Source organism: Polynucleobacter sp. Adler-ghost (genome assembly GCF_018688495.1).
Classification (GTDB): domain Bacteria; phylum Pseudomonadota; class Gammaproteobacteria; order Burkholderiales; family Burkholderiaceae; genus Polynucleobacter.
Genome location: NZ_CP061320.1, coordinates 1,459,045 through 1,515,425 on the forward strand (window position 1 = coordinate 1,459,045; position 56,381 = coordinate 1,515,425).

63 protein-coding genes (2 of these 63 only partly in view) are annotated in these 56,381 nt (G+C 45.3%); 18 read left to right on the forward strand and 45 right to left on the reverse strand.

What is annotated here, in order from left to right; translation table 11 throughout:
- Together prfB and lysS are read left to right on the forward strand one after the other, a co-directional pair.
- Positions 1-894 (forward strand): peptide chain release factor 2 gene (gene prfB, locus ICV89_RS07590; RefSeq protein ID WP_215307895.1) (it extends 211 nt beyond the left edge of the window). Within the gene, positions 1-894 belong to an annotated coding region that runs on past the window's edge; the region does not span the whole gene.
- Positions 895-928: 34 nt separating this feature from the next.
- A complete protein-coding gene (gene lysS / locus ICV89_RS07595) occupies positions 929-2,485 on the forward strand; it encodes a lysine--tRNA ligase (RefSeq protein ID WP_215307897.1) in 1,557 nt (518 codons plus the stop codon).
- An 81-nt stretch (positions 2,486-2,566) separates the two neighbouring features.
- Here the strand turns inward: lysS and ICV89_RS07600 are convergent, their stop codons facing one another.
- The 3 genes from ICV89_RS07600 to ICV89_RS07610 are packed head-to-tail and all read right to left on the reverse strand — an operon-like array spanning position 2,567 to position 3,846.
- A complete protein-coding gene (locus ICV89_RS07600; RefSeq protein ID WP_215307898.1) occupies positions 2,567-3,019 on the reverse strand; it encodes an OsmC family protein in 453 nt (150 codons plus the stop codon).
- A 28-nt stretch (positions 3,020-3,047) separates the two neighbouring features.
- Complete coding sequence (locus ICV89_RS07605; protein ID WP_215307900.1) at positions 3,048-3,533, reverse strand: isoprenylcysteine carboxylmethyltransferase family protein; 486 nt, start codon at positions 3,531-3,533, stop codon at positions 3,048-3,050.
- 40 nt (positions 3,534-3,573) lie between these two features.
- Positions 3,574-3,846: a hypothetical protein gene (locus tag ICV89_RS07610; RefSeq protein WP_215307902.1), complete on the reverse strand. Its 273-nt coding sequence runs from the start codon at positions 3,844-3,846 to the stop codon at positions 3,574-3,576.
- Between the two features lie 149 nt (positions 3,847-3,995).
- On the opposite strand from ICV89_RS07610, the gene ICV89_RS07615 reads away from it, so the two are divergent.
- Together ICV89_RS07615 and ICV89_RS07620 are read left to right on the forward strand one after the other, a co-directional pair.
- A complete protein-coding gene (locus ICV89_RS07615; protein WP_215307904.1) occupies positions 3,996-4,772 on the forward strand; it encodes a ferredoxin--NADP reductase in 777 nt (258 codons plus the stop codon).
- Between the two features lie 106 nt (positions 4,773-4,878).
- The gene (locus ICV89_RS07620) at positions 4,879-5,043 is read left to right on the forward strand and encodes a hypothetical protein (protein ID WP_215310411.1); all 165 of its coding nucleotides are present in this window, start codon (positions 4,879-4,881) and stop codon (positions 5,041-5,043) included.
- Positions 5,044-5,062: 19 nt separating this feature from the next.
- Here the strand turns inward: ICV89_RS07620 and ICV89_RS07625 are convergent, their stop codons facing one another.
- The 7 genes from ICV89_RS07625 to ICV89_RS07655 form a co-directional block, all read right to left on the reverse strand.
- Positions 5,063-5,599, reverse strand: a complete 537-nt coding sequence (locus tag ICV89_RS07625) for a c-type cytochrome (RefSeq protein ID WP_371817833.1) — start codon at positions 5,597-5,599, stop codon at positions 5,063-5,065.
- On the reverse strand, positions 5,589-6,848 hold the full coding sequence (soxC, locus tag ICV89_RS07630; protein WP_215307906.1) for a sulfite dehydrogenase: 1,260 nt from the start codon (positions 6,846-6,848) through the stop codon (positions 5,589-5,591). The genes ICV89_RS07625 and soxC overlap by 11 nt, the downstream gene beginning before the upstream one ends.
- An 84-nt stretch (positions 6,849-6,932) precedes the next feature.
- Positions 6,933-7,925: a YeiH family protein gene (locus ICV89_RS07635; protein WP_215307908.1), complete on the reverse strand. Its 993-nt coding sequence runs from the start codon at positions 7,923-7,925 to the stop codon at positions 6,933-6,935.
- A gap of 4 nt (positions 7,926-7,929) precedes the next feature.
- Positions 7,930-8,649 carry a GntR family transcriptional regulator gene (locus ICV89_RS07640; RefSeq protein WP_215307910.1) on the reverse strand — a complete coding sequence of 240 codons (720 nt, stop codon included), beginning with the start codon at positions 8,647-8,649 and terminating at the stop codon, positions 7,930-7,932.
- Between the two features lie 9 nt (positions 8,650-8,658).
- Positions 8,659-9,831: a UxaA family hydrolase gene (locus ICV89_RS07645; RefSeq protein ID WP_215307912.1), complete on the reverse strand. Its 1,173-nt coding sequence runs from the start codon at positions 9,829-9,831 to the stop codon at positions 8,659-8,661.
- Between the two features lie 42 nt (positions 9,832-9,873).
- Positions 9,874-10,155, reverse strand: coding sequence for an SAF domain-containing protein (locus ICV89_RS07650; RefSeq protein ID WP_015421504.1), 282 nt, complete (start codon positions 10,153-10,155; stop codon positions 9,874-9,876).
- A gap of 34 nt (positions 10,156-10,189) precedes the next feature.
- Positions 10,190-11,200 (reverse strand): Ldh family oxidoreductase, encoded by a 1,011-nt coding sequence (locus ICV89_RS07655; RefSeq protein ID WP_215307914.1) that lies wholly within the window; start codon positions 11,198-11,200, stop codon positions 10,190-10,192.
- A gap of 287 nt (positions 11,201-11,487) precedes the next feature.
- Between ICV89_RS07655 and ICV89_RS07660 the strand changes: the two genes are divergently transcribed.
- Positions 11,488-12,474: a tripartite tricarboxylate transporter substrate binding protein gene (locus ICV89_RS07660; RefSeq protein WP_215307916.1), complete on the forward strand. Its 987-nt coding sequence runs from the start codon at positions 11,488-11,490 to the stop codon at positions 12,472-12,474.
- Positions 12,475-12,538: 64 nt separating this feature from the next.
- On the opposite strand, the gene ICV89_RS07665 is transcribed toward ICV89_RS07660, so the two are convergent.
- From ICV89_RS07665 to ICV89_RS07695, 7 genes are read right to left on the reverse strand one after another with little or no spacing between them, the layout of a single operon-like run.
- Positions 12,539-13,282 (reverse strand): sulfite exporter TauE/SafE family protein, encoded by a 744-nt coding sequence (locus ICV89_RS07665; protein ID WP_215307918.1) that lies wholly within the window; start codon positions 13,280-13,282, stop codon positions 12,539-12,541.
- Positions 13,283-13,292: 10 nt separating this feature from the next.
- A complete protein-coding gene (locus ICV89_RS07670; RefSeq protein ID WP_215307920.1) occupies positions 13,293-15,011 on the reverse strand; it encodes an L-aspartate oxidase in 1,719 nt (572 codons plus the stop codon).
- Complete coding sequence (locus ICV89_RS07675) at positions 15,008-15,619, reverse strand: fumarate hydratase C-terminal domain-containing protein (RefSeq protein WP_215307922.1); 612 nt, start codon at positions 15,617-15,619, stop codon at positions 15,008-15,010. The genes ICV89_RS07670 and ICV89_RS07675 overlap by 4 nt, the downstream gene beginning before the upstream one ends.
- Before the next feature lie 8 nt (positions 15,620-15,627).
- The gene (locus tag ICV89_RS07680) at positions 15,628-16,503 is read right to left on the reverse strand and encodes a fumarate hydratase (RefSeq protein WP_215307924.1); all 876 of its coding nucleotides are present in this window, start codon (positions 16,501-16,503) and stop codon (positions 15,628-15,630) included.
- Positions 16,504-16,514: 11 nt separating this feature from the next.
- Positions 16,515-16,874, reverse strand: a complete 360-nt coding sequence (sdhC, locus tag ICV89_RS07685; protein WP_215307926.1) for a succinate dehydrogenase, cytochrome b556 subunit — start codon at positions 16,872-16,874, stop codon at positions 16,515-16,517.
- The gene (locus ICV89_RS07690) at positions 16,871-17,221 is read right to left on the reverse strand and encodes a succinate dehydrogenase (protein ID WP_215307928.1); all 351 of its coding nucleotides are present in this window, start codon (positions 17,219-17,221) and stop codon (positions 16,871-16,873) included. The genes sdhC and ICV89_RS07690 overlap by 4 nt, the downstream gene beginning before the upstream one ends.
- Positions 17,218-17,949, reverse strand: coding sequence for a succinate dehydrogenase/fumarate reductase iron-sulfur subunit (locus ICV89_RS07695; protein WP_215307929.1), 732 nt, complete (start codon positions 17,947-17,949; stop codon positions 17,218-17,220). Before ICV89_RS07695 ends, ICV89_RS07690 begins: the two co-directional genes overlap by 4 nt.
- Positions 17,950-18,031: 82 nt before the next feature.
- Between ICV89_RS07695 and ICV89_RS07700 the strand changes: the two genes are divergently transcribed.
- Entirely contained in the window at positions 18,032-18,913 is an 882-nt protein-coding gene (locus ICV89_RS07700; protein WP_215307931.1) for a LysR substrate-binding domain-containing protein, read from the forward strand.
- 91 nt (positions 18,914-19,004) lie between these two features.
- On the opposite strand, the gene ICV89_RS07705 is transcribed toward ICV89_RS07700, so the two are convergent.
- Positions 19,005-19,988 (reverse strand): tripartite tricarboxylate transporter substrate binding protein, encoded by a 984-nt coding sequence (locus tag ICV89_RS07705; protein WP_215307933.1) that lies wholly within the window; start codon positions 19,986-19,988, stop codon positions 19,005-19,007.
- Between the two features lie 110 nt (positions 19,989-20,098).
- Positions 20,099-21,172 (reverse strand): TauD/TfdA family dioxygenase, encoded by a 1,074-nt coding sequence (locus ICV89_RS07710; RefSeq protein ID WP_215307935.1) that lies wholly within the window; start codon positions 21,170-21,172, stop codon positions 20,099-20,101.
- A 347-nt stretch (positions 21,173-21,519) separates the two neighbouring features.
- Here ICV89_RS07710 and ICV89_RS07715 point away from each other — a divergent pair, with 347 nt between their 5' ends.
- Together ICV89_RS07715 and ICV89_RS07720 are read left to right on the forward strand one after the other, a co-directional pair.
- Positions 21,520-23,157, forward strand: a complete 1,638-nt coding sequence (locus ICV89_RS07715; RefSeq protein ID WP_215307937.1) for a thiamine pyrophosphate-binding protein — start codon at positions 21,520-21,522, stop codon at positions 23,155-23,157.
- Position 23,158: 1 nt separating this feature from the next.
- Positions 23,159-24,574, forward strand: a complete 1,416-nt coding sequence (locus ICV89_RS07720; RefSeq protein WP_215310372.1) for an FAD-binding oxidoreductase — start codon at positions 23,159-23,161, stop codon at positions 24,572-24,574.
- A gap of 285 nt (positions 24,575-24,859) precedes the next feature.
- On the opposite strand, the gene ICV89_RS07725 is transcribed toward ICV89_RS07720, so the two are convergent.
- From ICV89_RS07725 to uvrB, 10 genes are all read right to left on the reverse strand, one after another.
- A complete protein-coding gene (locus ICV89_RS07725) occupies positions 24,860-25,231 on the reverse strand; it encodes a Rap1a/Tai family immunity protein (RefSeq protein ID WP_215307939.1) in 372 nt (123 codons plus the stop codon).
- A gap of 17 nt (positions 25,232-25,248) precedes the next feature.
- Positions 25,249-26,364 (reverse strand): DUF3300 domain-containing protein, encoded by a 1,116-nt coding sequence (locus tag ICV89_RS07730; protein ID WP_215307940.1) that lies wholly within the window; start codon positions 26,362-26,364, stop codon positions 25,249-25,251.
- 49 nt (positions 26,365-26,413) lie between these two features.
- Entirely contained in the window at positions 26,414-26,752 is a 339-nt protein-coding gene (gene fdx, locus ICV89_RS07735; protein ID WP_215307942.1) for an ISC system 2Fe-2S type ferredoxin, read from the reverse strand.
- An 18-nt stretch (positions 26,753-26,770) separates the two neighbouring features.
- Entirely contained in the window at positions 26,771-28,636 is a 1,866-nt protein-coding gene (gene hscA / locus ICV89_RS07740) for a Fe-S protein assembly chaperone HscA (protein WP_215307944.1), read from the reverse strand.
- Positions 28,637-28,654: 18 nt separating this feature from the next.
- Entirely contained in the window at positions 28,655-29,194 is a 540-nt protein-coding gene (hscB, locus tag ICV89_RS07745; RefSeq protein ID WP_215307946.1) for a Fe-S protein assembly co-chaperone HscB, read from the reverse strand.
- On the reverse strand, positions 29,160-29,483 hold the full coding sequence (gene iscA / locus ICV89_RS07750; protein WP_215307948.1) for an iron-sulfur cluster assembly protein IscA: 324 nt from the start codon (positions 29,481-29,483) through the stop codon (positions 29,160-29,162). Before iscA ends, hscB begins: the two co-directional genes overlap by 35 nt.
- Positions 29,484-29,502: 19 nt before the next feature.
- Complete coding sequence (iscU, locus tag ICV89_RS07755; RefSeq protein ID WP_046330506.1) at positions 29,503-29,889, reverse strand: Fe-S cluster assembly scaffold IscU; 387 nt, start codon at positions 29,887-29,889, stop codon at positions 29,503-29,505.
- Between the two features lie 57 nt (positions 29,890-29,946).
- Positions 29,947-31,206, reverse strand: coding sequence for an IscS subfamily cysteine desulfurase (locus tag ICV89_RS07760; RefSeq protein ID WP_371817835.1), 1,260 nt, complete (start codon positions 31,204-31,206; stop codon positions 29,947-29,949).
- A gap of 43 nt (positions 31,207-31,249) precedes the next feature.
- Entirely contained in the window at positions 31,250-31,819 is a 570-nt protein-coding gene (locus ICV89_RS07765) for a Fe-S cluster assembly transcription factor (RefSeq protein WP_215307950.1), read from the reverse strand.
- A 118-nt stretch (positions 31,820-31,937) separates the two neighbouring features.
- Positions 31,938-34,091 carry an excinuclease ABC subunit UvrB gene (uvrB, locus tag ICV89_RS07770; RefSeq protein WP_251370950.1) on the reverse strand — a complete coding sequence of 718 codons (2,154 nt, stop codon included), beginning with the start codon at positions 34,089-34,091 and terminating at the stop codon, positions 31,938-31,940.
- A gap of 149 nt (positions 34,092-34,240) precedes the next feature.
- Between uvrB and ICV89_RS07775 the strand changes: the two genes are divergently transcribed.
- From ICV89_RS07775 to ICV89_RS07795, 5 genes are read left to right on the forward strand one after another with little or no spacing between them, the layout of a single operon-like run.
- Positions 34,241-35,440: an amino acid aminotransferase gene (locus ICV89_RS07775; protein WP_215307952.1), complete on the forward strand. Its 1,200-nt coding sequence runs from the start codon at positions 34,241-34,243 to the stop codon at positions 35,438-35,440.
- A gap of 42 nt (positions 35,441-35,482) precedes the next feature.
- Positions 35,483-36,781 carry a polyhydroxyalkanoate depolymerase gene (locus ICV89_RS07780; protein ID WP_215307954.1) on the forward strand — a complete coding sequence of 433 codons (1,299 nt, stop codon included), beginning with the start codon at positions 35,483-35,485 and terminating at the stop codon, positions 36,779-36,781.
- A 54-nt stretch (positions 36,782-36,835) separates the two neighbouring features.
- Complete coding sequence (gene rsxB, locus ICV89_RS07785; RefSeq protein WP_215307956.1) at positions 36,836-37,528, forward strand: electron transport complex subunit RsxB; 693 nt, start codon at positions 36,836-36,838, stop codon at positions 37,526-37,528.
- The gene (gene nth, locus ICV89_RS07790) at positions 37,528-38,184 is read left to right on the forward strand and encodes an endonuclease III (RefSeq protein ID WP_215310375.1); all 657 of its coding nucleotides are present in this window, start codon (positions 37,528-37,530) and stop codon (positions 38,182-38,184) included. Before rsxB ends, nth begins: the two co-directional genes overlap by 1 nt.
- Positions 38,171-38,602 (forward strand): DUF1841 family protein, encoded by a 432-nt coding sequence (locus tag ICV89_RS07795; RefSeq protein ID WP_251370818.1) that lies wholly within the window; start codon positions 38,171-38,173, stop codon positions 38,600-38,602. The genes nth and ICV89_RS07795 overlap by 14 nt, the downstream gene beginning before the upstream one ends.
- Here the strand turns inward: ICV89_RS07795 and ICV89_RS07800 are convergent.
- The 5 genes from ICV89_RS07800 to clpB form a co-directional block, all read right to left on the reverse strand.
- Positions 38,599-39,474, reverse strand: coding sequence for a DMT family transporter (locus ICV89_RS07800; protein WP_215307959.1), 876 nt, complete (start codon positions 39,472-39,474; stop codon positions 38,599-38,601). The genes ICV89_RS07795 and ICV89_RS07800 overlap by 4 nt on opposite strands.
- Positions 39,475-39,511: 37 nt before the next feature.
- Complete coding sequence (locus ICV89_RS07805; RefSeq protein WP_215307962.1) at positions 39,512-39,952, reverse strand: HIT family protein; 441 nt, start codon at positions 39,950-39,952, stop codon at positions 39,512-39,514.
- Between the two features lie 113 nt (positions 39,953-40,065).
- Complete coding sequence (gene aceA, locus ICV89_RS07810) at positions 40,066-41,364, reverse strand: isocitrate lyase (protein ID WP_215307964.1); 1,299 nt, start codon at positions 41,362-41,364, stop codon at positions 40,066-40,068.
- Positions 41,365-41,646: 282 nt separating this feature from the next.
- Positions 41,647-42,885: an MFS transporter gene (locus ICV89_RS07815; protein WP_215307966.1), complete on the reverse strand. Its 1,239-nt coding sequence runs from the start codon at positions 42,883-42,885 to the stop codon at positions 41,647-41,649.
- Positions 42,886-42,933: 48 nt separating this feature from the next.
- Complete coding sequence (clpB, locus tag ICV89_RS07820; protein WP_215307968.1) at positions 42,934-45,528, reverse strand: ATP-dependent chaperone ClpB; 2,595 nt, start codon at positions 45,526-45,528, stop codon at positions 42,934-42,936.
- Positions 45,529-45,642: 114 nt separating this feature from the next.
- On the opposite strand from clpB, the gene ICV89_RS07825 reads away from it, so the two are divergent.
- Positions 45,643-45,885, forward strand: a complete 243-nt coding sequence (locus tag ICV89_RS07825; protein ID WP_082091914.1) for a GIY-YIG nuclease family protein — start codon at positions 45,643-45,645, stop codon at positions 45,883-45,885.
- A 12-nt stretch (positions 45,886-45,897) separates the two neighbouring features.
- Here ICV89_RS07825 and ICV89_RS07830 read toward each other — a convergent pair whose 3' ends face one another.
- From ICV89_RS07830 to ICV89_RS07850, 5 genes are all read right to left on the reverse strand, one after another.
- Entirely contained in the window at positions 45,898-47,307 is a 1,410-nt protein-coding gene (locus tag ICV89_RS07830) for an exonuclease domain-containing protein (protein WP_215307970.1), read from the reverse strand.
- 13 nt (positions 47,308-47,320) lie between these two features.
- Positions 47,321-47,782 (reverse strand): tetratricopeptide repeat protein, encoded by a 462-nt coding sequence (locus tag ICV89_RS07835; RefSeq protein WP_215307972.1) that lies wholly within the window; start codon positions 47,780-47,782, stop codon positions 47,321-47,323.
- A 26-nt stretch (positions 47,783-47,808) separates the two neighbouring features.
- The gene (locus ICV89_RS07840; protein ID WP_215307974.1) at positions 47,809-48,375 is read right to left on the reverse strand and encodes an Rrf2 family transcriptional regulator; all 567 of its coding nucleotides are present in this window, start codon (positions 48,373-48,375) and stop codon (positions 47,809-47,811) included.
- Between the two features lie 99 nt (positions 48,376-48,474).
- A complete protein-coding gene (locus ICV89_RS07845) occupies positions 48,475-48,903 on the reverse strand; it encodes a DUF2244 domain-containing protein (protein ID WP_215307977.1) in 429 nt (142 codons plus the stop codon).
- A gap of 32 nt (positions 48,904-48,935) precedes the next feature.
- Positions 48,936-49,088: a hypothetical protein gene (locus ICV89_RS07850; protein WP_215307978.1), complete on the reverse strand. Its 153-nt coding sequence runs from the start codon at positions 49,086-49,088 to the stop codon at positions 48,936-48,938.
- Positions 49,089-49,199: 111 nt separating this feature from the next.
- Here ICV89_RS07850 and ICV89_RS07855 point away from each other — a divergent pair, with 111 nt between their 5' ends.
- Together ICV89_RS07855 and ICV89_RS07860 are read left to right on the forward strand one after the other, a co-directional pair.
- Positions 49,200-49,847, forward strand: a complete 648-nt coding sequence (locus tag ICV89_RS07855; protein WP_215307980.1) for an LON peptidase substrate-binding domain-containing protein — start codon at positions 49,200-49,202, stop codon at positions 49,845-49,847.
- A 4-nt stretch (positions 49,848-49,851) separates the two neighbouring features.
- On the forward strand, positions 49,852-50,721 hold the full coding sequence (locus tag ICV89_RS07860; RefSeq protein WP_215307982.1) for an oxygenase MpaB family protein: 870 nt from the start codon (positions 49,852-49,854) through the stop codon (positions 50,719-50,721).
- A gap of 45 nt (positions 50,722-50,766) precedes the next feature.
- Here the strand turns inward: ICV89_RS07860 and ICV89_RS07865 are convergent, their stop codons facing one another.
- Positions 50,767-50,940 carry a hypothetical protein gene (locus ICV89_RS07865; RefSeq protein ID WP_215307984.1) on the reverse strand — a complete coding sequence of 58 codons (174 nt, stop codon included), beginning with the start codon at positions 50,938-50,940 and terminating at the stop codon, positions 50,767-50,769.
- Positions 50,941-51,031: 91 nt separating this feature from the next.
- On the opposite strand from ICV89_RS07865, the gene ICV89_RS07870 reads away from it, so the two are divergent.
- Both ICV89_RS07870 and ICV89_RS07875 read left to right on the forward strand, forming a co-directional pair.
- Positions 51,032-51,655 (forward strand): alpha-ketoglutarate-dependent dioxygenase AlkB, encoded by a 624-nt coding sequence (locus ICV89_RS07870; protein WP_215307986.1) that lies wholly within the window; start codon positions 51,032-51,034, stop codon positions 51,653-51,655.
- The gene (locus tag ICV89_RS07875; protein ID WP_215307988.1) at positions 51,652-52,641 is read left to right on the forward strand and encodes an NAD(P)/FAD-dependent oxidoreductase; all 990 of its coding nucleotides are present in this window, start codon (positions 51,652-51,654) and stop codon (positions 52,639-52,641) included. Before ICV89_RS07870 ends, ICV89_RS07875 begins: the two co-directional genes overlap by 4 nt.
- A 7-nt stretch (positions 52,642-52,648) precedes the next feature.
- Here the strand turns inward: ICV89_RS07875 and moaE are convergent, their stop codons facing one another.
- The 5 genes in view from moaE to ICV89_RS07900 are tightly spaced (at most 32 nt apart) and all read right to left on the reverse strand, a layout consistent with a single transcriptional unit that may run on beyond the window.
- Positions 52,649-53,107 (reverse strand): molybdopterin synthase catalytic subunit MoaE, encoded by a 459-nt coding sequence (gene moaE / locus ICV89_RS07880; RefSeq protein ID WP_215307990.1) that lies wholly within the window; start codon positions 53,105-53,107, stop codon positions 52,649-52,651.
- 1 nt (position 53,108) lies between these two features.
- Positions 53,109-53,366, reverse strand: coding sequence for a molybdopterin converting factor subunit 1 (gene moaD, locus ICV89_RS07885; RefSeq protein WP_215307992.1), 258 nt, complete (start codon positions 53,364-53,366; stop codon positions 53,109-53,111).
- A gap of 18 nt (positions 53,367-53,384) precedes the next feature.
- Positions 53,385-54,623 carry a gephyrin-like molybdotransferase Glp gene (gene glp, locus ICV89_RS07890; RefSeq protein ID WP_215310376.1) on the reverse strand — a complete coding sequence of 413 codons (1,239 nt, stop codon included), beginning with the start codon at positions 54,621-54,623 and terminating at the stop codon, positions 53,385-53,387.
- Positions 54,624-54,655: 32 nt separating this feature from the next.
- Positions 54,656-56,098, reverse strand: a complete 1,443-nt coding sequence (thrC, locus tag ICV89_RS07895; RefSeq protein ID WP_215307994.1) for a threonine synthase — start codon at positions 56,096-56,098, stop codon at positions 54,656-54,658.
- A gap of 8 nt (positions 56,099-56,106) precedes the next feature.
- Positions 56,107-56,381, reverse strand: partial view of a homoserine dehydrogenase gene (locus tag ICV89_RS07900; RefSeq protein ID WP_215307996.1) — the end only. 1,036 nt of this gene lie beyond the right edge of the window; the window shows 275 of its 1,311 coding nt (coding positions 1,037-1,311); the start codon falls outside the window, past its right edge; its stop codon occupies positions 56,107-56,109.

Genomic DNA, 56,381 nt, shown 5'->3' on the forward strand with positions numbered 1-56,381 from the left:
ACTCTCACCGATTTAAATAGCAACATCACTGGCGCCCTCGAATTATTCGATATGGCTAAAGAAGAAAGTGATTTTGAAACTATTTCTGCCATCGAACAAGACGTTGAAAGCTATAGCAAGATCATTCATGATCTCGAGTTCCGTCGCATGTTCCACAATGAAATGGACTCTTGCAATTGCTTTATCGATGTTCAAGCAGGCGCTGGTGGAACAGAGGCCTGCGACTGGGCCAGCATACTTTTACGCCAATATCTTAAATATTGCGAGCGCAAAGGCTACAAGACAGAAATCCTAGAAGAATCTGATGGCGATGTTGCCGGCATCAAGAGTGCCACTATCAAGGTGGATGGTGAATATGCTTACGGACACCTACGCTCAGAAACTGGTGTGCACCGTTTGGTACGCAAGTCACCTTTTGATTCATCTAATGGTCGCCATACTTCTTTTGCCAGTATCTATGTATACCCAGAGATTGATGACTCAATTGAGATTGACGTTAATCCAGCAGATATTCGTACCGACACCTATCGTGCCTCTGGTGCGGGTGGTCAGCACATTAATAAAACCGACTCCGCTGTTCGCTTAACCCACCTTCCCACCGGAATCGTGGTGCAGTGTCAGAACGATCGAAGTCAGCATCGTAATAGGGCTGAAGCAATGACGATGCTCAAATCTCGCTTGTATGAGCACGAGATGCAAAAACGTCGTGCTGAGCAAGATAAGCTTGAGGCTAGTAAAACCGATGTGGGCTGGGGTCATCAAATCCGCTCCTACGTACTGGATCAAAGTCGGATTAAAGACTTACGTACTAACGTTGAGATCTCAAATACACAAAAGGTATTAGATGGTGACCTTGATGCCTTTATTGAAGCCAGCCTGAAGCAAGGCGTTTGATGCAGTACCCCCATTCCAGTTATTAATATTCCATATGAACGATCAAGTGAATTCAACTCCCAACCAAGCTGCAGCTACTGAAGCTGTAGATGAAAACCATATCATTGCCGAGCGTCGTGAGAAATTAGCCAAGCTACGCGAAGGTGGCATCGCATTTCCGAACGACTTTATACCAACCCACTTAGCCGCAGATCTTCACACTCACTACGACAGTCTTACCAAAGAAGAATTAGCCGCCAAGAAGGTGCATGTCAAAGTGGCTGGCCGCATGGTACTCAAGCGGGTGATGGGTAAGGCAAGCTTTGCCACCATTCAAGATCGTAGTGGCCAAATTCAGTTCTACATTAATGATGAAATCAGTGGTGCTGATATTCATGGTGCATTTAAGCACTGGGATATGGGTGACTTTATCTCTGCTGAAGGCAATTTGTTCAAAACTAACAAAGGTGAACTCTCAGTCGAATGTAGCAAGCTGCGTCTATTAAGCAAGTCTTTACGTCCACTGCCAGATAAGTTTCATGGTCTATCAGACCTAGAGACCAAGTATCGCCAACGTTACGTTGATTTGATCGTCAATCCAGAAAGTCGCAATACTTTCAGAGCGCGTAGCAATACGATTGCTTCTTTGCGTCGCCATATGCTCGATGCAGACTTCATGGAAGTAGAGACGCCTATGCTCCACCCAATCCCTGGTGGCGCTACGGCTAAGCCTTTCATTACGCATCACAATGCTTTAGACATGCAAATGTTCTTGCGCATTGCCCCAGAGTTATATTTGAAGCGTTTAGTAGTGGGCGGCTTTGAGCGTGTGTTTGAGATTAACCGCAACTTCCGAAACGAGGGTGTGAGCCCACGCCACAATCCAGAATTCACGATGATGGAATTCTATGCAGCTTATACCGATTACCGTTGGTTGATGGATTTTACGGAGAGCTTAATTCGTGCTGCAGCAATGGATGCGCAGGGTACTGCTGTTTTGACCCACCAAGGTCGTGAACTGGATCTCAGTAAACCCTTCCAGCGCTTAACAATTACTGAAGCCATCCTGAAATATTGTGGCCAGTCAAACAAGAGTTATGAAGCGGCTCAATTAGAAGATGCTGCATTCATTCGCTCTGAATTGAAAAAAGGTGGCGAGAACCCAGACTCCCCTACCCTTAAGAATGCTGGCATTGGCGCTCTTCAATTAGCTTTATTTGAATTGGTTGCTGAGTCACATCTATGGGAGCCAACTTACATCATCGATTACCCAATCGAAGTGAGTCCTCTTGCCCGTGAATCAGATACCCGCCCTGGCATTACCGAGCGCTTTGAATTATTCATTACTGGTCGCGAAATCGCCAACGGCTTTTCAGAGTTAAATGATGCTGAAGATCAAGCCAATCGCTTCCGTAAGCAAGTAGAACAAAAAGAAGCGGGTGATGAAGAGGCAATGTACTTTGACCATGACTTCATTCGTGCACTGGAATATGGCATGCCTCCGACTGGTGGTTGCGGTATCGGCATTGACCGTTTAGTCATGCTGCTAACTGACGTACCTAATATTCGTGATGTGATTTTGTTCCCGCATCTACGTCGCGAGGAAGAGTAAGCGGCTCGAATACCTTGATCCAGAAATCAAAAGCCGCAGAATTCAAACTCTGCGGCTTTTTTTCGACTACATCAGGAATGGTTAAATAGCTGGATATAACTTCGTGCTCTCGCTGTCAATGACAGTCACATTTACTGGAATACCCAAGCTCACGCTAGAAGATACAGTACAGAAGTCCTGAAACTGCGCTAATACACGCTCAAGGTTCTCAAGGGTATTGCCTGGAACGCCAATCCGAATCTCTACATTGATAGCCAATATGCGTAAGCGGTTTTCTGCGTTTCTACCGATTTCACAACTGGCCTTCGTTTCGATCGGTTCGGGATTTTGCTTAAACTTTCTGAGCGCAAAGAGCAGTGAATCAGACAAGCAGTTAGCCACACCTGCCAACAAGAACTGTGATGGGGTGGCACCCTGTGATTTTCCAAGGGGTGGCGGCTCATCCCCATAAATAGGATCACGTTCTTCGTTGTAATAAATAGCAAATTGATAATCAGCTTGCTGAACTAGTCTTACGGAGGGTTCGCCACTCATAAAAACTCCAATAACTTAAAACACCATATTAATAGATAGCGGGAATTAACTTTTTGACTCTACGCTGATAGTCTCGGTAATCTGGAAAACGCTCTATCAGCCAGACCTCTTCACGCCTTGCCTTGATATCAAATAAGAAAAATAAGCCAATGGCATAGATCAATATATAAATGCCAGGGAAGATGAGTAGCCAAGCTAGTGCTGCTAAGAGCACCCCAAAGTAGATCGGGTGTCGTACAAATTGATATAAGCCATCCTGAATCAGAACGGCATTGTCTTTTGGGCAGGGCAAAGGGGTGAGATTTTTGCCGAGATTAATGACGGCAATCACCATAATTAAGGTGGCTAGCAAGGCAATCGCAATGCCACAGGACTGGAGAATGAAAGTGATGGGTTCTGAGCTGACAAGAAGAGGGCCTTGAGGGCCAAATAAGATGAGGCCAATCAGAATTCCCTGCACCACCACATACCATGCCCCTCTCTCAAAGATAGATTGATGTGGCAATGAACTCATAGTGTGGCCTTATTAAGATAAGGCCACAGTCTAACTGGATTTAGTACAGCAAGGCCCTATTAAAGTGCTCATCAACGCTGCCCTCATCCTGGGTCAAGACATGTTGTGCAATGAGGAAAACGCCTGAAATGAAGCTAAGGCAAACTAGCACTCCAAAAGCATGGTATTGATTTAGGCCGTTCTGATTAAGGACATCAAGATAGAGAGCACTTTCTAGAGCCAGGTGGGTAGATAAGCTCAGTAGAGCCAAACCTAAAAATATCTGGATGATTGTGAGAAATAGGGGCTTTTGAATAGTGGGATTTGCGGACATATGATTCTCTCAATTGGGCATAAATTGATCATAGGGGGCTAGCCAGCATAAGTAAAAGAATCCCTTTTTATATGCTAAATACTTTTTTATCTATAGAGCCATCCCCAGAATGAGGATAATTAGGATTTACATCTTCATAATTAGTATTTATGGCTGCCTACAATACCGAAACCGTCCTTACCGTTCATCACTGGAACGACACCCTTTTTAGCTTCACTACTACTAGAAACAAAGGTTTACGCTTCCGTAGTGGTCATTTTTTGATGATTGGCTTGGAAGTTGAAGGTAAGCCATTGGTTCGCGCCTACAGTGTGGCAAGCCCTAATTATGAAGAGCATTTAGAGTTTTTAAGCATCAAGGTTCAAGATGGCCCCCTCACCTCCCGTCTTCAGAAGATTCAGGTGGGCGACCCCATTTTGGTTAGCGAGAAATCCGTGGGCACCTTAGTCATAGATGACTTAAATCCAGGAAAACACCTCTACTTATTTAGCACCGGGACAGGATTGGCACCTTTCATGAGCATTATTCGCGATCCGGATACGTATGAGAAGTTTGAGAAAGTAGTCTTGATTCATGGCGTTCGTTTGGTAAGTGAACTCGCTTATGGTGATTACATTAAAGATGAACTCACTCAAGACGAATATATTGGTGAAATCATTCGTGAGAAATTAATCTACTACCCAACAGTGACGCGCGAAGCTTTCAAGCACACCGGTCGCTTAACTACTGCGATTGAATCAGGGCAACTCTTTAAAGATATTGGCTTACCCCCGCTAGATCCAGCAGTCGATCGCGCCATGATCTGCGGTAGTCCATCCATGCTCAAAGAAACTGCTGAGATGCTAGATTCCAAGGGCTTCAAGGTATCTCCTAGCCTTGGTCAATTAGGCGACTACGTATTTGAGCGTGCATTCGTAGAAAAGTAAGTAAGCTATATATCCAAAAGTAATGTAATTATCGCTATATGTTTCTTGTGGATATATAGACACCTTGGTAAATTAGTCTTCAGAAGATATTTACCAAGGAACTGAGATGTCACCCGTCCGAGAGCACTACAACCCGATTATTACGCAGTTATTGCGTGAGCACGATAGCTTGCCGCATGAGAATGTAGCTGAACGAAAAAACTTTCAACGCAGAATTCTGTTCTTGATGACCACTATCAAGATGGAAGAGCTTGAGGACTCTTACGCTTAAGAACACTCGGCACAGATGCTTATCTGACGACTGGAATAAACCCATCTCGATTCGGCATCTTGACCAACGGTAATGACTTTGCATTCATTACCTCATCCTTTGAAACAATCTTATTCATATACAAGATGTAGGCAGTTAGGGCATACACCTGATCATCTGTCAGCGATTGTGGCGCCTGATGTGGCATGGCTCGTTTTACATAGTCAAATATCGTTGTGGCGTAAGGCCAAAAACTACCAACTGTTTTAACTGGCTTGTCTGTATTTAAGCTACCGCCACCAACCAATCGGTTAGCAATTCCGCCCTGCCCTTTATCTCCATGGCAGGATGCGCATTTTTGCTGGTAAATGATTTCACCAGTTGCAGCTGTACCGGATCCAGGAGGTAAACCTGCCCCACTGGGACCAACATCAATATTCCATGCTTTGATTTGATTTTCGGTAACTGGCTTACCAAGACCAACTGGGCCAGCAGCATGATATCCACTCGAGCAAGCCACCAAAACTCCAGACAATGCAACAGCCAAAGCCAGTTTCACAAAAGATTTAACGGCCATTTGTAATCTCCCCATTAGCAGCAACACGCCATGGCTGAATTGCATTGTTGTGATAAAAGCTATTAGGACTTTTTGCCTTTAATAAAGCCTCCATACTTGGCTGAGTGTCGCCACTAGAGTCGATCGCTCGACTCATGAATACAGTCGGTTCACCATTCCAAACCCAGGGATAGCGGAAGCGTACCAAAGATTTATCCATGACCGGCTCTTGCAAGATAGCATCAGCCCAAGACTTTCCTCCATCCGTTGATACTTCAACCCTTTTAATCTTTCCGTTACCAGACCAGGCAACGCCTGAAACTTCATAGAATCCCTTTGATTTGAGTTTCATCATGCCGGATGGTTGCGTTATTACAGACTTCACATCCATAGCAAAAGTAAATTGAAGAGCCTTGCCGTCAGCTTGCAAGTCGGTATAGGCTGATGTTTCTTCACGAGTTTGCCAGGGTTCAGAGCCTAATTTAAGGCGTCTTAGCCACTTAATACTCATATTCCCCTCAAAGCCCGGCAACAATAGACGCAAAGGATAGCCTTGCTCAGCCCGCAACATCTCACCATTCTGGGCATAAACCAATAGCGCATCATCCATCATTTTGCTCATCGGAATACTACGAGTCATTGCAGCGCCATCAGCACCTTCTGCTAAGGCCCATGTGGCGCCTGGCTGGACTCCGCATTCTTGAAAGATAGTCGAGAGACGAACCCCGGTCCACTCACAACAAGAAAGTAGTCCGTGAATTTCCTGAGCAGTTTTACCCGTTGCCTTCTTTAATTCAGCCGCACTATTACCGGAGCACTCCAAAAAATAAATACGAGATTCTGACGGAAAACGAACAATGTCTTCCATAGTCAACATCAGGGGCCTATCAACCATGCCATGAATGACTAAGCGATGCTGATCAGGATTGATATCAGGCACGCCAGCATGATGCCTCTCAAAGAAGAGCCCATTTGGCGTGATGATGCCATGCAAATTTTGCAATGGTGTTCTAGAGCCCGTTAAGAAAGTGGGAGCAGGAGACGGCAAGACTCGAACTACATTCTTTTCGTATTTTGAGGGGAGGCCGTAAGGTGGATTGATGAAAGTAGAGCCCTGCACCTTAGTCCAGGGGTCTACTTCTAAAAACTCACTTGCCGAGGCTTGAGCCAAGGTGGTGCCAGAGACTATTGCAGCGCTAAGACCTGCACCAACACCAGCAGAATTTTTTAGAAATTTTCGACGACTAACAATATTGCCTTTATCCGACATAGGTCATTCACCTTTTCAAAATACATGCATTACTGATGAGCACTTTTTAAAAGAATACCGCCAAAATAATGATTGGCAATTCAATTAAGAAAGATTCAAAATAAAAATGAGGCCGATTGAAGCAATAAATAGGGTTTCCACTAACAACATGACTACTGGTTGCCAACCCAACTTTGCCAACTCCTGAAAGTTTGTTTTCAGTCCAGCTGCACCAATAGCAATCACCAACATCCAGCGGGATATTCCGCCAATAGAATGGGTAAGGGAGCTTGGCAAAATCTGCATAGAGGCAATAACTGATAGTGCTACAAAACCCAATAAGAATGTCGGTATCAGACGTAGGCTACCCCACCCTAAGCGCTGAGATGATTTTTCAGCACCAAAGAAAATAGAGATAAACAACACAACAGGTAACAAAAGAGCGACACGGAAAAGCTTAACGACAGTTGCTACATCACCTGCCTCAGGACCAAACAACATACCTGCAGCAACCACCTGAGCCACATCATGAATGGTGGCTCCTAGAAAGATGCCTGCAGGTAAAGCGGTGATATCGAGCAACTGCAATGCGAAGGGGTACACCACCATGGCAATAGTGGAGAGGACAGTTACCCCAACCACTACAAGCAGAGTAAATCGCTCATTCTCTTTTGTTTTGGGCAGAACTGAAGCTACTGCTAGGGCCGCTGAAGCTCCGCAAATACCAACAGATCCACCCGCAATCAACCCAAAGTCTGTAGACAGCTTTAAGAATTTAGCCAGAAAGAATCCCAAGACTACCGTGGCAGCAACTGCAAACATCACCATTAATCCGGTATTCAAACCGATTGCAGCAATATCGACAAATGTAATCCGAATACCTAGAAACGCAACGCCCAAACGCAGGATCGTTTTGGCGCAAAAATCAATCCCTGGCTTTACTGCCTCATTGAGGTATAGAAAATGAAGTGATAAACCAATCAGTAGCGCATATAACAACTGTGGGCCACCATAGTTCTCAGAAAGAAAACTGGTCGACATGGCAATGACCAAGCAAACCAAAAGTCCTGGAATATTCTTCCGAGTGGTGATCAACATAAAGCTAAGCGACTAACTCACTGAAATACTCATGTTGAGTAGTATTTAAAGTCGAGACACGCCACTCTAGAGGCTCATCCTGAATGCCCAGCGCCACCCTTCTGATCACCAGCACGGGAGAGTCTGGATTTAATCCAAGCCATTCAGCATGTTGCTTCCCCGCTAAGCCAGCACGCAAACGCTCACTACTTCGCACAACGGTTTGACCGTATTCCATTTGATACATTTGGTAGATGCTACCTTTGCGATCAATAAAGTCCGCACGGGTTAATTCCTTGAACCGCTTTTTATCTAGGGTGATCTGATCAATCATGACGCACTGCCCTTCCAATGACAGGCGATTGGTAATTCTCCAAACGGGTGCGCCCTCTTTTATCACCAACTTACTCGCCTCTTCCTTATTGGCAGTAGCGCTATTTAAGGAGACTAGCCCAACTTTCGGATAAACCTTTTTCTCAGCATCGTGTTTAACAATGTGGAAAAAATAATATAAAAGTCTTTTGAGATCATGCTCAACAACATAGGTGCCCCTGCCTTGGCGTCGGACCACGATACCTTCCGCAACCAACTCGTCCACCGCTTTGCGCAGGGTACCTATAGATACATCCAACTCTTTTGATAAATCCTTTTCAGCAGGCAATGCCTGCCCCATAGGATATCGACCCCTGACCAGATCCTCGGTGATCTTTTGCTTGACTTCCTCGTAAGCGGTCAGGTTTCTCATGCTGCAGTCTTATGCTGATTCGTATAAACGTGTCAACACAAACTCACGATGACCAAGAATCTCAGAAGCAGTCAACTCGCCATCCGCTGTACGCTTCAAGCAATCCAACAACTTATCTCCCGCCTGGTCCATATTCTCTTCGCGACGCAATAAGCCAGACACGTCAACGTCGATGTGCTCACCCATAGTACGAACAGTCTTTGGATTAGCGCAAATCTTAATGACTGGAAGAATTGCATTACCGATCACGTTACCTTGACCTGTTGGGAAGAAGTGAGCTGTAAAACCTGCAGCTGCGCACAAGGTAACCATTTCAGCGGCGGCTGATGATGAGTCCATGAAATGCAATCCAGGAATCTTTGGCTCTTCACCTTTATCAAGCACGCTATCCACAATACATTTTTTACCAATTTTTTGGATATTGCCTAAAGCCTTCTCTTCAATGGTTGTTAAACCACCTGCAATATTCCCTTTGGTTGGCTGAGAGTCAGACAGATCGCTCGTCTTATGACGCTCAATCACATCCTGGTAGCGATCAAACATCTCGCGGAACTTTTTCTTAACCTCAGGAGTACGGCAACGCGCTTCAACCAAATGCTCACCACCAGTTAACTCAGTAGTTTCACCAAACACCATGGTGGAGCCAATTGCATACAACTTATCAAAAGCATCGCCTACGGTTGGGTTTGCACCACATCCAGAAGTTGTATCGGATTCACCGCATTTGGTGGAAACCCATAGCTCAGATAATGGAGCAGAAACACGTTTTTGCTTAGATGCATGCTTCATCATGTTGTAAGCAGCTTTACTTGCGGAAGCAATGGTTGCTGTGTCTCCATTACCTTCAATCCAGAATCCCTCAACTGGCTTGCCTGATGCCTTAATGCCATCAACGATAATTTTGGTCCACTGCGGCTCAATCCCAATTACAACTACAGCAGCTACGTTCGGATTGGAACCTGTACCAATTAAGGTGCGAAAGTGTAAATCCAAGTCAGCTCCGAACTGTAAACGACCATAGGAGTGAGGAATCGCCATCGTTCCTTTGATATTGTTTGCTACTGCTTCACAGGCTGCATTGGATAAGTCATCCAAAGGCAAAATCAATACGTGATTACGAATACCCATGCGGCCGTTTTCACGGCGATAACCTAAGAAGGTCGCGTCTTTCAAATTAGTCATTTTTTATATCTTTCTCAATGAATAGGTAGGTCAGGTGCCGGATTACCAGCGCTTAGTTTTTACGTTTTGGACGTGAAGGTGTTCGCCTTTTTTGATTGGGGCTACTACCTTGCCAATATCAACGCCGTATTTCATTACCGTGTCACCTGGTTTGAAATCGTTCAATGAAATTTTGTGACCAATAGGAATATCACTTTCAGACTTAATATTCAAAGTAAGGTCGCCATCCATGACCCAACCAATTAAGTCAGTTCCGGCCTTTACACCCTCAACTACTACTACACCTACGCCATCTGCTGGCTCATGCACGACAAAGTGGATCATTACTATCTCCTCAATAATCTCGTTTATAAAAAAACTACTCAGTCCATGACTGGCGGATGCCAGCCTGAATTTCTTCTACAACCACATCCAAAACCGTGACGCCATTACTAAATCCTGTAGCGCGCTGCTGAAAACGACGTTGTCCAGGAAGACGAGTGCCTGCGTCAGCACTTAAGGCCTTGATAAAGTCTTCGATTCGACTGGCAAAAACAGATTTACCTGCCAAACCTGTATCAATAGTTAACATCAGCTGGCCAATGCGCGGGCGATTGCCTTTAGGGTCAAAAAAGGAATCCGCCTCATAAGAAAAACGGCTGCCTGAAAGTCCGACTACCAGCAATTCAACGATGAGAGCAAGTAATGCCCCTTTATCGCCACCCAAAGGAAGCATCAAACCCTTTAAGCCTTCTTGTGGATCCGTAGTTGGCTTGCCATCCGCAGTCAATGCCCACCCTTCTGGAATCGCTTGACCATTTTTTGCAGCAACCAGGAGTTTTCCGCGGGCTACAGCAGAAAGTGACATATCTATAACTAAAGGGTCGCCGCTCGCGGTGGGGAAAGCTGCGGCCAGAGGGTTGGTTCCAAAGATTGCTTTTGTACCGCCAACCATCGGCATTGCAGCTGGAGTATTTCCAAATAGAAGAGAGACATAACCTGCTCGGGCTGCAGCCTCAACATAATGCCCGGCAACGCCAAAATGATGGCTATTAGTTACAGCCACTAAACCAAGACCATTTTTGGAGGCTAGATTGACTGATAGGTCAGTTGCAAAACGAAGTGCAGGAAAAGCCAGGCCATCACGTGCATCGACCAAAGCAGCTGCCGTTTTAAATGGGCGGACCCTTAACTTGGGGTCTAGCTCGATTCGGCCATTTTTCGCATGCGCAGCATATTGTGAAACTCTTGCCAAACCATGCGAAGCCAAACCATCTAACTCCGCCAGCGCCAGAAACTGTGCGGTCTCATAAGCTGCTTTTGAATTGATCCCAGCAGCCTTGAGGCCTGAGTTTGCTAGCTCAAGAATCTCTGGATAGCTCAGATTCATGAATGCTCACCGCGAATGAGGTCGTTCAAAACCAGGGTTTTCAGGGCTTGACTAGATCTAGCTTTAGGGACCAAAATAACTGACATATCTGAATCATATAGATGATTTAGATATCTTGCAATACCCAGTTCGTGGTGCAGCGCAAGAAGTAGCTCGAAGTGCTGCAGGATGGATGGAGGAGACAGAAGTAATGAATAAGCATATAACTATTAAATAGCAGTTGAGTATATTTTTTTCATAGCTAAGTAGCTAAGATATAAAGATTAAATTACCACTGGAGGTCACCGATGTTTGAGAATAAAAAATATAATTTAAGTAGACGTTTAGTATTACTTGCAGGCGCACTTACCCTTGCATTACCTCAATTAGCAACAGCACAGTCCTGGCCAACAAAGCCAATTAAGTTAATTATTCCTTTTGCAGCTGGCGGAACCACTGATATTCTTGGCCGACTCTTAGCCCAACAGTTGACGAAAGATCTAGGACAAAACGTCATTGTTGAAAATAAGGGTGGCGCTGGTGGCAATATCGCCGCTGAATTTGTAGCACAAGCTCCTGCAGATGGCTACACCATCATGCTAGCCTCAGGAAGTATGTTGACTGTGAATCCGAGTTTGTATAAAAAATTGCCGGTCAATTACAGTAAAGATTTTGTGAATATCACCAATGTGGCTAGCGGCCCAATGCTGCTATCTGTCAGCACTAAAATCCCAGTCAAGAATTTAAATGAATTTATTACCTATGCAAAAACTAAGGATCTGAATTTTGGCTCTGCAGGTATTGGAAGCCAAGTTCATATGGCTGCTGAAAACTTAACTTATTCTGCCAACATTCCAGCGACCCACGTGCCTTATAAGGGTGAATCTGCTGCCATCAACGACCTAGTATCGGGACAAATAGACTTTATGGTTGGTAACCTCACTGCCGCAACAGGTTTTGCAAAAGCCGGTCAAATTAAGCCAATTGCCGTGACTAGCGCTAAACGCGTCAAGCAACTTCCCGATGTGCCAACGGTTGCCGAAAGCGGCATCTCTGGATTTGAAAGTACCGGTTGGTTTGGTTTGGTGGCACCGGCCAACACTCCTAAGGTCATTACGGACAAAATCTATGACGCTACTGTTAAGGCGGTGAAGTCAGATGCGATGCAAAAGAGTTTGGAGCTTAATGGCTTAAGCCCGGTAGTGAATTCTCAGAAAGACTTTGATGCCCAGATAAAAGCTGAATCAGCTAACTGGGAAAAAGTGATTAAAGGTCGCAATATTAGCGCTCAGTAATGATTGTTATCTGAATGTAAAAAGCGAGGATTTATCCTCGCTTTTTATTTAACCTAAATACACTTTAGGTGATTTGCCTGAGCAGTAACATCAAGCCAGAAAAAAATAATATTGATCCGTAGGCGATACGCATAGAGGCATTGCTAAGCTTAGTGTGAATATGTGAGCCTGCCCACATTCCCAAGAAAGTCACTGGCATTAAGCAAACTGCAAGGCCAATTACCTCCCAGCTTAAGATGAGCCCAGTAACCAGCATTAAGGTGAGTCGTAAAAATGCCAGTATAAAAATGGCAAATGCCATAGTCGCACGAAGCACCTTGGGATTATTAATTCTTAAGCCGAGATAAGAAACATATACGGGTCCGCCCGTAGCAAAAAGGGCCGTAAATACACCGCCAAAGAATCCAAATGGCACTGCCCACCATCTATTAATTGGATCTCGAAACTCGACATTTCTCTGAACTAAAATACGAATACCATTAATGGCCGCAAATATCCCGAGAATCAGTAGCAAGGGTTCGCTTGGTGCCCTGATCAATAAAAAGATTCCCAATACCATTCCAATTAAGCTAAAAGGAAAGAGCCATTTCAACTCTTGAGTATTCGCATCACCAGATGACCTTCTTCCGACGTACAGGGAGGCACAAATATCAATGATGACCATCATTGGCACTACCACTTTCAGTGGGTATATCTGCACGAGCAAAGGGACAGCCACAATTGAAGAGCCAAACCCAGAAACCCCAAAGATAAAAAATGCGCAAAGAACTACCAATGCTGCTAGCAAAAATGAGGCTGGCTCAATCAATTCAAAAATATCAAGCCTCTACCAAAATAGTCTCGCCAGGTTTAATCATCGTAAATTGAACTGGCCTATTTTTAATTTCTAAACCATCTTTACCTAGATGAGCAGCGGTAAAGTACGACTCCTCCAAAGAGCCGGGCTGCGGAAAATCATCACGATAATGAGCACCTCTTGAGTTTTCTCGAGCAAGAGCAGCCTCTGTTACCGACTTGCTCACCAAGATGAGATTGCTTAAATTCATCCAATCTTGCCAGGTAATACTGTATTCCCTTTGGATATTGCCAACTCCCATTTGATGCAGTTGCCTATCTAGCTCATCGAGCTTCACGCGAGCACGTAACAAACTTTCCCTGGTTCTGGAGATGCCCACGTCATCCCACATACATTCAGCTAGAGCATCACGAATCGATTCAATATCGCCTGCTGGCCTCTCTAATGGGGCCTCATGCGCCTTGATACTGGCGCGCACTTCTTCCATATTGCACTCTTGCAAATTCTGAGATACGACCCACTTCGCCATTTCTTCGCCGGCAATACCGCCAAATACAGTAGAGTTGGCCACACCATTTCCACCTAAACGATTAGCTCCGTGGACCCCTCCAGTATCTTCACCTGCTGCAAATAAACCTGGTAACTCGGTGCTACAGTCCGCCTTAAAAATTAATCCGCCCATCATGTAATGCGCAGTTGGGACTACCTCTACTAGATCTCCCGCCAAATCAAAGCCACTGTCGGCACATCGCTCGACCATACCTTTGAATTGCTTGCGCACATTATCAGGACCAAGGTGGCTCATCTGAATATAGACGCCGCCATTCGGGGTAGCTCTACCTGCCCTAATTTCAGAATTAATCGATCGCGAAACGATATCTCGAGTAGCGCGTTCATTACGAGGATCGTAGTTGCCCATAAAGCGCTCTTGATTGCCATTGAGCAAATATCCGCCTGCACCACGCAATCCTTCCTCAAGTACGGTTCCCGTCATCCTAGTGCCTGGCCCTGCTAATAATCCGGTAGGATGAAATTGCACCATCTCCATGTCGCGTAAAGTAAGGCCCGCACGAAGTGCCATAGCTAGGCCGTCACAACTCTTATCACCCGAAGGTGTGTGGTACTTGTACATTGTTGGTCCGCCACCTGTAGCCAACAGCACTGCTTTAGCTCGTACCAGTGTGAACTGACCAGTCGTCATATTAAGCATTAATACGCCAGCAAGTGACTTTCCATCAGCACTATGAATTAACTCGACTGCCCTATGCTCCTCAAGACGATGAATTCCTCTTGACCATACCTGCTCAGCCAGTCGACTGATAATTTCAATACCAGTCAAATCTCCCTTATGAACTGTTCGGTCAAATGTTTGTCCAGCAAACGCTTTTTGATGAACTGTGCCATCCGGATTGCGGTCAAAGAAACAGCCGAGCTCATTCTCAAGCTCACGAATACGTTCAACCGCCTTATTTACCAATGTCCAAGCCAACTCTTGATCCGACAACCATTTACCACCTTCGATTGTGTCCATAAAATGACGTTCAACAGAGTCGCCCTCTGCTAGTGCCACGTTATAACCACCTTGCACCATGCGAGTACAACCACATTTACCGAGCAGTCCCTTTACGGCAATGGTGATATGAAGATTTGGATTGGTTTGGTGTGCGTGCAGAGCCGCAAAAAGTCCTGCACCGCCAGAACCGAGAATGAGAATATCTGTTTCAAGCGTGGCGATATTCATAAGGAAATTCCTAAGCTCTTTAATACAGCCTCTTTATTGCGTGCAACATCACTTTTCACTTCTTGATAAATGCTGCCGCCATGACTATCCATTGCCACTAGTAAAGGGCCAAAGTCTTTGATCTTGAAACGCCAAAGAGACTCTGGATTGAGATCATCCATATCCACATCTTCAATTTGCTCAATCCACGTTGTCTCTAACGCCGCTGTACCCCCAATAATTGCAAGATATACGCCGCCAATTTCCTGAAAGGCTGCTGCAGAGTCTTCGCGCATACCGCCCTTACCTACAATCATTCGCACACCATTCTCGGTCATCAATGGACGAGTAAAACGCTCCATACGATCTGAGGTGGTTGTACCAATACAGATTGCTTGATACCCGGCTGGAAATTCTTCACTTACCGCTACCTTGCGCACATTCGGGGCCGTATGAATTACTGCATGACCATTAAGATCAAAGCGAGTCTTTCGACCCTTATCAAACATATGGATTTGCGTAGCATCCCGAATACCAAATAAGGTGTTTTGCAGAGTCACCGTGTCATTAATACGCAGCTTACGAATATCCGATTCACTAACGGGAGTTGGAAGGTTATAGTGGGCCATCTTGATTCCTAGAATCCGTAAGTCACACCATGAGGCGTGAAGGTTGCTCGCGCTCTACGCGCTGAGTGACACTGCATATTGACGGCTACTGGATTTAAGGTGATATGGGTATGGGCAAGTTCTACATGAACTGCAAAAGCCGTACCGTCGCCACCCAAGCCTTGGGGGCCAATACCCAATTTATTCACGGCAGCAGTTAATTCTTGCTCTAACTTAGCACCCTCTTCGTCGCTACAGATGCTACCTAATGCTCTTGTAGCGGCACGCTTGGCCATCGCAACACATTGCTCAGAGGTACCACCGATGCCAACACCAACAATCGTTGGCGGACAAGTTTTGCCTCCCGCAGACACAACGCTCTCGATCACAAAGGCTTTAACGCCATTAATTCCATCAGCAGGAATGGCCATCTTCAAAAAAGAATTGTTTTCTGAACCACTCCCTTTGGGAACCATCTCGATTTCAAGCATCTCATCATCATCACAAAAATCGATGCTGATTGCCGGCATATCAATGCCGCAGGATGTGTGATTATTCTTACGCGTAATCGGATGCACTACAGAGGAGCGCAATGGGTACTCAGTAGTTGCACGTTCGCAACCTTTACGAATCGCTGCCTTGAGTTCCATACCATCTAGTTGCACATTACGGCCAATCTTGACCTTATAAATTGGCAAACCAGTATCTTGGCAGAGTAGATTGTCCTCGCGCTCCGCAACGGTAATGTTCGTGATCATCGTTTTGAGAACCACCTGAGCACGTGCATCTGATTCACCCTGATTTAAGCGCTCAATGCCGGCTTTAACATCATCTGGAAGCACCTTTAAGGCGCGAATATAGAGCTCCTTGCAAGCCTCTTCAACTGCTTTCATTTGTAACTGCATAAATTACCCAATCAATTTGCCAAATACAAAAATAGAAGGCCGCAAGTAATACCGAACAAAATGGCTGCTTGGGTCCAAGCCTTACGCAAACCACGCCATGGACCAAACTCAATCATGATGAGCCGAATTCCGCCTACCAAATGGATCGCCAGCAAAATAACTAGCGCCCATTCGCCGAATTTAAAAACCCAAAAATCAGTTAAGCCTAAATAGCGCTCAAATCCACTGGCACCACGCAAAGACTGCGAAAGCATTAAGAAATGCAGGGGGATAAAGCAAGCGAGCAGCAGTCCGGAGAAGCGATGACATGCATAAGCAAAATAAGAGAGGTGAGACTTTGCGCGTAAATCGAGCTTTGGCCTCGGGCTCATACCGCACCTCCGGTGTAGACACCAATCACTGCCGTGCTTCCTAGAATCAGTATGAGGACTGCTAGGAGCGAAGATAGGGTCTTAGAAATGAAGCCCTTAGAAAACGTTTCTTCGAGGATGTTAGCCAAGCCAATAGGCGCATGAACAAAACAGGCTAAAACAAAAATCTCATAAAAAATAGCAAAGGCAATATTGCCTTGAGTGCGCCCCAAAATCTCCTCAGCAGTTAAGCCGCCACGTATTGCATAGAAAATAATGACCAGGTGGATGCTGACACAAAGACCTAAAACCATGGCACTGATTCTCTGGGCATACCAAAGCTTTGCCTGCATCACGGCTTGACTCATAACTTGCCCCACTTACTTCCTCGCACAGCAGCTCTTGCCACTAACTTTTTTAACCCAGCGATACTAGCTGTAGGTTCAAGCTTCTTAGGGCAACGCTCCGTACAGGATCCCTGCGTATGGCATGCGTGGCAACCTTCATCACCAGCAACGGCACGCAGGCGATCCAATTGCTGTACATCACGCACATCATTCGTTAAGGTCCAGGCACGATTCAAGGCGGCTGGACCGAGGTAGTTAGGGCGGCTCTGAACAACTTCACAAGAGGAATAGCACACTCCACAACCGATGCATTCGATACCAGCATTGGCTAATTGACGTTCCGGTGACTGCGGCTCTACTCTTGCAAAATCATCATGACGGGTTTTATCCCCCTTGAAGAAACCAACTGCACCCTTCCACTTATTAAAGAACTCTCGCATATCAGTAGCAAGGTCTTTAATGACTGGTAGATTGTTCAGAGGGGCAATCTCTAGGGAGCCCCCTTCAACAATCTGGGAAACGTGGGTACGACACGTCCAGCGAGCAACACCATTCACGGTCATGGCGCAAGAACCACACATGCCCACCCGACAAGCGAAGCGGTAGCTGAGAGTTGGATCTAGCTTACGCTGAATAAAGGTAACGACATCCAGCACCGTTTGATTTGGGTTTCGAGGCACCAAATACTCAACGAACTCACCCTCTTGAGCACCGCGCCAGACTTTTACTTTGAGATCTGTATTAGACATGGGCTCATTATATCGATAGATAGTAAAAAATAAATCGAATATAATTTTCTACGAGATAAAAAAATAATTTATATTAAAACCCATGTCCAGCATTCGAGTACTTAAAAACTTCCTAGCTATTTCAAGGCACAAGAGCGTGGCAGCCGCTGCACGTGAAATAGGTCTTACGGCGGCCGCTGCAGGACAGCAATTGCAGCAATTAGAAGCAGATATTGGTGTAGAGCTATTTGATAGAACCAAACGATCTATGACCCTCAATCACCATGGCAGATCCTTGGTTGAGCCAATCCAGGAAATCATTGCCCGCTATGAGGCCCTAGGATCTGACTTTAAATCTGAACTTAGCGGCACCATTGTTCTGGGCGCATTGGTCTCAACTTTAATGGGTGCCTTTGGAAATACATTGAATGAGCTTAAACAAAGCTACCCTGAACTTGAAATCAAGCTCATCGCAGGTCTCTCGAACAACTTTCTAGATCAAGTGATTGAGGGTAGTCTAGATGCGGCAATAGTTACTGAGTCACCCTATGCTTTGCCGCAAAATGTACAGTGGACGGAGTTGTATTCAGAGCCTATGGTACTGATTTATCCAACAGTCAAAAACAGAAAAAACTTTTCTACCAAAAGTACATCGGACGATCTGCCATTCATTCGATTTGAGAGAAATACTTGGACGGGGCACCTTGTAGATCAAACCATTCGCGCAAATAAAATGGTAATTAAAGATAGCATGGAACTGAATTCAGTAGAGGCGATCATTGAGCTCGTCAGGCAAGGACTAGGATTCGCAATTGTTCCGAGGCTAGCTAATATTGCCTGGGAGACTGACAAAAAATTACATATTTCAGAATTAGCAGGGAAGACTATTTTTCGTAAGGTCGGCTTGCTAGAACGAAAAAAACATAGTCGTCAAAATGTCACTCAAATTATTAAACAACATTTCTTATCTGTCTTACTCAATTAATAACCGTTTAATTTCAGGAGGTCAATTGGATGCACTTGGAACGAGAAAAGTCCGACATTGCCGGACTTTTCTATTAAGTAAGATTAAAACTTTATTTTTTAAGATTCAACTCTGAACCTAATTTGCTATAGAGCTCATATTGCTCTTTTGCAAAGGATTCAGTTTCTGCCTGCGAGCGAATCGCTGAGAGTGCCCCTACCATGTCATTGCCATTAATCCATGTAGGATTTTTTGCCACTTCTTTGAGGATAGTCTGCCACTTTTCAACAACCTCAGGAGCCAGTCCAGGAGGTCCGTATAGACCACTCCATCCCATCACCTTTTCAAGACTACCCATACCTTCTTCTTTTGCAGTGGGGATATTTGGAAAATCTTTTAAGCGCGAAGATGAAGATGTTACGAGGGGCCGCATTGCATTTCCTTTTAACTGCCCAGTAATTGTTGTTAAGTTATTGCATAAAAAATCTACTTCCCCGCTTAATAATGCAGTAGTCGCTAGTCCAGCACTCTTATAGGGAATCATCGTTGCAGCTGTAGATGGCAAACCAACATCACGCAAGAGTACTTCGACGGCTAAATGCTGTGTTGTGCCTGCACCTGCAGTGGAATAATTAAGTTTCGTTGGATTTGCCTTAATTACCGCTATCAATTCCTTCATATTTTTATATGGTGCGTCAGGCTTGACAACACAAACTAAAGGATTGAAGTCAAGCAAAGAAATAAACGTGAAGTCATTCCATTTATAAGGAGTACTACTTTCGAGTGCCGGTACAATCGCCTGAGAACCTGCTCTAGAAACTAATAAAGTATAGCCATCGGGAGGGGATGTACGAACCTTTTGCGAGCCAATCGTACCCGATGCGCCAGCAATGTTTTGCACAATCACATTTTGACCCAATAGCTTGCTAGCGATAGGAGCTAAATTTCTAGCAGAAAAGTCACTATCACCACCAACCCCATAAGGTGCGACAAGCGTAATAGGTCTATTTGGATAATTTTGGGCTATTGCAATTTCAATCGCCAACCCCATCAAAAATAATGCTGGAACAAATCGTTTTTTCACTAACCGCAGCATGCTACCTCCCTGATATTTAAGACATGGCATTCCATGGACGTATAACTTAATGCTAAAGACTATTGATAAAAAATAAAGTAAGGGTTTTAACCAGTAAACGCATTAATTCACTAAACAGTTAACTCAACAGAAAGCTTAGTTCCAGGAACTAATATTCCGCCTCTATCACCTGGCATAACACCGCCCCAGCGAGAATCAAAATAGGCTGGCAATGGTCTTCCTGATAGAGGCGCAATCCAAAGACGAAGCAGATGGCGCTGAAGTTTAGGATCAGGCCAATTCTCAAAATCGTTTCTCGAATGAAGAATTTGATGATTATGTAAGAGTTGAATATCACCAGGCTCAAATGCCATCTGCAGCGCAAATCCAGGCTCTTGCAAAATGGCATCGATCTCATCCATCACTTCAACTTGCTCACGAGTTAGCCTCGGAGCTTGTGGATAGAGTCGTTGCGCCTCTTCAATATAGTGCCGCAAGTAAACACAAGACAAATGTCCTTGATACCAATTAAAGATTGGAATCTCAAACCATGGATTCCGACCTTCAGGAACCTCCCCTCGGCGATCAGTTGGGTATGGGGTAAACATGGCAGCAATTAAATCGGGTCTACGTTCAACCAGCTTGTTATAGAGCGTCATAGAGCTCGCAATAAAAGACTCGCCGCCTGCTTTAGCTTTTTGCAGGCAAAGTAAGCCAACAATATCAGCCGAGTCGGTATGGTAATCAAGCTTTCTATTGGTTTGATAAAAGCGCACACCGGCTTCAACCTTGACGCCTTGATCGCGCACATGTCCCAAAAGATGACCTTTACCATTACTACTTCTTAAGCTACCCATATGACGGCCAAGCCCCATATAAACAGCAGCAGCCTTTTCTATTGACCAGCTACTAACTGGAAGTCCTCGTAACATCAGAAAACCACGTCCAGCGAGCAGTTCATTAAGCGCCCCCGCAATAAAGGGAGCGAGCTTTTTCAAGGGGAATGAGTCGGGACTGATATCTTCCAAGGCGATACCTGAGCTAAGAAAGTGATCGGCTGCAGTCTCAAGCTCAGCAATTTGTTCAGAATCCCAATGCACAATCCAGCTGGGATCTTTTTGAATAATCTCGCCCAGCCATGCGCCAGCCCCCTCAATCATGCGCGGAATACCGTCTACTTTATTGTCGTTGTGTTCTGCATGCATATTCATTCCCTCATCTATATACATTCATTTGGATCTTGATTGCGCTTAAATGAAAACTAGTCTATCCCAAAAGATATGGAAAATGAATCTTAAATATACTTTTTCATATTAGTTTATTTTCTTTTTAAAACTCTCATATAACCAAACTCTATAGATGATGGTGAATGATTAAGGGTTATCACTCATTTATACCCGGGGTCATATATATCTTCTACCCTCTCAACATTTGGGAATGAATTAGTTTTAGCAATACAACGTAAACTGTTTTTGATGAAATGAAATTGGCAAATTATCGTATCCTGCACTAACCAATATCTACACTAAAAGAAATTTAGGAATTTAATTTTATGGCTACAAAAATTACCAATGGTGCCGATAACTTTATCAAGGCACTAGAGCTTGCTGGCGTCACTAAAGTGTTTACACTTTCTGGAAATCACATCATGCCAGCGTATAACGCAATATTTGATTCCAAAATTGAACTGATACATACTCGGCATGAAGCTGCGGCTGTCCATATGGCAGATGCATGGGCTAGACTGACTGGCGAAGTTGGTATTGCTTTGGTTACAGGCGGTCCAGGACATGCAAATGCAGTCTCAGCCCTGTATACAGCGTCAATGGCTGAATCGCCGGTCGTCCTTATCTCCGGCCATGCACCTTTAAATCAGCTGGGTAAGGGTGCGTTTCAAGAGATGGCTCAAGCAGATATTGCAGCACCCTTAACAAAAGCATCTTGGACATGTCAAAAGGTTGAGGATATTGCTTCCGATACGGCAAAAGCAATACGAATAGCAAAGTCAGGAAGGGCTGGACCTACCCATCTCAGCCTACCGAGCGATATTCTGGAATCCACTTCCCCGCCAAATATTAGGATGCCCTCAAGCGAGGATTTTTTAGTGGAGGATAAGGCCGCTAAATCGTCAGAAATTTCATCGATCGCATCGTTATTAATGACAGCAAAGAAGCCACTCATACTTGTTGGTCCAATGATGCTTTCAAAATCTGGAAGAAAAGAGTTACTTAACCTTCAGGAAGCATTAAATATTCCCGTAATCGGCATGGAAAGCCCTAGGGGCATAGGCGACCCTAGTCTTGGCGCCTTTTCTGAGGTTCTATCGCATGCTGATTGCATTCTTTTGCTTGGCAAAAAGCTCGACTTCACTTTGAAGTTTGGCAACAGCCCTGGTATTAATCAAGCCTGTACATTTTTACAAATTGATCCTGATGAAAATGAAATTAAGCGAGTCAAAAATGCAGTTGGCGATCGCCTGAAGTCTGCATTCATATGCGATACCCCCATCGCTATTAGCGCTCTAATTGCTGCCAAGCCTTCAACAAATTTAAGTCTGAATGGCTGGTTAAAAGAAGTTGAGTCGGCAATTACATTTCGCCCTACTGCCTGGAAAGGTCTACTACCAAGCGAGGGTAGAATTCATCCAGCACAGATATTTTTACCTCTCCAAGAAATATTGGATAGTCACCCCGACTCCATACTAGTTAGTGATGGAGGAGAGATTGGGCAATGGGCGCAGGCATGCTTAAGAGCACCGAATCGCGTTCTTAATGGCGTCGCTGGCTCTATTGGAGCCGGCTTACCTTTTGCATTAGCCTCGAGAGTTGCAAAACCAAACGTGCCAATCATTGCAGTAATGGGGGATGGTACTTTTGGTTTTCATAGCGCTGAAATTGATACGGCCGTTCGTTATAACTTGGATTTCGTCCTTTTGATTGGTAATGATGCTCGCTGGAATGCCGAATATCAGATTCAACTCAAAGATTATGGTAAAGAAAGGACTATTGGGTGCGAACTACTGCCATCTAGTTATGAAAAAGTTTGCCAAGCTTTTGGTGGTTACGGTGAGCTGGTCACAAACTCTGATGCGATACTGCCCGCGGTAAAACGAGCAATTGCGAGCAAGTTACCGTCTTGCCTCAATATCATGATCGAAGGGCTAGCGGCACCCAATATCAAAAGGAGCTGATCTGACTAAGTACAATAATTTCCTGGAGCAATGCAGTGGAATCATTGGATCGGACTTTGTATCCAACTCAAACGCCGATAAACAATCCCACTTAACGGACTGGAGCAAACGGTTCTCAGGGAATGCGATTGCTGTATTGAAGCCAAAAAATGTTGGTGAGGTTGCTTCCTTAGTTTCATTGTGCAATCAAAATAGAATACCAATTGTGCCGCAAGGTGGAAACACTGGGCTTTGTGGAGGCGCAACTCCTATGGATGAGCACCCATCAGTTGTGATTGTCACAACTAGACTCAATCAAATCCATGAAGTTAATCTTGAAAACTCTACGATTACACTTGATTCTGGAGTGCTACTAGCTAACGCTCAGGAGGCTGCCAACCAATCAGGAAAGTTATTTCCCTTAAGTCTAGCATCAGAGGGGAGTTGCACTATTGGTGGAAACTTATCTACTAACGCAGGAGGAGTTCAAGTTCTTCGTTATGGGAATATGCGCGACCTCACCCTAGGTCTTGAGGTAGTTACACCATCCGGGGAAATCTTCAATGGATTACGTGGACTCAGAAAAGACAATACGGGATATTCTTTGAAAGATATCTATATTGGCTCTGAAGGGACCTTGGGAATTATTACCGCTGCAACACTAAAACTATTTTCATTGCCTCGCTCTAAGGCTACTGCCCTAGTTACACTTGCAGACATCCAATCTAGCATAAAACTCATTGAATTAATCAATCAACATTCCAATACCGACTTAACTGCATTTGAGATTATGTCGTCTTCAGCACTCACTCTTGTATCCAATGGGATAGAAAAATTATCTGGACTTATTAATGATCATTCCCCTTGGATAGCGCTAATTGAATTATCTAGTATGGAAGATGAACAAAAATCATATGCCCAGCTTGAGACCTTACTTGAGAAGGCCTTTGATATTGGGCTAATTAACGATGCCGTCCTATCCAAATCTCTACAGCAGTCAAAAGATCTCTGGAGAATAAGAGAAGGAATACCAGAGGCGCAGTTTATCCTAGGGACAATCGTGAAGCATGATATTTCGTTACCAATATCAGAACTAGCAAAATTTGTTGCATCTACAGAAGTGAAATTGAGAAAATTTTGGCCTCATTTGCAAACAGTCATTTTTGGACATATTGGTGATGGCAATCTACACTACAACATTGCTCCTATTGCCCCCGAACTTTCTAAAGATCTTGAAATAAGACGAAAAGATATCAATCAATTAGTTCATGACGAAGTATATAAATTTTCTGGCTCATTTTCAGCCGAGCATGGAATTGGGCAATTAAAACGAGATGAGCTAACAACAAGAAAAAATTCTATAGAACTGGAATTGATGAGAAGTATAAAAAGAGCTCTTGACCCACATGGAATCATGAATCCAGGGAAAGTGCTTTAGCAGTCAAGAGATATTTAAACCAAACTTATCGTGGAATATCACCATAAACTATAGGAGGGGAGCCTAAGATTGATAAAACTACTGTTAGCCGATCCAAAATACATAAAAATATAAGCCAAAGAAAAAACCACCCCGCAGGGTGGTTGAAAAAAATTCATGGAGGTACTACCTAAGAATGAACAACAACATCATCGTATTCCATTCAAAGGCTCTCCCAATTTCGTATTGCTTACTTAATGTGCGTGATGCCTCATATTGGTGCAATGGACGTTGGGGCCCAAGCTCCTACCGTTTGCAGGGATACTTTGTCTCAAAGAATCGGATCAGCGTCTTAGCTGCACGATCTTGATTGAATTGGGGGTTATTTTGATTCCAAGCCAAGAACTCCTGGAGAATGACTTCTCTTGTACCAGCTTCCGATGAGAAACAAATGCTCTGCTTTTGTTTTGCATTTCGGTTAGCAAGGTAGGCCTGATAAACGCCCTCACCAAAGCCAAAGCAAAAGTTCTGCGCATCCGCATCATTGAGGTTTTTGCATAGCTCAACCAATGCAGCAGTAGAGGCATCATTCTTTGGAAGCTCAGACTGAGCAAAAGTGTTTGCCTGCAACAGCAAGAATGCACTAATGACGAGTGAGATTGTCCGAAATAGTTTCATAGTGTCTTCTTTATAAATTAGCGCCTAAATCCACCCATGCGGCCAGCACCAAAACCACCACGCCCACCAAATCGGTCATCATTCATTCGATCAGCACGTGCTTGCTCTCGCATCGCATTTTCTTGAGCTGCCTCACGATAGGTATTTGGATTGCTACGATCCTGCTGGTAATCATTTCTTGCCTCTTGATTTAGGCGGTCAGCTTGAGAGCGCTCTTGTGGCGTAGCATTTTTTTGAAAGGCATTATCAGCTCTCTGTCCAGCCGCTCTTGCCGCCTGTCGATCTTGCGGGCTCGCATTATTTTTCCAATCATTCAACAGTCGCTGTTGGTTCTGAATGCTACTCGGACCAATCAGCCCCCTATTCGTTCTTCCAGGAGAATTTGTATTGTTCACATTAATCGTGCCATCAGACCAGCTAGGCGAAGACCAAAATGCACTACCTACTGCCATCCCAAGTCCAAAAGACATCATTCCCCAGGCGGGGTTATAAACAGGATATGGTGGGTAGTCTGGATAAGGCCACGCCCCATAAACAACGGTGGGGTTATAGCTCGGCACGTAGACCACTTGAGTATTGGCGGGGCCAATTAATACGTTCGAGTTAGCGTCAGTGCTCACTGTAATTTGCTGATTTGACTTGAGAGTTCCAGCTTGAACGGCGCGTTTGCGTAAAACCTGCACCGCCTTCATCGTATCTGCTGGCTGTAGCTTGTAGGCATTGCCCAAATTTTGAGTCCACTGCAACTTACTACCCATCATATTGAATGCTTGCGGAAATGAGATCAGCGACTTCACGCTATCGTTCCACGATTGCACTTTGAGAGCATCTTGCAATGCAGTGCCATTTAGACTGGAATTGCTATTACGCCAGTTATAGGCTTCAGCCATCTCTAGTGGATAAGTTGATGCCAATAGCATCAAGGACAGCAAGGAGTCTGGGTATAAGGCAATCGGAGAGAGTAAGGACTGCAATTGCTCTGATGAAATCAACTGCGGTGAACTGTTATAGCCACCACTTTGGGTATAGGACTGTGGATAGTCGATATTTTGATAGGGATCACCATTATTTGAACAAGCACTCAAGAGCGCTGTAAGCCCAATCAAATATCCTGCTTTATTCTGAATATTCATACACTCATTAATCCTCTTGTATTTCTAGAGTGTAATACCGAGCCAGAAATTAGTGATTTTCTTTAGCGTGGTTAATGGAGTATTTCGGGATCTCAATGACTAGGTCCTGGCGCGCCACAATAGCCTGACAAGATAAGCGAGACTGGGGATTGAGGCCCCATGCACGGTCTAACAAATCTTCTTCATTCTCATCAGGCTCATTCAGACTCTGATAGCCCTCTTTCACAATCACGTGGCAAGTTGTGCAAGCACAGACCATATCGCAGGCATGTTCAATCGGAATATGGTTTTCTAGCAAGGCCTCACAAACGGAGGTGCCTGGAGTCACTTCAAGTACCGCACCTTCAGGGCAATACTCGCTATGGGGTAGAACAACGATCTGAGTCATTTGGGTAATTTTCTTTTCTTAGATTTCTGCAACATTCTTACCGGCTAATGCCCTCTTAATGCTGGCATTCATGCGCTTTTGGGCAAACTCGTCGGTAGCCTTAGCGGCATGATCGACTGCTTTTCTGAGAATGGCGCTATCAGTTTCTTCTGTAAGCAACTTTTGCAAGACGGCCATTTCTTGATCAACCTCAGCCTGCTCTTGAGAATTCAATAATCCACGATCAGAATCTAAAGCAGTTTGTACAGCATCTAATAAACGCTGCGCATTCACCTGCTCTTCACGCAAAGATCTTGAAAGGAGGTCTATTTTGGCTGAGGCAAAACCATCTTGCAGCATTCGGGCAATCTCAGCATCAGTCAGACCATAGGATGGCTTAATATCTATTGAGGCTTGCACACCTGAACCCTGCTCCATGGCGCTTACAGAGAGCAATCCATCTGCATCTACTTGATAGGTCACGCGTATACGGGCAGCACCAGCAGCCATTGGCGGGATGCCACGCAATTCAAACTTACCTAAAGAGCGACAGTCTTGTGCTAACTCCCTCTCACCCTGCACTACCTGAATTGCTAAAGCAGTTTGGCCATCTTTAAAGGTCGTGAAATCCTGAGCACGCGCTACCGGAATAGGTGTGTTGCGCGGAATAATTTTTTCCACCAAGCCACCCATGGTTTCAACGCCAAGAGACAGTGGAATGACATCCAAGAGGAGCCACTCATCGTCCTTGCTTTGATTGCCAGCAAGTAAGTCAGCCTGCATTGCGGCGCCTAAAGCAACAACCTGATCTGGATTGAGATTATTTAAGGGTTTAGTGCCGAAGAGCTCGCCCACCGCACGTTGCACATGAGGCATACGAGTTGCCCCACCAACCATCACGACGCCTTTGACTTCATCAGCCTTAAGGCCTGCATCGCGCAAGGCTTTCTTCACGGCAAGCAAAGTCTTGTTGATTAAGTTTTGCGTGATTTCAAAAAACTGCGCCTGGCTCACTCCCACATTAATCACAGTGCCATCAGCAAGAGTTTCATGAACACGTGCTAATGGGTTATGGCTCAATTGCTCTTTAGCATGTTTGCAAGAGAGTAAGAGCTTACGATGATCCTGAATCGACAGTGGTGGAAGCTTAGCTTGCTCAATCACCCAACAATAGAGGCGATGGTCAAAATCATCGCCTCCCAAAGCAGAATCGCCGCCGGTAGAGAGTACTTCAAATACCCCTCTGCTCATACGCAAAATGGAGATATCAAAAGTGCCGCCACCTAAATCGTAAACCGCGTAGATGCCCTCGGAGGCATTATCTAAACCATAGGCAATGGCAGCAGCAGTAGGCTCATTGAGCAGACGTAAAACTTCAATGCCTGCCAACTTCGCAGCATCTTTAGTTGCTTGACGCTGAGCATCATCAAAATAAGCGGGCACGGTAATCACCGCACCAACGATGTCGTCATTAACTGAGTCTTCTGCCAACTGGCGCAAGCGCGCCAAAATTTCTGCTGAAACTTCAATGGGGCTCTTGTCACCTGCTACCGTTTTGATCTTTAACATCCCAGGCTCGTCAACGAAGTCGTAGGGAGTGCTTTCGATATTCTCTACATCGACAATACCCCGGCCCATGAAACGTTTCACAGAAACAATCGTATTTTTGGTATCAGAGACAATACTTTCGGCAGCCTCGAAGCCGGCTTGGGTTCTACCGTTTGGGAGATAACGCACCACAGAAGGAAGTAACTCGCGCCCTTCTGAATCAGGGAGAACCTTAGGTAAGGCATCCCGCACAATTGCGACCAAGGAGTTAGTGGTACCCAAGTCAATACCTACCGCAATCCGACGTTGATGCGGAGCAAGTGATTTACCAGGTTCGGAGATTTGTAATAAGGCCATGGGGTCTAGAGTGTAAAGCTATACCAAAGCTGAGATAGCATCATCTAGCTCTAGCGCAAACTTATCAATAAAAAGCAGACCTCTAAGCAACTCAGCTGCGCGCTCATAGTTCTGAGCTCCATCGATAGCCTGTGTAATTTCTACCAAGATATCTCGTTTAGCTTGATCAACCTCTTCAGCTAGAGCTTCGAGAGCACCGAGATCCTCATCTTGATCTTCGAGACTTTCACGCCATTCCATTTGCTTCATCAGAAAAGCAGCTGGCATGGCCGTATTGGTCTCAAGACGCGCATCCACTTTGTGGAGTTGGCAAAGGTAGAGCCCACGCTGAATGGGATTTTTCAAAGTTTGAAATGCAGTATTTGCCAGGGTAGCCATTTGCATTGCCAACCTTTGCTCGGTATCGCTACCGCGAGCATGGCGATCAGGATGCACTTCTTTTTGGATCGCTAAATAAGCTTGATCCAATGCAGACAAATCTAGGTTGAATTGCTGTTCTAAACCAAAGAAACGAAAGTAATTGTCAGACGCGGAAGGATTCACCACAACCACACTCATCTTTTACATTCGGGTTTTGGAACTTAAAGCCTTCGTTCAAACCTTCACGTACAAAGTCTAATTCGGTGCCATCTAAATAGGCTAAGCTCTTAGGATCAATAAAGATGGTGATGCCATTAGATTCAAATTTCACATCTTCGGGAGCGGCCTCATCCACATATTCCAATTGATAGGCCAAGCCTGAGCAACCAGTAGTGCGAACACCTAAGCGTAAGCCGCAACCTTTTCCACGCTTATCTAAATTGCGCTGAACATGTTTCGCTGCTTTGTCGGTTAAGGAAATTGCCATGATGAAAGCCTTTTTATCTTTACAGGGCCGGATGCTTTTCTTTGTAATCAGCCACTGCTGCCTTGATGGCATCTTCAGCCAAGATAGAGCAGTGAATTTTTACTGGTGGCAAAGCCAACTCTTCAGCAATCAAGGAGTTCTTAATCTCTAAGGCCTGATCCAAGGTTTTGCCTTTAACCCACTCAGTGACTAATGAGGAGGATGCAATTGCAGAACCGCAACCATAGGTCTTGAACTTGGCATCTTCAATCACGCCCTGATCGTTTACACGAATCTGTAGCTTCATCACGTCACCACACGCAGGTGCGCCGACCATGCCAGTACCTACTTGGTCATCGCCTTTTTCAAAAGAACCCACATTGCGGGGATTTTCATAATGATCAATTACTTTATCGCTATATGCCATGGTATTTTCTCGCTATCTCTTTTATCTTTAATCTTGCTTCAATATATTTAATAACTCTTAGTGAGCTGCCCACTGGATGGTGCTGAGGTCAATACCATCCTTAAACATTTCCCATAAAGGTGAAAGTTCACGTAACTTTGCAATCTTCTCTTTAACCAATTTGATCGTGAAATCCACTTCTTCTTCAGTAGTAAAGCGTCCCAAAGTAAAACGAATTGAGCTGTGTGCTAATTCATCATTACGACCAAGAGCGCGCAATACATAAGAAGGCTCTAAGGATGCTGAAGTACATGCAGAACCAGAGGAAATAGCCAGGTCTTTCAAGGCCATCAACATCGACTCGCCCTCAACATAGTTAAAGCTGATATTGAGGTTATGTGGAACACGATGCTCCATATCTCCGTTAACGTAAACCTCTTCAATATCCTTCAAGCCATTGAGCAAGCGATCACGTAAAGCACGGATGCGAGCATTGCCCGAGGTCATCTCAAGGCGTGCGATACGGAAAGCTTCGCCCAAACCAACGATTTGATGGACGGCTAATGTGCCAGAACGCATACCGCGCTCATGACCGCCACCATGAATCTGCGCCTCAATACGAATCCGGGGCTTACGACGCACAAATAAGGCGCCGATACCTTTAGGGCCATAGGTCTTATGAGCAGAAAAACTCATTAAATCCACTTTAGTTTTCTCTAAATCAATTTCAACTTTGCCAGTAGCTTGCGCTGCATCCACATGAAAAATTACACCACGTGAGCGGCATAGCTCCCCAATGCGTGGAATGTCTTGGATCACGCCAATCTCGTTATTGACATACATCACTGACAACAAAATAGTGCCTGGCTTCATTGCCGCTTCTAGCTGAGCGAAATCAATCAAACCATTTGGCAGAACATCTAAGTAAGTCACTTCAAAACCTTCGCGCTCAAGCTCGCGACAAGTGTCTAAAGTAGCCTTGTGTTCAGTCTTGACCGTAATGATGTGATTGCCACGATCTTTGTAAAAGTGCGCTGCACCCTTAAGCGCTAAATTAATACTTTCAGTTGCGCCACTAGTAAATACGATCTCCCTTGGGTCGGCATGCACTAACTGGGCGACTTCTGAACGCGCCCACTCAACTGCTTCCTCTGCAGCCCATCCGTAGGCATGGCTACGAGATGCAGCATTACCAAATTGCTCGCGCAAGTAAGGCAACATCTTATCTACCACGCGCGGATCAATCGGAGTAGTAGCCGAATAGTCCATATAAACCGGAAAATGCTTAGGACTAAACATCGGTATTGACTGCTGGGGAATGTCTTGTGGTGCGTTCATTTTTTGCTTATCGATTAACAGGTAAAGAGATTGATCTCTTGGATTAACTTTGCCGAGCTAGATTAAAAACAGAATTCACAAGAGGACGCTTCGGGGCATCTTCTTTCTTTGCTGCGACTGCTGGTGCTAGCTTTTCTGCCTTAACACTGTCAGCCTTAATTTTCTTGGGGCGCAAATCATGCAATACGATTCCGCGTCCAGATTGCTGGTGTACCAAGTCTCGTAATGACACGGAACTAAGGTATTCCACCATCTTGGCATTGAGGTTTGACCAAAGATCATGAGTCATGCAATGACCTTGATTTTCTTCATCGGTATGACAGTTGCCCTTACCGCCACATTGCGTTGCGTCCAGAGGCTCGTCTACGGCCACAATAATGTCGGCCACGCTAATTTCCTCAGATTTACGGGCTAGGGTGTAACCACCGCCAGGACCTCGAGTACTTTCAACGATATTGAAACGGCGTAACTTGCCAAATAGTTGCTCTAAATAAGAGAGGGAGATCTTTTGTCTTTGGCTAATTCCAGCCAAAGTTACAGGCCCGTGCGTCTCACGCAGGGCTAAATCGATCATTGCGGTTACTGCAAAACGGCCTTTAGTTGTAAGTCTCATATGTCACCTTGGTAATGGATTGTTATGGACAGCTAACAGTCGGGCGGGTAATACCCGACCATTCCGCTCAACTTTACCATATACCCCACTAAATTGCTCAGGCATTAACCCCTCAACTTTAAATGGCGTCCCGGGAACGTGCCCCAAATGCCATTTCCTTCACCTTAGTCAATCTATCGCGGGTAGATGCAGCCTTTTCAAACTCCAAATTCTTGGCCTCAGAGTTCATTTGCTTCTCTAAGCGCTTGATTTCACTTGCTAAATCCTTCTCACTCATATCCTCATAGCGTGCCCGCTCCTGCTCAACTTGCATCTCAGAGCGCTTCTCTTTAACGTCATAGACCCCATCAATGATGTCTTTAATACGCTTTTTAACGCCCCGTGGCTCAATACCATTGGCCTTATTGAAAGCAATTTGTTTGGTGCGGCGGCGCTCTGTTTCGCCCATTGCCCGCTTCATGGAATCGGTAATGCGGTCAGCATACAAAATCGCCTTACCTTTGACGTTTCGTGCCGCCCGACCAATGGTCTGTATCAAGCTACGCTCAGAACGCAAAAAGCCCTCTTTATCTGCATCCAAAATGGCGACTAAAGAGACCTCTGGAATATCTAGGCCCTCGCGTAATAAATTAATACCTACCAATACGTCAAAGACACCTAAACGTAAGTCACGCAGAATTTCCACTCTCTCCACCGTATCAATATCGGAGTGTACGTAGCGTACTTTTACTCCGCTATCTGATAAGTAATCCGTGAGTTGCTCAGCCATACGTTTTGTTAATACCGTTACTAAAACACGCTCATGGACTTTGACACGCTCATGAATCTGATTCAGCAGATCGTCAACTTGAGTACTTGCTGGCAATACTTCGATTTCTGGATCGACTAATCCGGTTGGTCTTGCTACTTGCTCTACCACTTGTCCCGTATGCGTATTTTCGTAATCAGCCGGCGTTGCAGAGACAAACACGGTTTGACGCATCTTGGTTTCAAACTCAGTAAATTTGAGTGGGCGGTTATCCATTGCTGAAGGCAAACGGAATCCAAACTCTACTAAGGTATGTTTGCGAGACTTATCGCCGTTATACATCGCGTTGAGCTGACCTATGAGGACATGACTCTCATCTAAAAACATGAGTGCGTCATTGGGCAAGTAGTCCACCAAGGTAGGCGGCGCCTCACCAGGCATAGCGCCTGAGAGGTGGCGAGAGTAGTTCTCAATGCCCTTGCAAAAGCCCAACTCATTGAGCATCTCCAGATCAAAGCGGGTACGCTGCTCTAAACGCTGCGCTTCAACCAGCTTGCCATCTTTTACAAATTCATCTAAGCGAATGCGTAACTCTGCTTTGATGGTTTCAATCGCCTTGAGAACGGTGTCACGCGGCGTGACGTAGTGCGAGCTTGGATAGACGGTAAAGCGTGGAATCTTCTGACGAATCTTTCCAGTAAGTGGATCGAAGAATTGCAAGCTCTCAATAACATCATCAAACAGTTCAACGCGCACCGCTAATTCATTATGCTCAGCCGGAAAAATATCAATCGTGTCGCCCCGGACTCGAAAAACACCGCGCTTGAAATCGGTTTCATTACGGTCGTATTGCATCGCAATTAAGCGCATCAAAATATCGCGCTGACTCATCTTGTCGCCAGGGCGCAAAGTCATCACCATGCTGTGATAGTCACCCGGATTACCAATACCGTAAATTGCGGACACAGTGGCTACGATGATGACATCGCGCCTCTCCAACAAACTCTTGGTTGCAGACAATCGCATTTGTTCAATATGTTCATTGATTGATGAATCCTTTTCAATAAACAAATCGCGTGTCGGAACGTAGGCCTCCGGCTGGTAGTAATCGTAGTAACTAACAAAGTACTCCACCGCATTTTTAGGGAAAAATTCTCGAAACTCACTATAGAGCTGGGCAGCTAGAGTCTTGTTTGGGGCAAAAATGATGGCGGGGCGACCTGTCCTAGCGATCACATTAGCCATAGTGAAGGTCTTACCCGAGCCGGTAACACCCAACAGTGTCTGAAAGGTCAATCCATCCTCAATGCCAGCCACCAAAGCATCAATTGCGGCCGGCTGATCGCCTGCGGGCGGAAATGGCTGATAGAGCTGAAACGGGGAATCTGGGAAAGAAACGAATTTAGCTGGGTCTAAATCGTGGCCTACCTCGCCCAAAGGATCGGCTACAGGGGTTTTCTTGCTTTCGGCAACTTGGGAATTCGAGGAAGTTTTAGGCAACTTGGGGGGCATCTCAGCTATCATTTCAACTGTAAGTTTTAGTTCACAGCGAATTTTGTACAAACATCGATTTTGCCGTTTTTATTTGGAAATAGTTGAATCTAGCCTCAAAAACAGCCACTTAAAGCAAATTTAACTGAAATATCCCCTTATCCACCTTTTTTGACCATCAAATGAACCTTTTTACTTCAGTCCAGCTAGCCCCTAAAGACCCTATTTTTGGCCTCACAGAAGCCTATGTCGCCGACCAACGCGCAGACAAGGTCAACCTAGGTGTTGGCGTTTATTACACCGACGAAGGCAAGGTACCTCTTTTGAAAGCGGTGATTCAGGCTGAAGAGGCGATTGTTGCAAAGCACTCACCACGCAGCTACATTCCAATCGAAGGCCCAAATCCATACAACAGTGCTGTTCAGAACTTATTGTTCGGCACCGACTCATCCCTCATTAAAGATGGTCGCGTGGTTACTGCTGAGTGTCTTGGTGGAACTGGTGCATTGCGCGTTGGCGCTGACTTTATCAAGCGCCTTAACTTAAATGCGCCTTGCGCAATTAGCAATCCAACTTGGGAAAACCACCGCGGTATTTTTGAATCCGCTGGCTTTGAAGTAGTTGAGTACACCTACTTCGATGGCAAAACCCGCGGCGTAGATTTTGATGGCATGGTGAAGTCTTTAGAGTCTTTCCCAAAATACACCACCGTATTGCTGCATGCTTGCTGCCACAATCCAACCGGTGCTGACATTACCGAAGCGCAATGGCGTCAAGTGATCGATATCTGTAAAGCAAAAGAACTCATTCCATTTTTAGACATGGCTTACCAGGGCTTTGCCGCTGGCATTGAGCAAGATGGTATTGCAGTTCGTTTGTTTGCTCAGTCTGGTATGTCGTTCTTTGTATCGAGCTCTTTCTCCAAATCGTTCTCACTGTATGGTGAGCGCGTTGGCGCTTTGTCTATCGTGACGCAAAGCAAAGATGAATCCACTCGTGTCCTCTCTCAATTGAAGCGCGTAATTCGTACAAATTATTCCAATCCTCCAACTCACGGCGCTGCAATTGCTGCCGCTGTTTTGAATTCACCAGAACTCAGAAAGCTGTGGGAGGATGAATTGGCGCAGATGCGTGATCGCATTAAAGCAATGCGTCATGGTCTCGTAGAAAAATTGGCTGCTGCTGGCGTAAAGCAAGACTTTGCTTTTATTGAGGCTCAGCGTGGCATGTTCTCTTACTCTGGCTTAAGCGCTGAACAAGTTGAGCGACTACAAAAGGAAGATGGTATTTACGCCCTCTCCACAGGTCGCATTTGTGTAGCCGCCCTCAATACTAAAAATATTGATAAGGTAGCTAAAGCAATCGCTCGTGTATTAGCATAACAAGGCGTCATAAGCGGTTACACTGGATTATCAGGAGGCATCATGCTATATCAGTTACACGAATTTCAAAAAGCCTTACTTCAACCAATGAGCTCATGGGCTCGCGCTGCGTCTGAAGCTTTTATCAACGCTTCCAATCCAGCATCAAAGGTTCCGGGGTCTGAACGTCTAGCTGCAAGTTATGAACTTCTCTATCGTCTTGGTAAAGACTATAAAAAACCAGAATTTGGTATCCGCTCTGTACAGGCACATGGTCGCGAAGTAGCGATTCATGAAAGAACGATTGTTGCTAAACCATTCTGCAACCTCATTCGCTTTAAGCGCTTCTCTGACGATCTCGATGTCATCAAGAAACTGAAAGATGATCCAGTGGTGTTGGTGGTTGCACCCCTATCTGGACACCATTCCACCTTATTGCGCGATACAGTCCGCACACTCTTACAAGATCACAAGGTCTATATCACTGACTGGATCGATGCTCGCATTGTTCCTGCGGATGCTGAGGATTTTGGCCTAGATGATTACGTTCACTATATTCAAGATTTTATTCGCGTTATCGGTGCGGAGGACTTACATGTTATCTCTGTCTGTCAGCCAACAGTTCCTACCTTAGGCGCAATCTCATTGATGGCCTCGGCCGGAGAAAAAACACCGGCTTCCATGATTATGATGGGCGGCCCAATTGATGCACGCAAATCACCAACCGCTGTTAACAACTTAGCGGATCAAAAGTCTTATGACTGGTTTGAAAGTCATGTGATTTACAGAGTACCTCCAAGCTATCCTGGTGCAGGCCGCAAAGTCTATCCAGGTTTCTTACAGCACACTGGCTTTATTGCCATGAATCCACAGAACCATATGCAGTCACATTGGGACTACTTCCAAAACTTAGTCCGCGGCGATGAGCAGGACGCTGAAGCGCATATTCGTTTTTATGACGAGTACAACGCCGTGCTTGATATGGATGCGAAGTTCTACTTAGACACCATCAAAACTGTATTCCAAGACTATTCCCTACCGAATGGTACATGGGCAGTATCTGGCGATCTAGTGAAGCCACAAGATATTAAAAAAACTGCACTTCTTACTGTAGAAGGTGAGTTAGACGACATCTCCGGTAGCGGACAAACTCGCGCAGCACATGCATTGTGTGCAGGAATTCCAAAAGCCGATAAGGATCACTACGAAGTTGCTGGCGCTGGTCACTATGGCATATTCTCAGGTCGTCGTTGGCGCGAGAAGGTGTATCCAAAGATTAAATCGTTTATTCGTGAGCACCAAGGTGTTCAGAAGAAAACGCGTGCTAGACCTCCAAAACTAGAGGGTTCAAAGTCTGCATAAATCAGCGGCGCGACTTTCGGGTCGCGCTTCTAGTTTTAGGGCGTGCAAATTGCAATGAATATAAAGCAGACGAAAGAACTTGCAGATCGTCTCGAGGATATTCTTCCTCAAACCCAATGTACTAAATGCAGCTACCCAGATTGCCGAGCCTATGCGCAAGCGATGGCAACAGGTGAGGCCTTACCCAATCGCTGCCCTCCTGGCGGAATTGTAGGTATCGAGCGACTGAGCGCAATTCTGACACCCATCTTTCCTCAAGATGCGTTTGAACTACACCCTACAATCAATTCTGAATGTGGCTTAGAGCGCCCTAGACCTGTTGCATTCATAGACCCTACGACTTGTATTGGTTGCACGCTTTGTATTCAAGCTTGTCCTGTAGATGCGATTGTCGGTGCCTCTAAGCAGATGCATGTGGTCTTAAGTGATTGGTGCACAGGTTGTGATCTATGCATCCCTCCTTGCCCTGTAGACTGCATCACTATGCTTGATGTGACTGACAAAAAAACTGGTTGGGATGCCTGGTCTCAGGAATTAGCGGATTTGGCGCGTACAAGATATGCAACTCGTAATATCCGATTAGATCGCGAGCAACGCGACAATGATGAGCGACTTGCAAAGAAAGCTGCCGCTAAACTAGCTGTAGTGAATGCAGAGAATCCCGATTCAGAAGCTGCTCGAAAAGAGCAGGAAAGAAAGCGGGCCATCATTGCAGCTGCTATTGCGCGAGCTCAGCAACAGAAATGATGAATCTGGAAAAGCGCCAAGCTTTCTTTGAGCTACTCAGAGAAAACAATCCCCATCCAGAAACCGAATTGGAATATAGCTCTCCGTTTGAACTACTCATTGCCGTATTGCTATCGGCACAAGCAACCGATATTTCCGTAAACAAAGGTACACGTCAGCTATTTAAGATTGCCAACACGCCCCAAGCTCTCTTGGATCTGGGCGAGCAAGGTGTGAAGCCTTTTATTCAGCACATTGGCTTATTCAACTCCAAGGGCAAGCATATTCAAGAGACTTGTCGAATACTGCTTGAAAAGCATGGTGGTGAAGTGCCTCAAAATCGCGAAGAGCTAGAGTTGCTCCCAGGGGTTGGCAGAAAGACTGCAAACGTGATTCTCAATACTGCCTTTGGCCAACCCACTATGGCAGTCGATACCCATATTTTTAGAGTCTCAAACCGAACTGGTTTGGCACCGGGTAAAGATGTTGTGAAAGTTGAAGAGCAGTTGCTCAAACGCATCCCGAAAGAGTTTTTAATGGATGCGCATCATTGGCTCATTCTGCATGGCCGATATACCTGTAAAGCCCGTAATCCGGATTGCGAGCAATGTATCGTTGAGCCTCTCTGCGGCTTTAAACAGAAAACTGGCAAAGGAAAAGTTCGTGGCAATATTTAATCCGACCCGCGAAGAGGTAAGGCGCTTTTTTTGTGATACCTGGAAGAAGAAAACCAGGGATCAAATTCTGACGCCAATGGAAACACTTGCAAGCGACTGGATGGTTGAGCACCCGGAATATCATGGTCTCTTAGCAGATCCAGAAGTCGCAGTTGCGCAAGACTACACGCCAGAGCGTGGTGAGACTAATCCCTTCCTACACCTCTCCATGCACTTATCGATTAGCGAACAAACCTCGATCGATCAACCCCCAGGCATTAAAGAAGTTTCTGAAAAGTTAGCAAAGAAACAGGGCTCTACGCATGAAGCTCAGCACGCCATGATGGAATGCTTGGGACAGGTCATGTGGGAGGCGCAACGTGATGGACAGCCGCTCAGTCCCGAGAAATATCTTGAGGCACTACAGAAATTGATCTAGTGACTACGCTTTACCAGCATTCGCTTGCTCAGAATTACAGTAGAGACAACTAAAAAAGCAAAGATCATATTCATTAAGGTGATGCGATCATCCAAGAAAAAGCTCGAGGCCAGTAGCGTACAAAAAGGCTGAATCAATTGAACTTGGCTGACCCTTGCAATTCCGCCGATAGCAAGACCCTCGTACCAAAAAAAGAAGCCTAGATACATCGGAAATATACTCAGATAGACAAAGCTTGTCCAAGCAACTACATCAGCACCCCAATACGATGAAGAAAATGTGAAGTAAGTTGCCACGATATTAATAGGCAATGAAATCACTAGCGCCCAAGAAATTACCGTACGCGGGTTCATCTTTCGGGATAACTCTCCACCCTCCACATACCCCACGCAAGCGCAAATGCCACCCAGCACGAGCAGAATATCTACATAGGTAAAACTTCCGGAACTTTTAAGCAAGGCATACATCATCACCAGTGCAGCGCCCAAAATGGATACAAGCCAAAAACCGATTGAGGGACGCTCCTTAAAGCGGATAACTCCGATCACTGTAGTCGCTAAGGGCATCATCCCCAAAATAACAGCACCATGGGAGGATGAGCCCTCCTTCATAGCTAGGGTAGTAAAGATTGGAAATCCAAAAACGACACCCAACGCAATCACAGCAAACTTCAATAAGTCAGTTTTACTAGGGAGCGGTACTTGCTTATACAAAAGATAGCTTAAAGCAACTAAACCGGCTAAGGAAGCTCTGCCAAATGCAATGAAGTAAGGATTGAAGCTTTGAACGGTAATTTTACTTACCGGCAAGGTTAGGCTAAAAACAAGAATGCCAATAAAGCCAATGAGCATTCCCTTAGTCTCTTTATTCACTATCACCCTTGGGAGAAAAAATACTGCTGAACAATTTTTAAGAAAGTGTGGCGATGGCAGCTTTAATTGCTGCAGGCAATTGACTGACAAGCTGCCGGCGTTCCGCTAGTTTACTGAGAGGTAATTCTTGAACTCTTTTTGACCACACAGATCCTGGGAAGAAAGCATCATCCTTATATCTGGGAATTACATGCCAATGTATGTGGGGAACCATGTTGCCTAAGGCTGCAATATTGACCTTATCTGGACACATCACATGCCTGATCGCTTCCTCTACTGCAAAGACTAGCGACATCAGGTGTTCGCGCTCACCATAAGTCAGATCGGTCATCTCAGCAATATGGCGATTCCAGATCACACGACAAAAGCCGGGCAGATCAGGATCATTTACTAAGATGACTCTGCAGTCATCCCCACGCCAAATTAATTGACCCTCTTCAGGTCTAAGCTCTTCTTTACAGAGTACGCAATTAGTCATGGGAAGAATGTAAACTAAAAAGGCATCTAAGTCACCCTTGTGGGGTAATTTAGATGCCGTGACAGTAAGACTGGATTCTTTTACTGTTCTATTGGGAACTACTGAGGGATTACTTAGTGAAACTGCTCTTCTTCTGTAGATCCAGTCAATGCAGTGACTGAAGACTTGCCACCTTGAATTACTGTAGTGACATCGTCGAAGTAACCAGTGCCCACTTCCTGCTGATGCGATACGAATGTATAACCACGATCACGAGCAGCGAATTCTGGCTCCTGTACTTTCTCAATGTAAGCAGTCATACCGCGCTGCATGTAGTCTTGGGCCAAGTCGAACATGTTGTACCACATTGAATGAATACCAGCGAGGGTAATAAATTGATACTTGTAACCCATTGCACCTAATTCACGCTGGAACTTCGCAATTGTTGCGTCATCCAAGTTCTTCTTCCAATTGAATGATGGTGAGCAGTTGTAAGCCAACATCTTGCCTGGGAACTTCGCACGAATTGCTTCGGCAAACTTACGAGCAAAATCTAAGTCTGGTGTACCAGTTTCACACCACACCATATCAGCGTATGCGGCATATGCCAAACCACGGGAGATCGCTTGATCCAAGCCCTTACGTGTTTTGTAAAAGCCCTCTGGAGTACGCTCACCCGTCAAGAATGGCTTGTCATTTGCATCATAGTCAGATGTCAGCAAATCAGCAGCTTCAGCATCGGTCCGGGCCAAGATGATGGTTGAAACACCCATCACGTCAGCGGCTAAACGTGCAGAAATCAATTTTTGTACTGACTCTGCAGTTGGCAATAACACTTTGCCACCTAGGTGACCGCACTTCTTAACGGAAGATAATTGATCTTCGAAGTGAACTCCAGCTGCACCCTGCTTGATCAATGCTTTACTAAGTTCAAATGCATTCAATACACCACCAAACCCTGCTTCAGCATCAGCAACAATTGGCGCAAAATACTCGATATAGCCCGCATCACCTTTATTAATGCCTTTAGCGGTTTGGATTTCATCAGCACGTTGGAATGAGTTATTAATGCGTTCAACCATCTTCGGAACTGAATCTACTGGATATAAGGATTGGTCTGGGTACATCGCTGCATAGGAGTTACCATCAGCAGCAACTTGCCAACCTGATAAGTAGATAGCTTGAACGCCAGCCTTAACCTGTTGCATTGCCTGACCGCCAGTCAAAGCACCCAAACAGTTAACGTAAGCTTCGTTATTTACCAATTCCCAAAGACGCTCTGCACCATGCTTAGCCAAGGTGTGCTCAATCTTTAATGAGCCACGAAGGCGAACTACATCTTCAGCCGTATAACCACGAGTAATACCTTTCCAGCGTGGATTGGTATCCCAGTCTTTTTGTAGTGCTGCAATTTCTGCTTTGCGATCTGCCATGTTTTTCTCCCTAAGTTAAGCAAGTACATCCAATATTGAGACACTCAGTACAGACAATGAAGTCTTATGTCTTATATAAGAGTTTAAGTACCTGAGAAAAGCATGCAAGACTTATTTTAGGATGAGATAAAAATAATTAATCTAATTAATTCAATAACTTAAAATCAAAATTTTATAATACGAAATTGATCTGCAAGCGGCGAAATAATGCAGAGCTTGAAATGTTGCACTGCATTTTGCGTATGGGAATGACTTTTCACATTGTGAAAAGAATTGGGTGTTTTAGCTAGCTTTGGGGGTGCTGATGCTCGCAACCTTAAATCCAGTCAAAATAATCAGGAGCTGGAACAAGGCGACACCAATAAATAAGAACTTTGGCAAGCCTACATCCAAGAAGATTCCAAAGATCAATGGACTTAGTGCAGCGCCCAAATCAATACCTGAGTAAACAATACCGTAAACCCTGCCCGACGAGCCAGAGGGTGTTGCAGAGCGAATCATCAAGTCACGGGATGGTGCCGCTATTCCCAAGCCGAGTCCAATCACAATGAAAGCTATGATAATTAATTCGACTGGTACCAAACCTGTGGCCATTAAAAGACCCATTACGATGTTCACAGTAAAGCAAACCGTAATGATGCGTTCAGGCACTTTTAATTTGGTGGCCAAATAGCCACCTAATAGCATTCCTCCAGCGCCACCCAAAGACATAAGGGTTAAATAATAATTACCAGAACTTACGGCAATGTCGTAGATTTTAAAAAGCGCAGTTGGAGCAAATGATTGCAAGCCTGTAGTTGCTGCCATACTAAAGAAAAAGAAAATCCAGCAGAGCCAAACGACAGGCAACTTTAGAAAACCAAAAGTGCTCATGGGTGCGCCACCGGGATTGTTCGCAATATGACTGGCTTCTGATTCATCTCGCCTTGCCTGCACATCATCTACTAAACGAGCTCGACTCACCCAAAGAGTCGCCAAAATAAGAACCTCCAGCACCGCAGCCGACAAAAACGCAATACGCCAATCCGCTATGGTTGTTATGGCCACCATGAATGCTGGGGCAGCAGCCCAGCCGATATAGCCCGTTACCCCATGAATGGAGTAGGCGTAAGGCAAATTCGGCGGTGAAATTTTGTGATTAATCAGCGTGTAATCTACCGGATGGAAAACGCCATTGCCACATCCGGCAATCACTGCACCTAGTACTAACATGGCATAACCGTTACTTTGTGAGTAAGTAAGTGCAGCCAATGCAAGCAAAGCCACGCCAGCAAATAAGACGGGGCGTGAGCCAATACGATCCACTAAAAATCCAGATGCCGCCTGAACGATACAAGAGACCACAAAGAAGATGGTCATGAGCAAGCCAAGTTCAGCATAGTTAAAGCCGAACTCTGCTTTCAACCATGGGAACATGGGCGGCAGAATTAAATGAAAGAAATGGGAGCTGCCGTGAGCCAGGCTAATCAGACCAACAACCCGGACATCACTGGCGCGCCTATTTTTTAGAGCGTCAATCATGTACCGAGTTTACTGGCGCAGACGTATTTCTGCTGATTTTTTGATGAATTACTTACTAAAGCTAAAGTCGCCGTTCTTATCAACGCCTACAGGTACAGTGTCCTTAGGGCCAAACTTACCCTCCAAGATCATCTTAGACACTGGGTTCTCGATATATTGCTGAATTGCACGCTTTAGTGGTCTCGCTCCAAATACGGGGTCAAAACCAACTTCCGCAATCTTAGCTAAAGCGGTATCACTGACATCCATCTGCATATCGATCTTAGCTAAACGATCTGACAAGTTCTTCAATAAGATCTTTGCGATATTAGCAATATTGCCTTTATCCAAACCATGGAATACTACGATCTCATCAATCCGGTTTAAAAACTCAGGGCGGAAATGACCTTTTAACTCTTCAAATACCGCCTCTTTAATTTCTAACTGCTTCTTACCAACCATCGACTGAATGAGATGTGAGCCAATATTACTGGTCATCACAATCACGGTATTCTTAAAGTCTACGGTACGACCTTGACCATCCGTTAAGCGGCCATCGTCCAATACTTGCAAAAGCACATTGAAAACATCTGGATGCGCTTTTTCAATCTCATCAAACAAGATGACGCTGTATGGATGGCGACGTACTTGTTCAGTTAAATAACCACCCTCTTCATAGCCTACATAGCCTGGAGGCGCGCCGATTAAACGGGCAACACTATGCTTCTCCATAAACTCGCTCATATCAATACGAATGAGGTGCTCTTCACTATCAAATAAGAAACCAGCCAAGGCTTTACAAAGCTCAGTCTTACCCACACCAGTAGGCCCTAAGAATAAGAATGAGCCATAAGGGCGATTCTCTTCAGAAAGACCTGCGCGGGAGCGACGAATAGCATCAGATACCGCACGAATAGCCTCCTCTTGGCCAACTACGCGCTGATGTAACAGCTCCTCCATCTTGAGTAACTTATCGCGTTCACCCTGCATCATCTTCGATACTGGAATGCCTGTAGCACGAGAAACTACTTCAGCGATTTCTTCTGCGCCGACTTGGGTACGTAAGAGCTTGTTCTTCACTACGCCATTTTTATTGCCCTTTGCTTCAGCAGCGGCAGCGGATTTGAGTTTAGCTTCAAGCTCAGGTAATTTGCCATATTGCAATTCTGCAACTTGCTCTAACTTGCCATCGCGCTGTAATCTTGCAATATCAGCACGGACTTTTTCGATCTCCTCTTTGAGATGAGCGGCGCCCAATACAGCACCCTTTTCCGCTTTCCAGATTTCTTCTAAATCAGCATACTCAGCACCCAAGCGCTTGATCTCATCCTCAATCAAGCCAAGACGTTTTTGTGATGCCTCATCTTTTTCCTTCTTAACTGCTTCACGCTCAATCTTGAGTTGAATCAGACGACGCTCCAGCTTATCCATGACCTCTGGCTTGGAATCAATTTCCATGCGAATACGAGAACCAGCCTCATCAATGAGATCGATTGCCTTATCTGGCAAAAAACGATCGGTAATATAGCGATGAGATAGCTCTGCAGCTGCCACGATGGCAGGGTCGGTAATCTCAATACCATGGTGAAGCTCATAACGTTCTTGTAAACCTCGCAAGATAGCAATAGTGGCTTCAACACTAGGCTCCTCCACCATCACTTTTTGGAAGCGGCGCTCTAGTGCGGCATCCTTCTCAATATACTTGCGGTATTCATCTAGAGTGGTTGCGCCGATGCAATGTAATTCACCACGTGCTAGAGCAGGCTTGAGCATATTGCCAGCGTCCATTGCGCCATCACCCTTACCTGCGCCTACCATCGTATGAATCTCATCAATAAAGATGATGGTTTGACCTTCGTCCTTAGCAACATCACTCAGAACAGCCTTAAGACGTTCTTCGAATTCACCGCGGTACTTGGCACCCGCCAGTAACAATGCCATATCCAATACGAGGACACGCTTGTTCTTGAGGGTTTCAGGAACTTCGCCGTTGACGATACGTTGGGCTAAACCCTCAACAATGGCAGTTTTACCAACACCCGGTTCACCAATGAGGACTGGGTTATTTTTGCCACGACGTTGCAGAATCTGAATGGTGCGACGAATCTCATCATCACGACCAATCACAGGGTCGAGCTTACCCATACGAGCCCGTTCAGTTAAATCAATGGTGTATTTCTTTAAGGCTTCACGTTGACCTTCGGCATCCGCACTATTCACTGACTCTCCTCCGCGTACTAAATCAATAGCCGCTTCTAACGATTTACGATTTAAACCATTCTCACGAGCCATCTTACCGAGCTCACCTTTATCATCCGCCACTACTAGCAAAAATAACTCGCCAGCAATAAATTGATCATTACGCTTATTGGCTTCTTTTTCACATAAGTTCAGCCAGTTGCTTAAATCACGCCCAAGCTGAACTTCCCCACCAGTACCCTGCACTTCTGGGAGCTTGGCGATGAGTTTCTCAGTTGCCTTTTCAAGGCCAGGTACGTTGACGCCGGCGCGTGTTAATAAACTCTTGGCGCCACCATCTGAGTCGCGCAGCATCGCTAGCAGCAAATGGGCTGGCTCGATATATTGATTGTCTTTTGCCAAAGCAAGGCTTTGTGCCTCACTGAGTGCTTCTTGAAACTTCGTAGTTAATTTATCTATTCTCATTTTTAATTCCTATCTAATCTATCTATTTTTATGCGTTTATATCTATAGAATATAGGGGCATTTTGCATAATTTCAAGTCTGTTAGACCTCTTTTTAAGCGAATTGAATCCTATTTTGACCTGGCTTGTTTACCTCCTAGAATGCTCTGATGGCAGCTATTACGCTGGTATTACAAACCGCCTAGAACATCGTTTAGCAGCTCATAATTCAGGGGAAGGCGCTCGTTATACGAGGGCTCGCAGACCAGTCACCCTTTTAGCAAGCCAAGAGCACCCAGATCGATCTGAGGCGTCTAAAGCCGAGGCTAGATTAAAGAAACTACCGAGATCAGAAAAGCTGGGGTTTTTTAAAGCCTAGGTTTTTAGTGCTTTACGCAGTGTCTTTGACTACCAAAGGAATCACCTGACTCTTAAAGCTTCCAGCAAGTGCTTTTTTCAAGATCTTGTAAATATCTAGATCAAATTCAGCCTCCCCTGAATCAGTCAACTCATAGAGCTCTTCCTCGTTGATCGCCGTACCTAAATAACGCCAACGATCCACCACGTGCATGTGACCACCTTCTTTTATTGCCACTGGTCCAGGATATGGCCAGACTTGCACCTGAAATAATTCCAGAGCAGTTTTAAGCTGAAGATTATGCAAGTCGATGGGAGAACTCCCAATACAGGCACCTCCGCATTGCTTTACTTGATAACCAAAACAAGCTTTGCCTTCAATGCGCTTCTCCAGACCGAGTAGCGCTTCACAGAGGTGATATTTTTTTGCAATCGCTTTAAGGTAAGCATTGGCCTCTCGCTTGCTATAGAACAAGCCAAATAAATTTTCTTGAATGCCAGGGTCTAGTTCACGATGAGCTACCAAATAAGGAGTGAGCACACCATCCTCAGTACGCTCCAGCTTCCAGGCGCAGAGATCCTTTGAGCGGCGTAATTTAATGTTCATACTGGGCATGCGATCTTTAATGAGTCGCGATTCTAAAATTAATGCGCCCAGCTCTCCGCTAGTCTCAATCCAATCAATGTCTCTGACTTGCATCGAGAGCTTCATTTCCTTACGCTGAGTAAGGGCCCCTTGAAAATGGCCCATTACCCTGCTACGTAGAGAAATACTTTTACCGATATACAGCGGGATTTGATTCTCGCCATAAAAAATGTAGCAACCCGGCTTTTCTGGAATCGAATCCACGAGTGCTTTATCAATATTGGGCGGTAAGCTCGGATTACCAATGAGTTGATTTACCGCTTTGAGAAGCGCCTCACGCCCCAACTTTTCTTCACAAACCCGCCAGAACTGAAGTAATAAATCAGCGTCACCCAATGCACGGTGTCGTGCGCTAATTTTGAGACGGTGGGCACTAATGATGGTGTCGAGATTGTGTCTAAGCTGATCTGGAAATAGCAAACGAGAGAGCTTTACGGTACAGAGTACTTTGGGCTTGAAGTCGATGCCCACCCGCTTAAAGGATGCCTTCAAAAATCCATAATCAAAACGGGCATTGTGGGCTACAAAAATCTTTCCCTCAAGCTCGCGAGCGATTTCTGTTGCCAAGCCCTCAAAGGCAGGCTGCTGACTAACCATCTGAGGCCTAATGCCCGTCAAATTTTGAATGTTCTGCGGAATAAATGTCTGGGGATTAATGAGGCTTTCCCAAGTCTTTACCTGATCATGAATCAGCGATTTGATGCCAACCTCTGTAATGCGATCGCGCTCGAAGTGAGAGCCCGTAGTCTCGATGTCAACAAATGCTAATGGGGGATATTCATGACCACTTGATGACATGAGAGCTGAAGAATTACTTTTTACCTTGATACTTAGCAATACTCGCCTTCAGGTCACTGTACTCTTCACAACCAAAGAGGCAGGCCTTATCAAGTCTTGCTAACATCGCCTCTGCTCCAGGCAAGTCTTTCTTCATCAAAAGTAACTCGCCGTAATACTCTAAAGCTGATCTATGACTTGGATCAATTTTCAATGCTGCCTGGTAATACTTTTCAGATGAAACCAAATCTGGCGGCTGCTTTTTACGCAAACTGTAACCCATCAGGTTATTCCACTCCGCGGAGTTCACTTCATTTGCAGACTGTAATTGCTTTAATGCCTGCTCATAATTATTGGATTTGATACTGGCGCGGGCATCCGTTAACCAAGCTGGGTCAGATTTAGTTGGGGCGCTATCAGCAGCCACGGAAACTACCCACGGTGCTGTTGCCAGCAAAATAGATGCCAATAGTTTGCTAGCGAAATTCCATTTCATTGCCTGCATCATAAATATCCTTATTGTTATCTTGCTTTATGAAGGTAGTCACCAAAACTAAAAATGGAGTTTGGGCCTAAAGGTACATCCTCCACCTTCTTAAATGGCGCCTTGATTACTCTTTGCACTTCCCCTTTGGATGGCTTTTCAACCCTGAAGTCGGAGTAAACAAAAGCCTGACGCTCAGGAGCAGTTTTAGCTTCGCTAAATCGCGGCACATAATCTTTGATCGCATCGGAGAGGTTCAAATTAGCCATGCAGTTGAGCATATACGTTTCCAAGGATTGGTAAAGCTCACTAGCAACATCGCAAGCCTCAACTTTGCGCTTTTTAATGTAATTCATTGCTAGCACTACATCTTTGATGGTGACCATGCGGGGATCCTGCAAGAGGATGTAACCCCCATTGCGACCTTTTGTACCCTTCACGATTCCAGCTGCACGCAATGCACTCAGAAGTAACTCTATTCTGCTCAACGATAATTTTTGGCGCTGTGCCAGCTCTAAGCCAGTAACTGGCTGAGCACCGTTGGAATGAGATGCAATATCAACCAGCGTGTTGAGGGCGGCTTTTACTGCTGTATTGACGTTCATGATGGATTTAACGAATATATTGAATTAAGTAAAGTATCGGCTTGAATCCATATTTCTGCAGAGTGCCAAGCTTTAACCCTTTTAAACCTATGGTTGAAATTAACCTAGGTAAGGTTTCAACTCAGCGATAAGACTCTTAAATTGCTCGCGCCTGAGAAACTGGCCCACTTCAACTCTCTGACCAGTCTGCTCAACAAAAAATACCTTTTGATGCTCTTCTAGATGCGACAGTTTGACCCAGCGAGTATTAAATTCAGTGACCGACTCTTTGTAGGCAATAAATTTCCGAACTAACAAGCGGGTACCACTGATTTCTATCTCCTCATAATCCAGGGCATGTCGGCAGTAGATCAAAAAGCCAGCGGTGACTGCGGTCAACTCTATTGCGGTAAAGATCAGGATCATTTTTACGCCGACCAATAAAAAACCCGTTGCTACGGTTAATGAAAGGCAAACCAAGGCGATATAGAACTTGAGCAACTGACTTGGAGTCAATGCACAATTTCGCCTCATCTTCCAGATTTTCATTATCGGGCGTGGGTCTCAGTCAAGCCGACAGCCTAGTGCTTGGCAGATTGAGCTTGCTTAGCCTTTTCCAGCTGATCCGCACTACGCTGCTGAAAATCAACCATAGAGTGATAGCCCATTTGATAGCAAGGGCAATGTTTACCCAAAATCCAGCGTGCGAGCTTAACCCGTAACTTTTGCATCATGTTAATTCTCCTGTGAACGGTTATATTTTGGCCGAAATTCAGGATTACTGCTGAACACAGCGCTATTTCGACTACTCAGCAAACTAAACGCAAATCCTTTAAATTAAACGCATGACAACTTCCTCTTTGACAGCCCGCTGGATTCCGCTTTTCCCTCTGGGAACCACCCTCTTTCCAGGTGGCGTAATTGCCCTCAAAATCTTTGAGGCGCGTTATTTAGACATGATGAAGCGTTGCCTTCGCGAAGATACTCCTTTTGGGGTTATCAGCATTCTCGATAACAAGCCAATTGAGTCAAATGCCGATGCAGTTGCTAACTTTTCAAATATTGGTACCTTAGCAAAATTAGAAGAGTTTGATCCAATTCAACCTGCGCTTTATATGACTAAGTCTTATGGAACGCAACGCTTTAAAGTGCTGCACATCAAACAAGAGTCTGATGGCTTATGGATGGGCCAAGTGGAACTCATGGATGCTGATCCAGAGATACCATTAGCAAAGGAACATGAAAAAGTAGCCGCCCTTTTGAATGAAATTATTTCTGTTATCAAAAGCGAAGATTTGCTGGGTGAAGATGCGTTCAAAATGCCGATGAACCCAGATGATTGTGGTTGGGTATCCAACCGATTGGCTGAGCTCTTACCACTCCCCCCGGCTCAGAAGAACCACTTGCTTGCTCAAAGCAATCCCAGAATCCGGCTCGATTTAATTTCAGAAATCATTGAGGATGATGGCTTACGCAATATCGTAATTCATTAGCAAGATGATTGATGAACTCATTCGTCGGTCAATTCGAGAAATGGTGGGAGGCGGCGGTCCTCCAGTAGCATTTCTGGAGCCCGCTGGTGACAGAGGCTTGTTTGGCCCGGAGTCTATCGCATGGAAGGTACATGCGGATTTTATTTCTATGATGATCGGCGGTATTAGCTCGCTAGTACTTCAAGCGCTTCACCCAAAAGCGCTCGCTGGCGTATGGGATCACTCCAGCTTCAGGCAAGACCTTAAGGGCAGATTAGGGAGAACAGCATTCTTTATTGCCGCAACTACCTATGGCTCTCATGACATGGCCAATAGCGCTATCAATCGCGTTAATCAAATTCATCAAAAGGTTACTGGGTTTGATGAATTCAATCAACCCTACAGGGCAGATGATCCCGAACTACTCGCATGGGTTCACTTAACAGAGGCTCGGAGTTTTATGTGCTCTTATGAGTCATACCGAAGTGAAACTTTGAGCACGAAGCAAAAAGATCAGTATTTTGCAGAAATGAAAATGCTGGGGGAGAGATTGGGGGCAATTGATCTCCCAGACACCTATGCCGACACGGAGCAAGCCATCAGGCAATACATCCCCCAGCTTCACTACGGCGAGAGAGCTAAAAGTATTATCGGGATGCTCGATCACTTTCCCAGCAATCTCACTGCCAAACCTTTTGTAAGAATGATCAGTCGGGCAGGCTTTCTGAATTTACCTGATTGGGCATATCCGATTATTCAACGATCCCAACCAAGCCGGCTGGAGCGATTAGCCATGCAATCTACTATTCGACTGATGGCAATTCCTGTGAGAGAGGCGCTAAAAGATGGTGTAGCTGCTCACTCGCTCCGCAGAGTTTATGGAGCAACTAAATAAGAAGGTGGCAGAGCAGTCTGCTAGTCAAGCGTGATTTAAGTAAGCTTAAGATTCAGGTTTAGGATTTTCAAGTTCAGAGTCAGTAGGCTGACTTTTTACTGCCATCAGAGGTGGCGCACTCATTTTTTCGCCATCCCATACTTGGCCACACCAGCATTCTCCTGCCTCATTAATAATGCAAACCCCTGAGCCGCAGCAACGTTTATCGGGTGCTTTCATAATCAACCTCTTAGTCCTGAACAATTCATAATGCAGTCTATTCTAGTTTTTTTATTGAAATAACGTACAACCCTCGCTTTATTAGTAAAAAATGCAAAGTCCCTTATTTGACTTCCCAGAATCTTCCGATCCAATCCACTTATTGGAGAAAGATGGTCGAGCTGATTACTTCAGTCATTTTTGCAAAGCGGATGAATCTGATCATTTTTTTGAAAGCTTACTCAACTCACTCACTTGGAAAGCAGACCAAATCAATATGTTTGGTAAGTTGGTAACCACGGCAAGAAAAGTTGCCTGGGTGGGAGATCCCCAATGTAACTATACCTATTCTGGCGTTGAAAAAATTCCTCAAGACTGGACGGAAGAGTTGCTGCAAATTAAGTGTCAACTTGAAGAAATGACCGGCTATAGCTATAACTCTTGCTTACTCAATCTTTATCACAACGGCGATGAAGGTATGGGTTGGCATAGTGACAATGAGAAAGAGTTGGATAGCTCAATCCCGATCGCATCAATCAGCTTGGGTGCTCGACGTAAATTTGCATTTCGTCACAAGCAGGATAAAACGACTGTGTCAGTATTTCTTGAGCACGGTAGCCTTCTCATCATGCATGCCCCTATTCAAGATCACTGGCATCATAGCCTTCTGAAAACCAAGACTGTGATGAGTCCACGCATCAATCTCACCTTTCGCAACATACTTCCCAGAACATGAATAGCAGCAAAGCAATTAATCGGGTAGCAATCATTGGCTCAGGAATTGCAGGCCTTGTATGTGCAAGGGAGCTTGAATCACAAGGTGTATCAGTAGATGTCTTTGAAAAGAGTCGTGGTCCTAGTGGACGTATGAGTACACGTCGCGCACAAGACTGGTCTGCCGATCATGGCGCCCAATACTTTACTGCCAGAGATCCTCGTTTTATTGAGGAAGTGCAAAGTTGGCTTCAGGCAGGAACTGCTGCCATCTGGGAGCCCACACTCAAAGTTTATGAAGCCAAGACATGGCGTGAAAGTCACTCACAAGATATTCGCTATGTTGGCACCCCTCATATGAACTCGCCAGGCAAGCATCTTGCCGAAGGGCTCACCATTCAATATGAGAGCACCATTTCCCAATTGGAACGTAGGGGTGGTAAGTGGCATTTGCAGTGCAGTGAAGCCAATGAAATTACGACACCGTATGATTTTGTCGTATTAGCTACACCCGCTCCTCAGGCAAGTGCCCTGCTTAAAGGTTTTGACACTAGAGCTACTGATATCGCTGAGTCGGCGCAGATGAAGGCCTGCTGGACTATGATGGCAAACTTTCCGAATCAACTCAATGTAGATTTTGATGCAGCATTTATCAACCAAGAAATCATTAGCTGGATTTGTCAAAACGGATCAAAACCCATGCGTCAGGGAAGCACGTGGACCATCCACGGAAGCCCAAACTGGAGCCAAGATCATGTTGAATTAAGCAAAGAAGATGCTCAAGAGCAGATGGTGCAGTGCCTCACATCACTGGGCTTTAATTGTGAGGGCGGGAATATCAGCATGCACCGCTGGCGCTATGCCAGCGGGGGTTTAGAAAATTCAATTGGCTTTCTTGCGCTACAAGACATCGGATTAGGGCTTTGCGGAGACTGGCTCAATGGCGGCCGAGTTGAAGGCGCTTGGCTCAGTGGTTTTAATCTAGCTCTAGCACTTAAAAAGATATAAAACTAAATTAACTCCAGCGCGCCATTGCAGCATCATCAGTCACGCGGGCGTCCACCCACTTGCTACCTTCTGGTGTTTCTTCTTTTTTCCAAAATGGTGCTGCGGTTTTTAAGTAGTCCATGATGAACTCACAAGCAGCAAATGCTTCGCCTCTATGGGCACTAGTAACTGCCACTAGAACAATTTGATCCTCAGGTAGAAGTGGTCCTACCCGATGGATGACTAGCGTCTTATAAAGATCCCAGCGGGTTCTAGCTTGCACGATGATTTCTTCCAGAGATTTTTCTGTCATCCCAGGATAGTGCTCTAAAGTCATGCCCTGAACTTGACTGCCGTCGTTCAAATCCCTGACGGTGCCCACAAAAGTGACTACTGCACCCACACGAGGATCATCCTTGCGCAGCACCTTTACCTCGGTTGTTAGATCAAAGTCAGCTTCTTGAATGCGGATGAAATCATTCTGCATCTTAGCCGCCAGTAACCGGTGGAAAGAAAGCGACTTCGGCCCCTTCTAATAAAGGCGCAGAGTCACTAACCATTTCTTGATTTAATGCACAACGAATCACTTTGCCGCTTGCTAATACTTCAGCCCAAGGATTGCCTCGCTGAACCAGGTAACTCCTTAAGTCAGCAATCGTTTTTAATTCTGGTGGGACAGCAATACTCTCACCAGAAAGCCCGAGGCCCTCTCTTAAGGAGGCAAAGAATCGTAATTCGAGTTTCATAACAGAATCGTAATACGACTAGGAAAGAAGTGCATTAAATGGAATGTAATTCACCATATCGCCAGACTTCAATGCTTTGCCAGGCGGACAATCTACTAAACCATCTCCCCAAGAGGCGCTAGTAAGCACCCCCGAGCTTTGATTGGGAAAAAGATCCAAACCACCCTGCGCATTGATCTTGACCCTCAGAAACTCGTTACGACGATCGGCTTTAAGCCAATCAAAGTCAGCGCGCATAGGGTAAGACTGCGGTAAACCTGCGTCCCGACCTTGTAACTTGAGAATGAATGGCCGTACAAATAATAGGAAAGTCACAAAACTCGATACCGGGTTACCAGGCAAACCGATAAACCAAGTTTCAGCTTCGCTTGTATTGCTATTGAGGTTATCTGATTTGCGTACAGCGCCAAAAGCCAAAGGCTTGCCAGGCTTCATGGCGATCTGCCAAAGATCCAATCTACCTTCAGCTGTTACTGCAGGCTTAATGTGATCTTCCTCGCCAACGGAGACGCCGCCGGATGTAATGATTAAGTCATGGTCTTTGCTAGCCTTACGAAGAGTTTCTCTAGTAGCAGCCAGACTATCAGGAACAATTCCAAAGTCAGTGGCATCGCAGCCCAAGGATTTGATACATGCCAATAAGGTGTCGCGATTCGAATTGTAGATACCGCCTGGTTTGAGTGCTTCACCCGGCAGAGAAAGTTCGTCACCAGTAAAAAATGCAGCAACCCTCACTTTACGTCTTACAGTCAAATGCGTTAAGCCAGCAGAGGCAGCAACTCCAAGCTCTTGCGGCCGCAGAAAAGTACCCGCTGTAAGAGCTGTTTTACCCGCAGTCAGATCCTCACCTCTACGACGAATCCATTGACCTGATGTTGGTGCGATATCAACCTGCACTTGATCGCTTGCCCCCTCTGGGGTCGAGCAGTCTTCTTGCATTACAACGGCATCAGCACCTGGGGGGACTGGCGCACCCGTGAAGATTCTGGCAGCAGTGCCTGGCTTGAGCTCAGTTCCCATGGATCCCGCCGGAATACGTTGTGCAATCGCGAGTATTTGGCCCGGAGTACTGGTATCCCTTGTTCGCACCGCATAACCATCCATTGAGGTGTTATCGAGTGGAGGTACATCTACAAGGCTGCTCACACTTTCTGCAAGCACACGGCCTAAAGCAGCCTGCATCGCAAGTGTTTCAGTTTCGTGCACGGGCTTTGCGTGAGAAAGCAGGTGATCTAAAGCCTGCTGAGCAGTCAACATCGGAGGCTTAGTCATGGCAATTTATTTCTGAGTTAGTTGGTGTGAGCAGTAATGAAGTTTTTAACTTGATTGACGTCTGCGTCGATATTTTCAACGCGCTGTGGCTTTGATTTGATGTCCTTGAATGCTGCTGGACATTCTGCTGGACGCCCTAATGCAACCTCAATCGTTTCTTCAAACTTAATAGGTAAAGCAGTTTCCAAAACAATCATCGGAATGCCTGCCTGCAAATGTTCGCGCGCAACCTTCACACCATCCGCCGTATGCGTATCAATCATCACACCATACTGCGCGTCAATATTGCGAATCGTTTCTAGACGATTTTCATGGGTGCTGCGGCCAGATTGAAATCCATAATGTGCAATGTCTTTAAAGACGGCATCTTTAGAAATATCAAAGCCACCAGCTTGATCGACTTGTTTGAACATAGCCGCAGTGGCCTTGCCATCCTTACCCATAAAATCAAATACAAAGCGCTCAAAGTTGCTCGCCTTAGAGATATCCATAGACGGGCTAGAGGTGTGCAAAGTTTCAGCAGACTTACGTGCCCGATAGACACCGGTGCGGAAGAACTCATCGAGAACATCATTCTCATTGGTAGCCGCAATCAGATGGGCGATTGGCAAACCCATCATGCGGGCAATATGACCAGCACAGATATTGCCAAAGTTCCCTGATGGCACAGTGAATGACACTTTTTCATCGCTCGATTTTGTGGCCAGTAAATAGCCTTGGAAGTAATACACCACCTGAGCAACTACACGACCCCAGTTAATGGAGTTAACCGTACCAATTTGGTGGTTCGCTTTAAAGCTATGATCATTACTCACTGCTTTAACAATATCTTGGCAATCGTCAAATACGCCAGCAACTGCTAAATTAAAGATATTAGGATCTTGCAGAGAATACATTTGGGCAGACTGGAATGAGCTCATCTTGCCACGTGGTGAAAGCATAAATACTTTTACACCCTCTTTGCCGCGCATTGCGTATTCAGCAGCACTTCCAGTATCTCCGGATGTCGCGCCCAAAATATTGAGTTTTTGACCATTCTTTTTTAAGGCGTATTCAAAGAGGTTTCCGAGCAACTGCATCGCCATATCTTTAAATGCCAATGTGGGCCCATTGGATAGACTAAGTAAACCAATACGTGCGCCCTGTTCCTCACCCAACCAATGCAGTGGAGTGATATCTTTGGCATTGTCTTCAGCGCGCCCATTACAGTAGACCTGCTCTGTATAGGTCTTACGCAATAGAGCACGTAGATCTGCCTCAGGAATGTCGTCGCAATAAAGACTTAAGACCTCATAAGCGAGATCGGCATAGGGCATACCACGCCAAGCATCTAACTGCGCTTTAGTAACTTGCGGGTACTCTGTCGGAAGATACAGGCCACCATCTGGCGCTAATCCGCCAAGCAGAATTTCTAAAAAGGATTGCTGTGGGCTATTACCCCGGGTGGATTGGTAACGCATGATTTGTATTAGGACAGATTTTCTAAACGGATCTTCACCACTTCACCGGCAACAGTTTTCAGATTCTGAATTTCCTGTATCGCTGCCAGCATGTGCTTTTCTTTAGTCTCGTGAGTCAGTGCAACCAAATCAGTTTGGCTTTCACCTTCATCGGCTTCTTTTTGCAAGAGGGCATCAATAGAGATGCTATGAGCCGCCAAGATCTTGGTAATGTCAGCCAATACACCGGCTTGATCTGCTACGCGCAAACGCAAGTAATAGCTCGTGGTAATTTCACCCATTG

Excerpts from the sequence above, each read along its gene's own strand:
- ICV89_RS07775 (WP_215307952.1), top strand. The coding sequence starts at position 34,241 with ATGAACCTTTTTACTTCAGTCCAGCTAGCCCCTAAAGACCCTATTTTT.
- clpB (WP_215307968.1), bottom strand. The coding sequence starts at position 45,528 with ATGAGAATAGATAAATTAACTACGAAGTTTCAAGAAGCACTCAGTGAG.
- hscB (WP_215307946.1), bottom strand. The coding sequence starts at position 29,194 with ATGAGTGTGGTTGTGGTGAATCCTTCCGCGTCTGACAATTACTTTCGT.
- ICV89_RS07830 (WP_215307970.1), bottom strand. The coding sequence starts at position 47,307 with ATGTCATCAAGTGGTCATGAATATCCCCCATTAGCATTTGTTGACATC.
- rsxB (WP_215307956.1), top strand. The coding sequence starts at position 36,836 with ATGAATATAAAGCAGACGAAAGAACTTGCAGATCGTCTCGAGGATATT.
- ICV89_RS07600 (WP_215307898.1), bottom strand. The coding sequence starts at position 3,019 with ATGAGTGGCGAACCCTCCGTAAGACTAGTTCAGCAAGCTGATTATCAA.
- ICV89_RS07680 (WP_215307924.1), bottom strand. The coding sequence starts at position 16,503 with ATGCAGTTACAAATGAAAGCAGTTGAAGAGGCTTGCAAGGAGCTCTAT.
- ICV89_RS07725 (WP_215307939.1), bottom strand. The coding sequence starts at position 25,231 with ATGAAACTATTTCGGACAATCTCACTCGTCATTAGTGCATTCTTGCTG.
- soxC (WP_215307906.1), bottom strand. The coding sequence starts at position 6,848 with ATGTCGGATAAAGGCAATATTGTTAGTCGTCGAAAATTTCTAAAAAAT.
- iscA (WP_215307948.1), bottom strand. The coding sequence starts at position 29,483 with ATGGCAATTTCCTTAACCGACAAAGCAGCGAAACATGTTCAGCGCAAT.
- ICV89_RS07635 (WP_215307908.1), bottom strand. The coding sequence starts at position 7,925 with ATGTTGATCACCACTCGGAAGAATATTCCAGGACTTTTGGTTTGCTTG.
- ICV89_RS07655 (WP_215307914.1), bottom strand. The coding sequence starts at position 11,200 with ATGAATCTGAGCTATCCAGAGATTCTTGAGCTAGCAAACTCAGGCCTC.
- ICV89_RS07605 (WP_215307900.1), bottom strand. The coding sequence starts at position 3,533 with ATGAGTTCATTGCCACATCAATCTATCTTTGAGAGAGGGGCATGGTAT.
- lysS (WP_215307897.1), top strand. The coding sequence starts at position 929 with ATGAACGATCAAGTGAATTCAACTCCCAACCAAGCTGCAGCTACTGAA.
- fdx (WP_215307942.1), bottom strand. The coding sequence starts at position 26,752 with ATGACTCAGATCGTTGTTCTACCCCATAGCGAGTATTGCCCTGAAGGT.
- ICV89_RS07765 (WP_215307950.1), bottom strand. The coding sequence starts at position 31,819 with ATGAGACTTACAACTAAAGGCCGTTTTGCAGTAACCGCAATGATCGAT.
- ICV89_RS07620 (WP_215310411.1), top strand. The coding sequence starts at position 4,879 with ATGTCACCCGTCCGAGAGCACTACAACCCGATTATTACGCAGTTATTG.
- ICV89_RS07850 (WP_215307978.1), bottom strand. The coding sequence starts at position 49,088 with ATGATGCAAAAGTTACGGGTTAAGCTCGCACGCTGGATTTTGGGTAAA.
- ICV89_RS07865 (WP_215307984.1), bottom strand. The coding sequence starts at position 50,940 with ATGAAAGCACCCGATAAACGTTGCTGCGGCTCAGGGGTTTGCATTATT.
- ICV89_RS07610 (WP_215307902.1), bottom strand. The coding sequence starts at position 3,846 with ATGTCCGCAAATCCCACTATTCAAAAGCCCCTATTTCTCACAATCATC.
- aceA (WP_215307964.1), bottom strand. The coding sequence starts at position 41,364 with ATGGCAGATCGCAAAGCAGAAATTGCAGCACTACAAAAAGACTGGGAT.
- ICV89_RS07835 (WP_215307972.1), bottom strand. The coding sequence starts at position 47,782 with ATGAAATGGAATTTCGCTAGCAAACTATTGGCATCTATTTTGCTGGCA.
- ICV89_RS07780 (WP_215307954.1), top strand. The coding sequence starts at position 35,483 with ATGCTATATCAGTTACACGAATTTCAAAAAGCCTTACTTCAACCAATG.
- ICV89_RS07645 (WP_215307912.1), bottom strand. The coding sequence starts at position 9,831 with ATGACTAATTTGAAAGACGCGACCTTCTTAGGTTATCGCCGTGAAAAC.
- ICV89_RS07705 (WP_215307933.1), bottom strand. The coding sequence starts at position 19,988 with ATGCTGCGGTTAGTGAAAAAACGATTTGTTCCAGCATTATTTTTGATG.
- ICV89_RS07715 (WP_215307937.1), top strand. The coding sequence starts at position 21,520 with ATGGCTACAAAAATTACCAATGGTGCCGATAACTTTATCAAGGCACTA.
- ICV89_RS07855 (WP_215307980.1), top strand. The coding sequence starts at position 49,200 with ATGACAACTTCCTCTTTGACAGCCCGCTGGATTCCGCTTTTCCCTCTG.
- ICV89_RS07690 (WP_215307928.1), bottom strand. The coding sequence starts at position 17,221 with ATGAGTCAAGCCGTGATGCAGGCAAAGCTTTGGTATGCCCAGAGAATC.
- uvrB (WP_251370950.1), bottom strand. The coding sequence starts at position 34,091 with ATGATAGCTGAGATGCCCCCCAAGTTGCCTAAAACTTCCTCGAATTCC.
- ICV89_RS07815 (WP_215307966.1), bottom strand. The coding sequence starts at position 42,885 with ATGATTGACGCTCTAAAAAATAGGCGCGCCAGTGATGTCCGGGTTGTT.
- sdhC (WP_215307926.1), bottom strand. The coding sequence starts at position 16,874 with ATGAGCCCGAGGCCAAAGCTCGATTTACGCGCAAAGTCTCACCTCTCT.
- ICV89_RS07730 (WP_215307940.1), bottom strand. The coding sequence starts at position 26,364 with ATGAATATTCAGAATAAAGCAGGATATTTGATTGGGCTTACAGCGCTC.
- thrC (WP_215307994.1), bottom strand. The coding sequence starts at position 56,098 with ATGCGTTACCAATCCACCCGGGGTAATAGCCCACAGCAATCCTTTTTA.
- ICV89_RS07760 (WP_371817835.1), bottom strand. The coding sequence starts at position 31,206 with ATGAACGCACCACAAGACATTCCCCAGCAGTCAATACCGATGTTTAGT.
- moaE (WP_215307990.1), bottom strand. The coding sequence starts at position 53,107 with ATGCAGAATGATTTCATCCGCATTCAAGAAGCTGACTTTGATCTAACA.
- ICV89_RS07840 (WP_215307974.1), bottom strand. The coding sequence starts at position 48,375 with ATGAACGTCAATACAGCAGTAAAAGCCGCCCTCAACACGCTGGTTGAT.
- ICV89_RS07695 (WP_215307929.1), bottom strand. The coding sequence starts at position 17,949 with ATGTCTAATACAGATCTCAAAGTAAAAGTCTGGCGCGGTGCTCAAGAG.
- ICV89_RS07670 (WP_215307920.1), bottom strand. The coding sequence starts at position 15,011 with ATGAATATCGCCACGCTTGAAACAGATATTCTCATTCTCGGTTCTGGC.
- ICV89_RS07625 (WP_371817833.1), bottom strand. The coding sequence starts at position 5,599 with ATGGCCGTTAAATCTTTTGTGAAACTGGCTTTGGCTGTTGCATTGTCT.
- ICV89_RS07650 (WP_015421504.1), bottom strand. The coding sequence starts at position 10,155 with ATGATCCACTTTGTCGTGCATGAGCCAGCAGATGGCGTAGGTGTAGTA.
- moaD (WP_215307992.1), bottom strand. The coding sequence starts at position 53,366 with ATGAAACTCGAATTACGATTCTTTGCCTCCTTAAGAGAGGGCCTCGGG.
- ICV89_RS07675 (WP_215307922.1), bottom strand. The coding sequence starts at position 15,619 with ATGGCCCACTATAACCTTCCAACTCCCGTTAGTGAATCGGATATTCGT.
- hscA (WP_215307944.1), bottom strand. The coding sequence starts at position 28,636 with ATGGCCTTATTACAAATCTCCGAACCTGGTAAATCACTTGCTCCGCAT.
- ICV89_RS07615 (WP_215307904.1), top strand. The coding sequence starts at position 3,996 with ATGGCTGCCTACAATACCGAAACCGTCCTTACCGTTCATCACTGGAAC.
- ICV89_RS07860 (WP_215307982.1), top strand. The coding sequence starts at position 49,852 with ATGATTGATGAACTCATTCGTCGGTCAATTCGAGAAATGGTGGGAGGC.
- iscU (WP_046330506.1), bottom strand. The coding sequence starts at position 29,889 with ATGGCATATAGCGATAAAGTAATTGATCATTATGAAAATCCCCGCAAT.
- ICV89_RS07700 (WP_215307931.1), top strand. The coding sequence starts at position 18,032 with ATGTCCAGCATTCGAGTACTTAAAAACTTCCTAGCTATTTCAAGGCAC.
- ICV89_RS07875 (WP_215307988.1), top strand. The coding sequence starts at position 51,652 with ATGAATAGCAGCAAAGCAATTAATCGGGTAGCAATCATTGGCTCAGGA.
- nth (WP_215310375.1), top strand. The coding sequence starts at position 37,528 with ATGAATCTGGAAAAGCGCCAAGCTTTCTTTGAGCTACTCAGAGAAAAC.
- ICV89_RS07870 (WP_215307986.1), top strand. The coding sequence starts at position 51,032 with ATGCAAAGTCCCTTATTTGACTTCCCAGAATCTTCCGATCCAATCCAC.
- ICV89_RS07660 (WP_215307916.1), top strand. The coding sequence starts at position 11,488 with ATGTTTGAGAATAAAAAATATAATTTAAGTAGACGTTTAGTATTACTT.
- glp (WP_215310376.1), bottom strand. The coding sequence starts at position 54,623 with ATGTTGACTGCTCAGCAGGCTTTAGATCACCTGCTTTCTCACGCAAAG.
- ICV89_RS07710 (WP_215307935.1), bottom strand. The coding sequence starts at position 21,172 with ATGCATGCAGAACACAACGACAATAAAGTAGACGGTATTCCGCGCATG.
- ICV89_RS07640 (WP_215307910.1), bottom strand. The coding sequence starts at position 8,649 with ATGAGAAACCTGACCGCTTACGAGGAAGTCAAGCAAAAGATCACCGAG.
- ICV89_RS07845 (WP_215307977.1), bottom strand. The coding sequence starts at position 48,903 with ATGAAAATCTGGAAGATGAGGCGAAATTGTGCATTGACTCCAAGTCAG.
- ICV89_RS07805 (WP_215307962.1), bottom strand. The coding sequence starts at position 39,952 with ATGACTAATTGCGTACTCTGTAAAGAAGAGCTTAGACCTGAAGAGGGT.